The sequence below is a fragment of the Streptomyces sp. NPDC058373 genome (genome assembly GCF_042723275.1).
Lineage (GTDB): Bacteria > Actinomycetota > Actinomycetes > Streptomycetales > Streptomycetaceae > Streptomyces.
The window spans coordinates 1-57,671 of the sequence record NZ_JBHXJE010000021.1 but is presented as its reverse complement, the minus strand read 5'-3'; the positions used below and the strand labels follow the sequence as shown (position 1 = coordinate 57,671).

Annotated in this window: 41 protein-coding genes (1 of these 41 running past the window's edge); 23 read left to right on the top strand and 18 right to left on the bottom strand. The window is 73.3% G+C overall.

Annotation, left to right across the window (positions count from 1 at the left end; genetic code table 11):
* The 5 genes from ACFWMZ_RS14945 to ACFWMZ_RS14925 all read left to right on the top strand — a co-directional run.
* A protein-coding gene (locus tag ACFWMZ_RS14945; RefSeq protein ID WP_383201827.1) for an ABC transporter ATP-binding protein crosses the window boundary here: on the top strand, nt 1-1,018 show its 3' portion. Its footprint begins 875 nt before the window's first position; only the last 1,018 of its 1,893 coding nucleotides appear in the window; the start codon falls outside the window, past its left edge; the stop codon is at nt 1,016-1,018.
* On the top strand, nt 1,015-2,952 hold the full coding sequence (locus tag ACFWMZ_RS14940) for an ABC transporter ATP-binding protein (RefSeq protein ID WP_383201824.1): 1,938 nt from the start codon (nt 1,015-1,017) through the stop codon (nt 2,950-2,952). Before ACFWMZ_RS14945 ends, ACFWMZ_RS14940 begins: the two co-directional genes overlap by 4 nt.
* A gap of 38 nt (nt 2,953-2,990) precedes the next feature.
* Nucleotides 2,991-4,748 (top strand): ABC transporter transmembrane domain-containing protein, encoded by a 1,758-nt coding sequence (locus ACFWMZ_RS14935; RefSeq protein WP_383176081.1) that lies wholly within the window; start codon nt 2,991-2,993, stop codon nt 4,746-4,748.
* The gene (locus ACFWMZ_RS14930) at nt 4,745-6,517 is read left to right on the top strand and encodes an ABC transporter ATP-binding protein (RefSeq protein ID WP_383176078.1); all 1,773 of its coding nucleotides are present in this window, start codon (nt 4,745-4,747) and stop codon (nt 6,515-6,517) included. The genes ACFWMZ_RS14935 and ACFWMZ_RS14930 overlap by 4 nt, the downstream gene beginning before the upstream one ends.
* 504 nt (nt 6,518-7,021) lie before the next feature.
* Complete coding sequence (locus ACFWMZ_RS14925) at nt 7,022-8,593, top strand: M4 family metallopeptidase (RefSeq protein WP_383201821.1); 1,572 nt, start codon at nt 7,022-7,024, stop codon at nt 8,591-8,593.
* A 109-nt stretch (nt 8,594-8,702) separates the two neighbouring features.
* Here ACFWMZ_RS14925 and glgP read toward each other — a convergent pair whose 3' ends face one another.
* Nucleotides 8,703-11,372, bottom strand: coding sequence for an alpha-glucan family phosphorylase (gene glgP, locus ACFWMZ_RS14920; protein ID WP_383201818.1), 2,670 nt, complete (start codon nt 11,370-11,372; stop codon nt 8,703-8,705).
* A gap of 333 nt (nt 11,373-11,705) precedes the next feature.
* On the opposite strand from glgP, the gene ACFWMZ_RS14915 reads away from it, so the two are divergent.
* The 5 genes from ACFWMZ_RS14915 (at nt 11,706) to glgB (ending at nt 22,259) form a co-directional block, all read left to right on the top strand.
* The gene (locus tag ACFWMZ_RS14915; protein WP_383201815.1) at nt 11,706-12,920 is read left to right on the top strand and encodes a S8 family peptidase; all 1,215 of its coding nucleotides are present in this window, start codon (nt 11,706-11,708) and stop codon (nt 12,918-12,920) included.
* 764 nt (nt 12,921-13,684) lie between these two features.
* Nucleotides 13,685-15,688 carry an alpha-1,4-glucan--maltose-1-phosphate maltosyltransferase gene (locus tag ACFWMZ_RS14910; protein WP_383176066.1) on the top strand — a complete coding sequence of 668 codons (2,004 nt, stop codon included), beginning with the start codon at nt 13,685-13,687 and terminating at the stop codon, nt 15,686-15,688.
* Nucleotides 15,685-17,424: a maltose alpha-D-glucosyltransferase gene (gene treS / locus ACFWMZ_RS14905; RefSeq protein WP_383176063.1), complete on the top strand. Its 1,740-nt coding sequence runs from the start codon at nt 15,685-15,687 to the stop codon at nt 17,422-17,424. Before ACFWMZ_RS14910 ends, treS begins: the two co-directional genes overlap by 4 nt.
* A 308-nt stretch (nt 17,425-17,732) precedes the next feature.
* Entirely contained in the window at nt 17,733-19,190 is a 1,458-nt protein-coding gene (locus ACFWMZ_RS14900) for a phosphotransferase (RefSeq protein WP_383176060.1), read from the top strand.
* A 174-nt stretch (nt 19,191-19,364) separates the two neighbouring features.
* Nucleotides 19,365-22,259 carry a 1,4-alpha-glucan branching enzyme gene (gene glgB, locus ACFWMZ_RS14895; RefSeq protein ID WP_383176057.1) on the top strand — a complete coding sequence of 965 codons (2,895 nt, stop codon included), beginning with the start codon at nt 19,365-19,367 and terminating at the stop codon, nt 22,257-22,259.
* Nucleotides 22,260-22,328: 69 nt separating this feature from the next.
* On the opposite strand, the gene ACFWMZ_RS14890 is transcribed toward glgB, so the two are convergent.
* The 3 genes from ACFWMZ_RS14890 to ACFWMZ_RS14880 form a co-directional block, all read right to left on the bottom strand.
* Complete coding sequence (locus ACFWMZ_RS14890) at nt 22,329-23,258, bottom strand: hypothetical protein (RefSeq protein WP_383176054.1); 930 nt, start codon at nt 23,256-23,258, stop codon at nt 22,329-22,331.
* Nucleotides 23,259-23,362: 104 nt separating this feature from the next.
* Nucleotides 23,363-25,651: a HelD family protein gene (locus ACFWMZ_RS14885; protein WP_383201812.1), complete on the bottom strand. Its 2,289-nt coding sequence runs from the start codon at nt 25,649-25,651 to the stop codon at nt 23,363-23,365.
* A gap of 314 nt (nt 25,652-25,965) precedes the next feature.
* Entirely contained in the window at nt 25,966-27,396 is a 1,431-nt protein-coding gene (locus ACFWMZ_RS14880) for a cation:dicarboxylate symporter family transporter (RefSeq protein ID WP_383176048.1), read from the bottom strand.
* Between the two features lie 279 nt (nt 27,397-27,675).
* Here ACFWMZ_RS14880 and ACFWMZ_RS14875 point away from each other — a divergent pair, with 279 nt between their 5' ends.
* Together ACFWMZ_RS14875 and ACFWMZ_RS14870 are read left to right on the top strand one after the other, a co-directional pair.
* The gene (locus tag ACFWMZ_RS14875; RefSeq protein WP_383176179.1) at nt 27,676-29,349 is read left to right on the top strand and encodes an ATP-binding protein; all 1,674 of its coding nucleotides are present in this window, start codon (nt 27,676-27,678) and stop codon (nt 29,347-29,349) included.
* Nucleotides 29,346-30,092 carry a response regulator gene (locus ACFWMZ_RS14870; protein ID WP_383176045.1) on the top strand — a complete coding sequence of 249 codons (747 nt, stop codon included), beginning with the start codon at nt 29,346-29,348 and terminating at the stop codon, nt 30,090-30,092. The genes ACFWMZ_RS14875 and ACFWMZ_RS14870 overlap by 4 nt, the downstream gene beginning before the upstream one ends.
* Nucleotides 30,093-30,229: 137 nt before the next feature.
* On the opposite strand, the gene ACFWMZ_RS14865 is transcribed toward ACFWMZ_RS14870, so the two are convergent.
* A complete protein-coding gene (locus tag ACFWMZ_RS14865) occupies nt 30,230-31,255 on the bottom strand; it encodes an ATP-dependent 6-phosphofructokinase (protein WP_383176042.1) in 1,026 nt (341 codons plus the stop codon).
* Nucleotides 31,256-31,746: 491 nt separating this feature from the next.
* Between ACFWMZ_RS14865 and pta the strand changes: the two genes are divergently transcribed.
* From pta to pyk, 3 genes are all read left to right on the top strand, one after another.
* Nucleotides 31,747-33,822, top strand: coding sequence for a phosphate acetyltransferase (gene pta / locus ACFWMZ_RS14860; protein ID WP_383176039.1), 2,076 nt, complete (start codon nt 31,747-31,749; stop codon nt 33,820-33,822).
* Between the two features lie 52 nt (nt 33,823-33,874).
* Nucleotides 33,875-35,152: an acetate kinase gene (locus tag ACFWMZ_RS14855; RefSeq protein ID WP_383176036.1), complete on the top strand. Its 1,278-nt coding sequence runs from the start codon at nt 33,875-33,877 to the stop codon at nt 35,150-35,152.
* A 74-nt stretch (nt 35,153-35,226) separates the two neighbouring features.
* Nucleotides 35,227-36,654, top strand: a complete 1,428-nt coding sequence (pyk, locus tag ACFWMZ_RS14850) for a pyruvate kinase (protein ID WP_383176033.1) — start codon at nt 35,227-35,229, stop codon at nt 36,652-36,654.
* A 133-nt stretch (nt 36,655-36,787) separates the two neighbouring features.
* Here pyk and ACFWMZ_RS14845 read toward each other — a convergent pair whose 3' ends face one another.
* From ACFWMZ_RS14845 to ACFWMZ_RS14830, 4 genes are all read right to left on the bottom strand, one after another.
* Nucleotides 36,788-38,134 (bottom strand): hypothetical protein, encoded by a 1,347-nt coding sequence (locus ACFWMZ_RS14845; RefSeq protein ID WP_383201809.1) that lies wholly within the window; start codon nt 38,132-38,134, stop codon nt 36,788-36,790.
* Complete coding sequence (locus tag ACFWMZ_RS14840) at nt 38,124-38,690, bottom strand: DUF6114 domain-containing protein (RefSeq protein ID WP_383176027.1); 567 nt, start codon at nt 38,688-38,690, stop codon at nt 38,124-38,126. The genes ACFWMZ_RS14845 and ACFWMZ_RS14840 overlap by 11 nt, the downstream gene beginning before the upstream one ends.
* A 130-nt stretch (nt 38,691-38,820) precedes the next feature.
* Complete coding sequence (locus ACFWMZ_RS14835; protein ID WP_383176024.1) at nt 38,821-39,453, bottom strand: DUF6230 family protein; 633 nt, start codon at nt 39,451-39,453, stop codon at nt 38,821-38,823.
* A 628-nt stretch (nt 39,454-40,081) separates the two neighbouring features.
* A complete protein-coding gene (locus tag ACFWMZ_RS14830; RefSeq protein WP_383176021.1) occupies nt 40,082-41,056 on the bottom strand; it encodes a tetratricopeptide repeat protein in 975 nt (324 codons plus the stop codon).
* A 311-nt stretch (nt 41,057-41,367) separates the two neighbouring features.
* Between ACFWMZ_RS14830 and ACFWMZ_RS14825 the strand changes: the two genes are divergently transcribed.
* Both ACFWMZ_RS14825 and ACFWMZ_RS14820 read left to right on the top strand, forming a co-directional pair.
* Nucleotides 41,368-41,988, top strand: a complete 621-nt coding sequence (locus tag ACFWMZ_RS14825; RefSeq protein ID WP_383176018.1) for a TetR/AcrR family transcriptional regulator — start codon at nt 41,368-41,370, stop codon at nt 41,986-41,988.
* 94 nt (nt 41,989-42,082) lie between these two features.
* Nucleotides 42,083-42,331 (top strand): hypothetical protein, encoded by a 249-nt coding sequence (locus tag ACFWMZ_RS14820; protein WP_383176015.1) that lies wholly within the window; start codon nt 42,083-42,085, stop codon nt 42,329-42,331.
* Between the two features lie 90 nt (nt 42,332-42,421).
* On the opposite strand, the gene ACFWMZ_RS14815 is transcribed toward ACFWMZ_RS14820, so the two are convergent.
* The 3 genes from ACFWMZ_RS14815 to ACFWMZ_RS14805 form a co-directional block, all read right to left on the bottom strand.
* The gene (locus ACFWMZ_RS14815; RefSeq protein WP_383176012.1) at nt 42,422-44,122 is read right to left on the bottom strand and encodes a methylmalonyl-CoA mutase; all 1,701 of its coding nucleotides are present in this window, start codon (nt 44,120-44,122) and stop codon (nt 42,422-42,424) included.
* Nucleotides 44,123-44,257: 135 nt separating this feature from the next.
* Complete coding sequence (locus ACFWMZ_RS14810) at nt 44,258-44,596, bottom strand: DUF3817 domain-containing protein (RefSeq protein ID WP_383176009.1); 339 nt, start codon at nt 44,594-44,596, stop codon at nt 44,258-44,260.
* A 73-nt stretch (nt 44,597-44,669) separates the two neighbouring features.
* Nucleotides 44,670-45,182 (bottom strand): MarR family winged helix-turn-helix transcriptional regulator, encoded by a 513-nt coding sequence (locus tag ACFWMZ_RS14805; RefSeq protein ID WP_383176006.1) that lies wholly within the window; start codon nt 45,180-45,182, stop codon nt 44,670-44,672.
* Nucleotides 45,183-45,476: 294 nt separating this feature from the next.
* Between ACFWMZ_RS14805 and ACFWMZ_RS14800 the strand changes: the two genes are divergently transcribed.
* On the top strand, nt 45,477-46,514 hold the full coding sequence (locus ACFWMZ_RS14800; RefSeq protein WP_383201806.1) for a glycoside hydrolase family 6 protein: 1,038 nt from the start codon (nt 45,477-45,479) through the stop codon (nt 46,512-46,514).
* Nucleotides 46,515-46,553: 39 nt separating this feature from the next.
* Here the strand turns inward: ACFWMZ_RS14800 and ACFWMZ_RS14795 are convergent, their stop codons facing one another.
* From ACFWMZ_RS14795 to ACFWMZ_RS14780, 4 genes are all read right to left on the bottom strand, one after another.
* Nucleotides 46,554-48,512, bottom strand: a complete 1,959-nt coding sequence (locus ACFWMZ_RS14795; protein ID WP_383201803.1) for a galactose oxidase-like domain-containing protein — start codon at nt 48,510-48,512, stop codon at nt 46,554-46,556.
* A gap of 3 nt (nt 48,513-48,515) precedes the next feature.
* Complete coding sequence (locus tag ACFWMZ_RS14790; RefSeq protein ID WP_383175997.1) at nt 48,516-50,300, bottom strand: glycosyltransferase family 2 protein; 1,785 nt, start codon at nt 50,298-50,300, stop codon at nt 48,516-48,518.
* Nucleotides 50,301-51,039: 739 nt separating this feature from the next.
* The gene (locus tag ACFWMZ_RS14785) at nt 51,040-51,333 is read right to left on the bottom strand and encodes an MTH1187 family thiamine-binding protein (protein ID WP_383175994.1); all 294 of its coding nucleotides are present in this window, start codon (nt 51,331-51,333) and stop codon (nt 51,040-51,042) included.
* Nucleotides 51,330-51,704, bottom strand: coding sequence for a DUF3817 domain-containing protein (locus ACFWMZ_RS14780; RefSeq protein WP_383175991.1), 375 nt, complete (start codon nt 51,702-51,704; stop codon nt 51,330-51,332). The genes ACFWMZ_RS14785 and ACFWMZ_RS14780 overlap by 4 nt, the downstream gene beginning before the upstream one ends.
* A gap of 213 nt (nt 51,705-51,917) precedes the next feature.
* Here ACFWMZ_RS14780 and ACFWMZ_RS14775 point away from each other — a divergent pair, with 213 nt between their 5' ends.
* The 4 genes from ACFWMZ_RS14775 to ACFWMZ_RS14760 all read left to right on the top strand — a co-directional run bounded on the left by ACFWMZ_RS14775 (nt 51,918) and on the right by ACFWMZ_RS14760 (nt 54,582).
* Nucleotides 51,918-52,556: an AIM24 family protein gene (locus ACFWMZ_RS14775; RefSeq protein ID WP_383175989.1), complete on the top strand. Its 639-nt coding sequence runs from the start codon at nt 51,918-51,920 to the stop codon at nt 52,554-52,556.
* Complete coding sequence (locus tag ACFWMZ_RS14770) at nt 52,556-53,206, top strand: AIM24 family protein (protein WP_383175986.1); 651 nt, start codon at nt 52,556-52,558, stop codon at nt 53,204-53,206. Before ACFWMZ_RS14775 ends, ACFWMZ_RS14770 begins: the two co-directional genes overlap by 1 nt.
* Nucleotides 53,203-53,949: an AIM24 family protein gene (locus tag ACFWMZ_RS14765; protein WP_383201800.1), complete on the top strand. Its 747-nt coding sequence runs from the start codon at nt 53,203-53,205 to the stop codon at nt 53,947-53,949. The genes ACFWMZ_RS14770 and ACFWMZ_RS14765 overlap by 4 nt, the downstream gene beginning before the upstream one ends.
* A gap of 156 nt (nt 53,950-54,105) precedes the next feature.
* On the top strand, nt 54,106-54,582 hold the full coding sequence (locus tag ACFWMZ_RS14760; protein ID WP_383175980.1) for a MarR family winged helix-turn-helix transcriptional regulator: 477 nt from the start codon (nt 54,106-54,108) through the stop codon (nt 54,580-54,582).
* Between the two features lie 90 nt (nt 54,583-54,672).
* Here ACFWMZ_RS14760 and ACFWMZ_RS14755 read toward each other — a convergent pair whose 3' ends face one another.
* Entirely contained in the window at nt 54,673-56,097 is a 1,425-nt protein-coding gene (locus tag ACFWMZ_RS14755) for an ATP-binding protein (RefSeq protein WP_383201797.1), read from the bottom strand.
* Nucleotides 56,094-56,759 (bottom strand): response regulator transcription factor, encoded by a 666-nt coding sequence (locus ACFWMZ_RS14750; protein ID WP_383175974.1) that lies wholly within the window; start codon nt 56,757-56,759, stop codon nt 56,094-56,096. Before ACFWMZ_RS14750 ends, ACFWMZ_RS14755 begins: the two co-directional genes overlap by 4 nt.
* A gap of 120 nt (nt 56,760-56,879) precedes the next feature.
* On the opposite strand from ACFWMZ_RS14750, the gene ACFWMZ_RS14745 reads away from it, so the two are divergent.
* Nucleotides 56,880-57,539, top strand: a complete 660-nt coding sequence (locus ACFWMZ_RS14745; protein ID WP_383175971.1) for a PepSY domain-containing protein — start codon at nt 56,880-56,882, stop codon at nt 57,537-57,539.
* Nucleotides 57,540-57,671: the final 132 nt, after the last annotated feature.

The window sequence follows — 57,671 nt, the reverse complement described above, 5'->3', positions numbered from 1 at the left end:
CGCCGACGGCGATCTGTCGGCGGGCACCTTGGTGGCCTTCCTGACGACGGCGCTGGCGCTGCGCTGGCCGGTGGAGTCGATCGGCTTCCTGCTGGCGATGTGCCAGGAGGCGGCGACGGCGACACGGCGGTACTTCGAGGTGCTCGACGTGGCCCAGGAGTCGCAGGGCCCGGACGCGCCCGGGGACGCCGTGGCGCGCGGCGGGGTGCCGGAGCCGGACGGCACCGGTGACGGTCTGCGCTTCTCCGGCGTCGTCTTCCGCTTCCCCGACGCCGCGCCCGGCTCCCGGCCGGTGCTCGACGGCATCGACCTGCACGTCCGCTCCGGCGAGACGATGGCGCTGGTGGGCGCCACCGGCAGCGGCAAGACGGCGCTGACGGCGCTTGTCCCCCGGCTGCACGAGGTGACGGCCGGGCGGATCACGCTGGACGGGGAGGACATCACCGCGCTCTCCCGCGACGAGTTGCGGACCCGGGTGGCGCTCGCCTTCGAGGAGCCGACGCTCTTCTCGGCGTCGGTCGGGGAGAACGTCCTGATGGGCGCGGACGGCCGGGCCGGGGAGCCGGAGCTGCGCCGCGCGCTGGAGGTGGCCCAGGCCCACTTCGTGGACCGGCTGCCGGACGGCACGGGCACCCAGGTCGGCGAGCAGGGGCTGAGCCTCTCCGGCGGCCAGCGGCAGCGCCTCGCACTGGCCCGGGCGGTGGTGGGCTCGCCGCGCTTCCTGGTGATGGACGACCCGCTCTCCGCCCTCGACGTCCACACCGAGGCGCTGGTGGAGGAGGCGCTGCGCCGGGTGCTGCGCGGCACGACGGCGCTGGTGGTGGCGCACCGCCCCTCGACGGTGCTGCTCGCCGACCGGGTGGCGCTGCTCTCCGGCGGCCGGATCACCGCTGTCGGCACCCATCAGGAACTGCTGCGGGAGAGCGCCGAGTACGCCTGGCTGATGTCGGGGGCCGACGCGCCGCCCGGCGACGGCGGGCACAGGACGGCGGAGATGGCGAAGGGAACGAGCAGATGACCACCCAGTCCCGCCCGCAGGATCCCCCTGCCGAAGGGCCTGCCGAGGGGACCACCGGGGAGACCGAGGCGCAGGCCGCCCGACCCTCCCCCGCCGGCTCCGCCTCCACCGCCGCGCCGAAGACTCCTGTCACTCCGGCCCCCGACCCCTTCGACCAGGACGACCTGCCCGCCCCGCCCGGCGCGACGGGGTCGCTGCTGCGCTCCCTGCTGGCGCCGATGCGCGGCCGGGTCGCCCTCGTCGTCCTCCTGCTCCTCCTCCAGCAGGCCGCCATCCAGGCGGGCCCGCTGCTGGTGGCGTACGCGATCGACCAGGGAGTTCCGGCGGTGCGGGACGGCCGGTGGGGGCCGCTGGTGGCGGTCGGCGCCGGCTATCTGGTGTGCGCGCTGGCGGGCGGGCTGCTCCAGTACGCCTTCCTGACCCGGTCGGCGGTGGTCAGCCAGGACGTCCTGCTGGAGCTGCGGGGGCGGATCTTCCGGCACGGGCAGGCGCTGAGCCTGGACTTCCACGAGCGGTACACCTCGGGGCGGCTGATCTCCCGGGCCACCACCGACGTGGAGTCGCTGCGCGAACTGCTCGACGAGGGGCTCCAGGAGCTGGTGACGGTCCTGGTGTCGTTCGTCTACATCGGCGGGATGCTGCTCTGGCTGGATCTGGGCATCGGCTCGGTGGCGGTCCTCTCCTTCGTCCCGCTGTACCTGCTGATCCGGCTCTACCAGCGCCGGGTGGGCCGGGTGTACGCCCGCAGGTCGACGGCGATCGCCCGGGTCATCGTCAAGTTCACCGAGACGGTCAACGGCATCCGCCCGGTCCGCGCGTTCCGCCGCGAGCGGGCCAACGACGCCGAGTTCGCCGCCCTCAACCGCACCCACGAGCGGTCCAACGGCGACGCGCTGCTGGAGATGGCCCGGTACGTGGTCGGCTCCCGGCTGGTGGCCAACACGGCGGTCGCGGCCATGGTCCTGTGGGGCGCCTGGCGGGTCGCGGACGGCGTGCTCGCCCTCGGCGTGCTGGCGGCCGCCGTGCTGTACGTACGGCGGCTGTACGACCCGATCGACCGGATGGCGATGTTCCTCAACGCCTACCAGTCGGCGGCGGCCTCGCTGGAGAAGATCGCGGGGCTGCTGGCGCAGCGCCCCGCCGTCCCCGAGCCCCAGTCGCCGGTGGCGCTGCCCGCCCTGGCCGGTGAGGCGCCGGGCCGGAGGGTGGAGTTCGCCGGGGTCTCCTTCGGCTACCGCACCGGCGGCGAGGTGCTGCCCCGCTTCGACCTGGTGATCCCCGCCGGGCAGACCGTCGCCGTGGTCGGCTCGACCGGCGCGGGCAAGTCGACGCTGGCCAAACTGCTGGCCCGCTTCTACGACCCCTCCGGCGGCCAGGTCCTGCTGGACGGCGTGGACCTGCGCGAGCTGGCCACCCCCGAACTGCGGCGCGGCGTGGTCATGGTGACGCAGGAGGCGTTCCTCTTCTCCGGCACGGTCGCGGAGAACATCGCCATCGGCCGCCCCGACGCGACCCGCGAGCAGGTGGAGGCGGCGGCCCGGGCCATCGGCGCCCACGCCTTCATCGCGGCGCTGCCCGACGGGTACGACACCGACGTCCGCAAGCGGGGCGGCCGGATCTCGGCGGGCCAGCGCCAGCTGGTCGGCTTCGCCCGCGCCCTGCTCGCCGATCCGGCGGTGCTGATCCTGGACGAGGCGACCAGCTCGCTGGACCTCCCCGGGGAGCGCGCGGTGCAGCGGGCCCTGGCCACGGTGTTGCGGGGCCGCACCGCCGTGGTGATCGCCCACCGTCTCTCGACGGTGGAGATCGCCGACCGGGTCCTGGTGATGGAGGGCGGCCGGATCGTGGAGGACGGCGAGCCGGGCGAACTCATCGGAGGCACCGGGGTCTTCGCCGGGCTGCACCGGGCCTGGCGGGAGAGTGTGGTGGGCTGACGCGCCCCTGGACCGGGGGTGTCGCTACCGTGCGGTGGATGAATGACGCACCCGAGGATCCCGGAGCGCCCGACCGCCGCAGCGCGGGGCGGTACCTGTGGTGGCTGGTCACCAGTCAGCGCCGCCGGATCACCGCCGGTGCGCTGCTGGGCAGTGCCTGGATGGTCTGCCTGACGCTGCCGCCGTACGTGCTGTCCCGCGCCATCGACGACGGGCTGGTACCGGGCCGGTGGCCCGTCCTGCTCGGCTGGGTGGCGGTACTGCTGGGCGTGGGGGTGCTGGACGCGTGGCTCTCCGTCCTGCGGCACCGCACGATGACCCGGGTGCGGCTGGACGCCGTCTTCCGTTCCGTGCGGGTGGTGGTCCGGCAGGCGACCAGGCTGGGCGCGGCGTTGCCGCGCCGGGTCACCACCGGGGAGGTCCTCACCATCGGCTTCGGCGACGTGGCCGTGATCGCCAACACGCTGACCGTCACCGGCCCCGGCGTCGGCGCGGTCCTCGCCTACCTCGTCGTGGCCGCGCTGCTGCTGGCCGTCTCGCCGCTGCTCGCCGTGGTGGTGCTGCTCGGTGTGCCGCTGCTCGCGGTGCTGGTCGGCCCGCTGCTGGGGCGCCTCCAGGGCGTCGAGGCGGCGTACCGGGAGCAACAGGGCCGGCTCGCCTCCCGGTTCGAGGACATCGTCGGGGGGCTGCGCGTCCTCAACGGCATCGGCGGCAAGGAGATGCACGCCGAGCGCTACCGGCGCGGTTCCCAGCGGCTGCGGACGGAGGGGTACCGCGTCGGCGCGGTGACCAGCTGGGTCCAGGCCCTGGGGGTGGGCCTGCCCACACTGTTCCTCGGGGCCGTGACCTGGCTGGCGGCGCGGATGGCCGCGCAGGGGGAGATATCCGTCGGCGAGCTGGTCGCCGTGTACGGGTACGCCGCGGTGCTGGTGGTGCCGGTCTCCTCCTTCATCGAAGGCGGCTACGACCTCAGCCGTGGCCTGGTCGCCGCCCGCCGAGTCGTCCGCTTCCTGGCCCAGGAACCCGATTCCACCGGCCGGGGGGCGACCGCCGACGCGCCCGCGCGGCCGTCCACGCTCCGTGATCCGGCATCCGGTGTCGAGGTGGCGCCCGGCGAGCTGACCGCCCTGGTGAGCGCCCGGCCGTCGGAGTCCGCCGCGGTGGTCGACCGCCTCGGCCGCTTCGCCGGGTCGGCCGCGACCTGGGGCGCGATACGCCTGGACGAGATCGACCTGACGCAGGTGCGGCGGCGCGTCCTGGTCGCGGACAACGAGGCCGATCTGTTCGCCGGCCCGCTGCGCGAGGTGATAGGCGGCTGGGACCGGGACGAGGAGGCCATCGGCCGCGCCGTCCACGCGGCCATGGCGCAGGACATCGTGCGCGGCCTGCCCGACGGCCTCGACTCGCCGGTCGAGGCGCGCGGCCGCAACCTCTCCGGCGGCCAGCGGCAGCGTGTCCGCCTGGCCCGGGCCCTGCTGGCCGATCCCGAGGTGCTCCTGGCCGTCGAGCCCACCTCGGCGGTCGACGCCCACACCGAGGCGGCCGTCGCGGCCCGGCTGCGCACCGCCCGGGCCGGCCGCACCACTCTGGTCACCACCACCTCGCCCCTCCTGCTGGACCAGGCGGACACCGTGTATCTCCTGGTCGAAGGCTCCGCCGCCGCCGTCGGCACCCACCGGGAACTCCTCGACCGGGAGCCCGGCTACCGCCGCCTGGTCTCCCGCGGCGCGGACGACGAGGACCACGACCGCACCGGCGAGGAACCCGGCCCGCGACTCCGGAAGGCCGTGCGATGACCACCGACTCCCCCGCGACGCCCCGGGCCCTGCCCGTCGCCGAGCCGTCCCGCGTACGCCGGGCGGCACTCGGGCTGATCCGGCGGGACGCCGCCGCCTTCGCCGCCATGATCGGCCTCAACGCGCTGGCCGCCGGCGCCGGACTCGTCGGTCCCTGGCTGCTGGGCCGCATCGTCGACGAGGTGCGGGGCGGGGCCGGGGTGGCAGCGGTGGACCGCCTCGCGCTCACCATCCTCGTCTTCGCCCTGCTCCAACTCGTCCTCACCCGGTACGCGGCCCTCCTCGGACACCGCTTCGGCGAACGCGGCCTGGCGCGGATGCGCGAGCGGTTCGCCGACCGGGCGCTCGCCCTGCCCGCCTCGGTGGCCGAGCGGGCCGGCACCGGCGACCTGATGGCCCGCGGCACCACCGACGTCGCCGAGGTCGGCGCCACCCTCCGGGAGACCGGCCCCCAGGTCCTCGTCGCCGGGGTCCAGGCGCTGTTCATCCTCGGTGCCGTCTTCGCCCTCGATCCGCTGCTCGGCGCCTGCGGGGTGGTGGGCCTACTCGGCATCTGGTTCGCCGCCCGCTGGTACCTGCGCCGGGCGCTCACCGCGTACCTCGCCGAGGGGGCCGCCAACTCGGCCCTCGCCGAGCAGCTCGCGGCCACCGCCGCCGGGGCCCGCACGATCGAGGCCCTCGGGCTCCAGGAACGCCGGGTGGCTGCCTGCCAGGAGGAGATCGAACGGTGCCGCACGACCCGCGCCAGGACCCTCTTCCTCCGCAGTGTGCTCTTCCCGGCCGTGGACGTCTCGTACGTCGTTCCCGTGGTCGGTGTGCTGCTGGTCGGCGGCGTGCTGCACGACCACGGCACGATGAGCCTCGGCGCGGTGGTCGCCTCGGCCCTGTACCTGCGGCAGCTCTCCCAGCCCCTGGACACCGTCCTCCAGCAGATGGAGCAACTCCAGTCCAGCGGCGCCGCCTTCGCCCGGGTCGAGGGGCTCGGCGCGGTCGCGCGGGCACCATTCCCCGCTCCCCGCACACCGGCCGACGACCGGATCGAGGTGGCCGGGGCGCGCTACGCGTACGAGGGCGCGAGCGACGTCCTGCACGGCGTCGACCTGACGGTCCGGCCGGGTGAGCGGCTGGCGATCGTCGGCCCGTCCGGGGCGGGCAAGACCACCCTGGGCAGGCTGCTGGCGGGCGTCGACAGGCCTCGCACCGGCTCGGTGACGGTGGGGCGGGTTCCCGTCGCCGACCTGGCCCCCGGCCGGCTGCGCCGCCATGTCGTCCTCGTCACCCAGGAACACCACGTCTTCCTCGGCACGCTGAGGGACAACCTGCGGGTCGCCGCCGCCGACGCCACCGACACCGAACTGCGCGCGGCACTCGCCGCCGTCGGCGCCGACTGGGCCGCCGGACTGCCGGACGGGCTGGACACCGACCTGGGCCACGAGGGGCACCGGCCGGACGGCGCCCAGGCGCAGCAACTCGCCCTGGCGCGCGTGGTACTGGCCGACCCGCACACGCTGATCCTCGACGAGGCCACCGCGCTCCTGGACCCGAGGACCGCCCGGCACACCGAACGGGCGCTGGCCGCCGTCCTCGAAGGCCGGACCGTCATCGCCGTCGCGCACCGCCTGCAGACGGCCCACGACGCCGACAGGGTGGCCGTGATGGAGGACGGCCGGCTCACCGAACTCGGCACCCACGACGCGCTCGTGGCGGCCGACGGCGCCTACGCCGCGCTCTGGCGTTCCTGGCACGGCGAGCGGCCCCCCTCCTCCTGAGTGCGGCCGGACCGAGGAGGCGACGTCGGCCCCCTCGGCGGGCCGCCTGCCGACGGCGGCACCGAGCAAGCCGCGCGGCGCTGACGAGCAGACCGACCACCGGGACTTCGCGGCGGACGAGAAGGGGGACTGCCCGTACGGGCCCCCGGGAGAACCGGTCTGCCGTGAGCCAACGCGCCCCGGCGCGCCCCGCATAGCGGACTTCGGCCACCTCTGGGCGGACGATTTCCGGCCAACCTCCGGCCGATGCATGGCATGTACACGCCACAAGTGGCACGCTTCCCCCGCACGGACCGCACGGACCGCACGGTTCGCACAGACCGCACACCACGCACGGCACCACAGCACCGCAGAGCCACACCCGCCCGGACCGCCCCACGCCTCCCGGGCGAACAGACGTACCCGCACCGCTACTTCCCCATCCGGGCCGCAGCCATGCGCCCCGGTCCCCCACATCCGGCCCGGGCGCACGCCGTCGGGGCCGGCCCTCACCAGGGAGCGCGCGTGACCCCCCACATATCCCGCCGCCGTACCGGCCTCGCCCTGTCCACCGCCGTCGCCGCCGGCGCGCTGCTCGCCGCCGGGCTCTCCTCCGGCGGAGCCGTCGCCCAGCCCGCCGCCGACCAGGTGCCCGCGGCCGCCCCGGCCGCCCTCTCCGCCAACGCCAAGGCGAGCCTGCTCCAGGAGGCGGACTCCGCGAAGGCGGCGACCGCCCGCGCGATCGGCCTCGGCGCCCAGGAGAAGCTGGTCGTCCGCGACGTGGTCAAGGACCGCGACGGCAGCCTGCACACCCGGTACGAGCGCACCTACCAGGGTCTGCCCGTCCTCGGCGGCGACCTCGTGGTGCACACCGACAAGTCCGGCGCCACCGACGGCGTCACCAAGGCCGTCGAGGCCGAGATCGATGTGGAGACGGTCACCTCGGCCGCCGCCCCGAAGGGCGCCCGCAAGGTCGTCTGGGCCGCGAAGGGCGCCCCGAAGCTGGCCTTCGAGAAGGTCACCGAGTCGACCAAGAAGGACGGCACCCCGCAGGAACTGCACACCGTCACTGACGCGGCCACCGGCAAGCAGCTCTTCCAGTGGGACGCCGTGCACAGCGGCACCGGCGAGAGCCAGTACAGCGGCACCGTGGAACTGGGCACCACCGCCTCGGGCAGCGGCTACGAGCTGACCGACGGCGAGCGCGGCGGCCACAAGACGTACGACCTGGAGAACGGCTCCTCCGGGACCGGCACCCTCTTCACGGACGACGACGACAAGTGGGGCGACGGTACGCCGAACGACCCGGCGACCGCCGCCGTCGACGCCGCCTACGGCGCGGGCGCCACCTGGGACTACTACGAGCAGGTGCACGGCCGCAGCGGCATCAAGGGCGACGGCGTCGGCGCGTACTCCCGCGTGCACTACGGCAACAACTACGTCAACGCCTTCTGGACCGACAGCTGCTTCTGCATGACCTACGGCGACGGCGCGGGCAACGCCGCCCCGCTCACCTCGCTCGACGTCGCCGCCCACGAGATGACGCACGGCGTCACCTCGGTGACCGCCGGCCTGGTCTACAGCGGCGAGTCCGGCGGCCTCAACGAGGCCACCAGCGACATCTTCGCCACCGCCGTCGAGTTCCACGCCGACAGCGAGGACGACGTCCCGGACTACCTCATCGGCGAGAAGATCGACATCAACGGCGACGGCACCCCGCTGCGCTACATGGACCAGCCCTCGAAGGACGGCTCCTCCGAGGACTACTGGTACGACGGCATCGGCAACGTCGACGTGCACTACTCCTCGGGCGTCGCCAACCACTTCTTCTACCTGCTCTCCGAGGGCAGCGGCGCCAAGGAGATCAACGGCGTCTCCTACGACTCGCCGACCTCCGACGGCGAGCCGGTGACCGGCATCGGCATCGAGAAGGCCGAGCAGATCTGGTTCAAGGCGCTCACCCAGTACATGACCTCCACCACCGACTACGCGGCGGCCCGCGAGGCCACCCTGGAGGCGGCGAGCGAGCTGTACGGCGCCGACTCGGCCGAGTACCAGGGCGTCGACCGCGCCTGGGCGGCGGTCAACGTCAGCTGACCCGAGGCGAGGGGCGGGGCCGCGCGGCCCCGCCCGCACGGACCGCGGCACCCGGGGTTGAGCGCTCGCCCCGGGTGCCGCCTCGTCGTTCCGCCGCTCGCGGGGCGGGTCAGCGCAGCAGGACGCCCGCCTCCTGCCCGGCCGCCTCCGCCGGGACGGCGATCAGCCCCATCTCGGCGCCGGAGGCCAGCAGCCGGTGACTGGGCAGCACCCGGACCGTGTAGCCGAAGCTGCCGGTGCGGTCGAGGGCGAGGGGGCCCTCGAAGGTCCAGCGGCCGTCCAGGTCGGGGCCGCCCGGCGCGGGCTTCAGCGGCACCCGGGCGGCGTCGCTGATCCGGTCGTCGCCGTCGACGTGGCCGGAGACGGCCTGCACCTCGACGTCCTCGGGCGCCAGGTCGCCGAGGCGGACCCGCACCCGCAGGGCGAGGGTGGCACCGAGCTGGGCCGGGGACTCGGTGCCCTCGGGTCCGTCGGCCCCGTCGGCGCCCGCGTCGACGTGCTCCACGGCCACCTGCGCCCAGCTGGCCCGCACCCGCTCCTTGTAGGCGGCGAGTTCGCGGGCCTGGCCGGGGCCGAGCGCGCGGTGGGCGCGGGCGGCGGGGGCGTAGAGGGTCTCTACGTACTCGCGGACCATGCGGCCCGCGATGACCTTCGGGCCGAGCCGGGTGAGGGTCTCGCGGACCATGCCGATCCAGCGGTCGGGGAGGCCGTCGCGGCCACGCTCGTAGAAGCGGGGGGCGACGCGGTTCTCCAGCAGCTCGTAGAGGGCGGCGGCCTCCAGGGCGTCGCGGCGCTCCGTCTCCTTGGCGGTGAGGTCGCCGCCGCCGTCGGCGGTGGGGACGGCCCAGCCGAAGTCCGGGTCGTACCACTCGTCCCACCAGCCGTCGAGGACGGAGAGGTTGAGGCAGCCGTTGAGGGCGGCCTTCATCCCGGAGGTGCCGCACGCCTCCAGCGGACGGAGCGGGTTGTTGAGCCAGACGTCGCAGCCCGGGTAGAGCTTCTGGGCCATCGCCATGCCGTAGTCGGGCAGGAAGGCGATGCGGTGGCGGACCCCGGCGTCGTCGGCGAACCGCACCAGCTCCTGCACCAGCCGCTTGCCGCCGTCGTCGGCCGGGTGCGCCTTCCCGGCCACCACGATCTGCACCGGCCGCTCCGGGTGGAGCAGCAGCGCCCGCAGCCGGTCGCGGTCCTGGAGCATCAGCGTGAGCCGCTTGTACGAGGGGACCCGGCGGGCGAAGCCGATGGTCAGCACCTCCGGGTCGAAGGCGGTGTCGACCCAGCCCAGCTCGGCGGGCCCGGCGCCGCGCTGGCGCCAGCCTGCGGCGAGGCGGGTGCGGATCTCCTGGACCAGCTGCTCGCGCAGGGTGCGGCGGAGCTCCCAGATCTCCCGGTCGGAGATCTGCCCGATGGCGTCCCACCGCTCGGGCCCGCCGACGCTGAGGGCATCCTCGGCGCGGCCGGGGCCGATCCGGCGGGCGCCGAGCCGCAGCACCTCGGGGGCGACCCAGGTCGGGGCGTGGACGCCGTTGGTGACGGAGGTGATGGGCACCTCCTCGGCGTCGAAGCCCGGCCACAGTCCGGCGAACATCTCCCGGCTGACCTGCCCGTGCAGGGTGGAGACCCCGTTGGCGCGCTGGGCGAGCCTGAGGCCCATCACGGCCATGTTGAACAGGCCGGGGTCGCCGCCCGGGTAGGTCTCGGTGCCGAGCGCCAGGACGCGGCCGGTGTCGATGCCGGGGAGTTCGGCGCCGTCGCCGAAGTGGCGGGCGACCAGGGAGCGGTCGAAGCGGTCGATCCCGGCGGGCACCGGGGTGTGGGTGGTGAAGACCGTCCCGGCGCGCACCACCTGGAGGGCCTGGTCGAAGTCGAGGCCGGGCCCGTCGGGGGCGGGCGCGCCCAGTTCGTGGACGCGCTCCAGGCCGAGGAAGCCGGCGTGGCCCTCGTTGGTGTGGAAGACCTCGGGCGCCGGGTGGCCGGTGAGGCGGCAGTACGCCCGCACCGCGCGGACGCCGCCGATGCCGAGCAGCATCTCCTGGTGGAGCCGGTGCTCGCTGCCGCCGCCGTAGAGCCGGTCGGTCACCTCGCGGGCGGCGGCGTCGTTGTCCTCGACGTCGGAGTCGAGCATGAGCAGCGGGACGCGGCCGACCCGGGCCTGCCAGACGCGGGCGCGCAGCACCCGGCCGCCGGGCAGGGCGAGGCGGATCAGGGTCGGGGTGCCGTCGGCCTCGCGCAGGAGGCTCAGCGGCAGCTCGTCGGGGTCCAGGACCGGGTAGTGCTCCTGCTGCCAGCCGTCCCGGGAGAGGGACTGGCGGAAGTATCCGTGGCGGTAGAGGAGCCCTACGCCGATCAGGGGGACGCCGAGGTCGCTGGCGGACTTGAGGTGGTCCCCGGCGAGGATGCCGAGGCCGCCGGAGTACTGCGGCAGGGCGGCGGTGACGCCGAACTCGGGGGAGAAGTAGGCGACGGCGGCGGGCAGGGAGCCCTCCTGGCGCTGGTACCAGCGGTCGCCTTCGAGGTAGTCGGTGAGGTCGTCGACGGCGGCGGTCAGGCGGAGCCGGAAGCGCCGGTCGGCGGCGAGGGTGTCGAGGCGTTCGGGCGGGACGGCGGCGAGCAGCCGGACGGGGTCGCCGGTGGCGGCCCAGCGGGCCGGGTCGACCGACTGGAAGAGTTCACGGGTCTCCGCGTGCCAGGACCAGCGCAGGTTGCGGGCCAGGTCGCTGAGGGGGCGGAGGGGCTCGGGGAGGACGGGACGCACGGTGAATCGACGCATTGCCTTCACGGTTCCACCTTCGCAGGATTCATGGGCTTTTGTGGGGCGGCTCGCATCATCGGGCGTCAGGTGGGCGCGGGGCAGGGGGCGCACGGGGCGCGCCGCGTCGCGCTGACGGGGCGCCGGCCCCATCGGGCGCGGGTCGGCGGGCCCCGGCCCCGCGGGCGGTTTCCGTTGCAACAATTACACAACCTTTACCGTGGCTTCACGACACATTCGCCCCGTTCTCCCCCTTCTTCACCCGTTGCCCGGGCGGTCCCGGCCCGCCACGCTGACGGGCGGACACCGCCGGGCCCGCGAAGGGCGGGCCCACGGGGTCGACATGAGGAGGGGAACTCGCAGATGAGCGAGGTCATACGCATTCCGCGCCGGACAGCGGCCGTGGCCGCCGCCGCGGTCGCGGCGCTGGCGGTGGGCACACTGCCCGCCCAGGCGGCACCAGCAGGGCCGGGGGGCCCGGAGCTGGGGACGGTCCGTCAGGCCGACAACCCCCGCGACGTGGTGCGCGACAGCTACATCGTGACGCTGAAGTCCGGCACCAAGGCCCCGTCGGCCGCGGGCGCCAAACTCGCGAGCCGCTACGGCGGCAAGATCAGCCACACCTACCAGCGGGCCCTCAACGGGTACGCGGTGAAGCTCAACGCCGTCCAGGCCAGGCGGCTCGCGGCGGACCCCGCCGTGGCCTCGGTCGCCCAGGACGTCAAGGTGCGGGCCTCGGCCACGCAGACCGACCCGACCTGGGGCCTGGACCGGACCGACCAGCGGACGCTCCCGCTGGACGGCCGGTACACCTCGCCGGACGGCGGCGGCGCGGGCGTCACCGTGTACGTCATCGACACCGGCATCCGGATCAGCCACAAGGAGTTCGGCGGCCGGGCCCGCGACGGCTACGACTTCATCGGCAAGGACAAGGTCGCGCAGGACGCCAACGGCCACGGCACCCACGTCGCGGCCACCGCCGTCGGCGCCACCTACGGCGTGGCGAAGAAGGCCAAGGCCGTGGGTGTGCGGGTGCTCAACGCCAACGGCGAGGGCACGCTCGCGCAGGTCATCGCGGGAATCGACTGGGTGACCAAGAACGCCGTCAAGCCGGCCGTGGCCAACCTGAGCCTCGGCGGCGGGGTCAGCCCCGAGCTGGACAAGGCGGTCCGGGCCTCGATCGCCTCCGGTGTCACCTACACGGTGGCGGCGGGGAACGAGGGGCTGCCCGCGGAGACGGTCTCGCCCAGCCGGGTGAAGCAGGCCATCACCGTCGGGGCGAGCAATCGTCGGGACGAGCGTTCGTACTTCTCGAACTGGGGTCCGACGGTGGACCTGTTCGCCCCGGGCGAGGACATCAAGTCCGCCTCGCACAAGAACGACACCGGCAGTGTGTCGTTCGACGGGACGTCGATGGCGGCGCCGCACGCCGCGGGCGCGGCCGCGCTGTATCTCGCGGCCAACCCGAAGGCGGCACCTTCGGCGGTCGAGAAGGGGTTGGTCGGCAGCGCCTCCGCGGGGCAGCTCCGGGACAGCCGGATCGGATCGCCCAATCGGCTGCTCCAGGTCGCGCCTTAGCGGGCTACTCCTCAGCGGGGTTCGCCTCAGCGGCAGGGCTGACTTGATACTCGCGGGTCGGGAGACGTCCAGCTCCCGGCCCGCGGGCTTTTCTCTGGCCTCAAGCGCCGGCCGGGCTCTCTTTGGCCTCAAGCGCCGGCCGGATGAGATCGGGGCGTTGATCTCCTCGCCCTGCGGTCACTGAACTGGGCTCAAGCGTCGGCGTCGAGCTGGGGGCGGGAGCGGGGAGAGGTCCCGCGTGTCCCACGGGTCACGTCTTTCACACCCGTCCCGACCTGGTGTTCTTCGGGGGTGCACATGCCAGGGGCAGTGGGGCCGGGGGGATTCGGGGGTACGCGCCAGTAGGTGAGCGGGAGGCGGATTGGCCGGCCTTCGGGTGGGGGAAGGTTGTCCCGGTACTCCCGCGCACGCGACCGAGCGCGGACCGCACGCACCCGCGCACGGCCCCCCGAACCCCGTCCCGTACGACACCGCCCGGACTCCCCCGCAGCGTTCCCGGCGGTCCTTTCCGGCACCGCGCGGCGCCCCCTCGGCGCCGGGCGGGGCCCGGCCACCCGGCACCACGACGCAGCACACCGCCCGTCCCCGAGGGGCGGTCCGAGCGACTTGGCAAGGAGCGTCCATGCCCTTAGCGCGTCCCCCGTCGAGCACGACCTCGCCCGAGGCGTCAAAGGGACGGCGAAAACTGCCGATAGAGAGGACGACGGCCGGGACGCCCGAGTCCCCGGCCACCCCCCGTACCCGCACGATCCGCAGGTGATGCCGTGAATTCCCCCATTGGACGCATCCCCGTCCTCGACGTCCGACCGCTCGTCCAGGGCGGCAGACGCCCCGCCAAGTCGGTGAGCGGCGAGTCCTTCGAGATCACCGCCACCGTCTTCCGCGAGGGCCACGACGCCGTCGGCGCCAACGTGGTGCTGCGCGCCCCCGACGGCCGCGGCGGCCCCTGGACGCCGATGCGCGAGCTGGCGCCGGGCACCGACCGCTGGGGTGCCGTGGTCGCCCCGGTCGCCGAGGGGCACTGGACGTACTGGGTGGAGGCGTGGGGCGACCCGCTCACCACCTGGCGCCGGACCGCCGCCGTGAAGATCCCGGCCGGGATCGACACCGAGCTGGTGTTCGAGGAGGGCGCGCGGTTGCACGAGCGCGCCGCCAAGGGCGTACCGAAGGCGAAGGGGCGCCGGGAGGCGGTGCTCGCCGTGGCCGACGCGCTGCGGGACACCTCGCTCGGCGCCGAGGAGCGGCTGACCGCCGCCGAGGAGGGGCAGGCGGTGGCGGCGCTGGAGCGGTACCCGCTGCGCGAGCCGCTCTCGGCCTCCGAGCCGCTGCCGCTGCTGGTGGAGCGCAAGCGGGCGCTCTTCGGCTCCTGGTACGAGTTCTTCCCGCGTTCCGAGGGCGCCGTGGTGCCCGAGGACGGCGGCCCGCCGGTCTCCGGCACGCTGCGGACGGCGGCGGCCCGGCTGCCCGCCGTCGCGGCGATGGGCTTCGACGTCGTGTACCTGCCGCCGATCCACCCGATCGGCACCACCCACCGCAAGGGCCGCAACAACTCCCTCACCCCCGACGCGCACGACGTGGGCGTGCCCTGGGCGATCGGCTCCGCCGACGGCGGGCACGACGCGATCCACCCGGAGCTCGGCACCTTCGAGGACTTCGACGCGTTCGTGCGCACCGCCACCGAGCTTCGGCTGGAGATCGCGCTGGACTTCGCGCTCCAGTGCTCCCCGGACCACCCGTGGGTGACGGAGCATCCGGAGTGGTTCCACCACCGGCCCGACGGCTCGATCGCGTACGCGGAGAACCCGCCCAAGAAGTACCAGGACATCTTCCCCATCGCCTTCGACCGGGACATGGACGGCCTGGTCGCCGAGACGCTGCGGGTGCTGCGGCTGTGGATGGGCCACGGAGTGCGGATCTTCCGCGTCGACAACCCGCACACCAAGCCGGTGGTCTTCTGGGAGCGGGTGATCACGGAGATCAACCGGACCGACCCGGACGTCATCTTCCTCGCCGAGGCGTTCACCCGCCCGGCGCTGATGCACGCGCTGGCCGCGGTCGGCTTCCAGCAGTCGTACACGTACTTCACGTGGCGCAACGGCAAGCAGGAGCTGACCGACTACCTGACCGAGCTGAGCGGGGACGCGGCCGCGTACATGCGGCCGAATTTCTTCGTCAACACGCCGGACATCCTGCACGCGTACCTTCAGCGCGGGGGCCGTCCCGCCTTCGAGGCGCGGGCGGTGCTGGCGGCGACCCTCTCACCGTCCTGGGGGGTCTACGCGGGCTTCGAGCTGTGCGAGGCGCAGCCCCTGCGCGAGGGCAGCGAGGAGTACCTGGACTCGGAGAAGTACCAGCTGCGTCCGCGTGACTGGGCGGCGGCCGAGCGGGAGGGCCGCACGCTGGCCCCGCTGCTGACCGTGCTGAACCGGGTCCGGCGCCGCAATCCGGCCCTTCAGCAACTGCGCGACCTGCATTTTCATCACACCGACAACGACGCGCTGCTCGCCTACAGCAAGCATTCGGGTGGCAATACGGTCCTGACGGTCGTCAACCTCGACCCGCACCACACCCAGGAAGCAACGGTCTCGTTGGACATGCCGCGCCTCGGCCTCGGCTGGGACGACACCACACCGGTGCGCGACGAGCTCACCGGCGAGACCTATCACTGGGGCAGGGCCAACTACGTGCGTCTAGAGCCGGGCATCACGCCCGCGCACCTGTTCGTCCTGCGACCGTCCTCACCGATCGGAGGGTCACCCACACCATGATCGTCAACGAACCCGTCCAGGACACCTTCGAGGACACCCCTGCCAAGGACCGTGACCCCGAGTGGTTCAAGCGAGCCGTCTTCTACGAGGTGCTCGTCCGGTCCTTCCAGGACAGCAACGGCGACGGCATCGGCGACCTCAAGGGCCTCACCGCCAAGCTCGACTATCTCCAGTGGCTGGGAGTGGACTGCCTCTGGCTGCCGCCGTTCTTCAAGTCGCCGCTGCGCGACGGCGGCTACGACGTTTCGGACTACACCGCGGTGCTTCCGGAGTTCGGCGACCTCGCCGACTTCGTGGAGTTCGTGGACGCCGCCCACCAGCGGGGCATGCGGGTCATCATCGACTTCGTCATGAACCACACCAGCGACCAGCATCCGTGGTTCCAGGAGTCCCGCCGCGACCCGGACGGCCCGTACGGCGACTACTACGTCTGGGCCGACGACGACAAGCAGTACCAGGACGCCCGGATCATCTTCGTCGACACCGAGGCGTCCAACTGGACCTTCGACCCGGTGCGCCAGCAGTACTACTGGCACCGGTTCTTCTCCCACCAGCCGGACCTCAACTACGAGAACCCGGCCGTCCAGGAGGAGATCCTCTCCGCGCTGAAGTTCTGGCTGGACCTCGGCATCGACGGCTTCCGCCTCGACGCCGTGCCCTACCTCTACGCCGAGGAGGGCACCAACTGCGAGAACCTCCCCCGCTCGCACGCGATGCTCAAGCGGGTCCGGGAGGAGATCGACACCCACTACCCGGACACGGTGCTCCTCGCCGAGGCCAACCAGTGGCCGGAGGACGTCGTCGACTACTTCGGCGACTTCGCCAAGGGCGGCGACGAGTGCCACATGGCGTTCCACTTCCCGGTGATGCCCCGCATCTTCATGGCGGTCCGCCGGGAGTCCCGCTACCCGGTCTCGGAAATCCTCGCCAAGACCCCGGCGATCCCCTCGGGCTGCCAGTGGGGCATCTTCCTGCGGAACCACGACGAGCTGACCCTCGAAATGGTCACCGACGAGGAACGCGACTACATGTACGCCGAGTACGCCAAGGACCCGCGGATGCGGGCCAACATCGGCATCCGGCGCCGCCTCGCCCCGCTCCTCGACAACGACCGCAACCAGATCGAGCTCTTCACCGCCCTGCTGCTCTCCCTGCCGGGCTCGCCGATCCTGTACTACGGCGACGAGATCGGCATGGGCGACAACATCTGGCTCGGCGACCGGGACGCGGTGCGTACGCCGATGCAGTGGACGCCTGACCGGAACGCCGGATTCTCCTCCAGCGACCCGGGCCGGCTCTTCCTGCCCACCATCATGGACCCGGTCTACGGCTACCAGGTGACCAACGTCGAGGCCGCCATGTCCTCGCCGTCGTCCCTGCTGCACTGGACCCGGCGCATGATCGAGATCCGCAAGCAGAACCGTGCCTTCGGACTGGGTTCGTACACCGAACTGCCCTCCACCAACCCGGCCGTCCTCGCCTTCCTGCGCGAGGCCCCGCCCGGTGCGGAGGGGGAGGAGGACGACCTGGTGCTCTGCGTGCACAACTTCTCCCGCTTCGCCCAGCCCACCGAGCTGGACCTGCAGGCCTTCGCCGGACGCCATCCGGTGGAGCTGACCGGCGGGGTGCGCTTCCCCGCCATCGGTGACCTGCCGTACCTGCTGACCCTGGCGGGCCACGGCTTCTACTGGTTCCGCCTGCGCAAGGAGGCCGCGGTCACCGCCGTCACCCCCTGACGGCGGCCCCGGCCCCCTGAGGTGTCCGGTGCGGGACGGTTACGGCCCTCCCGCGCCGGGCACGCGTAACCGCACACCGAGCGCCACCTCCGGGCACCTGGGTGACCCCGGCCGGAGTTCTCAGCCCGCTGCTCCTCCCACGCTCCCCCGCCCCGCCCCGCACTGTCCGGGGCACCGTCACCGCCCCGTAAGCCCGCACCTGCGGCCGATGAGGGGACCGGGCGCACCGCCGGACCGTCAAATGCCGCAATCCGGGTCACTGTCGGGCGATATTGAGGTGTACCCGGGGAAAGGACGCGACGCCGCCAATGTCGGATGCCTCCAGCACGCTCGTTCCTTCCCCAGCGCCCGGGGGGCTGCTCGCCTCCCTGGACCCGCTGCTGCGCCCCTGGCTGCCCAGACAGCGGTGGTTCGCCGGCAAGGGCCGCCCCGTAACGGGCTTCACCCTGGTCGCCGCCACCGAGCTGCTGCCCGGCCGCCAGCCGGGGCCGGACAGCCCCGGCCTGCTCCACCTCCTGGTCCGCGCCCAGCAGCCCGCCGGGCCCGGCCGGGGCGCCGCCACCGACCCGGGCGACACCTACCAGCTCCTCATCGGGGTGCGCCGCACGCTGCCGCCGCGGCTGGCGCCCGCGCTGATCGGCCACCCGGCCGACGGCCCGCTCGCCGGGCAGGCCGTCTACGAGGCGCTGCACGACCCGCGCCTGACCGACGTGCTGCTGGAGCGGCTGCGGCTGCCCGGGCGGCTCGGGGCGCTCCGCTTCGCCCGTGCCGACCAGGGCGACATCCCCGCCGGGCTGCCGGCCCGGGTGCTCGGCGCCGAGCAGTCCAACTCTTCCCTCGTCTACGGCGAACGGCTGATCCTCAAGCTGTTCCGCCGGGTCGTCCCCGGCGTCAACCCGGACCTGGAGCTGCCCCGGGCGCTGGCCGCCCGCCGCTCCACCCGGGTGCCCGCGCCGGTCGCCTGGGTGGAGGCCGACGGCGGCGGCGAGCCGCTGGTCCTCGGCGTCCTCCAGCCGTTCCTGCGCGGCTGCGACGACGGCTGGGAGCTGGCGCTCGGCGCGCTCGCCCGCGGTGAGGACTTCTCCGGCGAGGCGCGCGCCCTGGGCCGGGCCACCGCCGAGGTGCACGCCGCGCTCGCCGACACCCTGCCCACCGTGACGCTGGGCCCGGCCCGGCTGGCGGCGCTGGCGGGGCAGATGACGGAGCGCCTGGACGCCGCCGCGCAGGCGGTGCCCGCGCTCCACCGGCACGTGCCGGGTCTGCGCACCGCCTTCGACGCGATGGCCGACCCGAGCCTCGCCGGGGCCTCCCTGACCGCCCAGCGGGTCCACGGCGACCTCCACCTCGGCCAGTGCCTGCGCGGCCCCGACGGCCACTGGTCGCTGATCGACTTCGAGGGTGAGCCGGTGAAGCCGCTGGCCGAGCGGCGGCTGCCGCAGCCGCCGGTCCGCGACGTGGCCGGGATGCTCCGCTCCTTCGACTACGCCGCCCGCTCGCACCGCCCGTGGGCCCCTGAATGGGCCGACCGCTGCCGGGACGCGTACTGCGCCGGGTACGCGGAGGCCGGGGGCCGCGACCCGCGCGACGAACCGGTTCTCCTGCGCGCCTACGAGACCGACAAGGCGGTCTACGAGGCGCTCTACGAGGCCCGGCACCGGCCCGACTGGCTGCCCGTGCCGCTGGCGGCGGTGGAGCGGCTCGCCGCACCCGTCCCGGCGGGGGCACGCGCCGACTCCGGCGGGTCGCTCGGCTACGGGCTGGACTGACCCGTACCGCTCCCCCGCCCGGTTGCCGGGCGGGCCGCGCCGGTCCCCGCCGCCGCGTCCCGCCCGCACCTCTCGTCCGTCCCCCTGCCCCCTCTTCCCCGTCCCTCCCCACCCGTTCCGCTCCGATCCGGCCCCGAGCCGATCACCGCCCACCGTGCCGAGGAGGCCCTCCCCGTGACCCCCCGTCCGCCCGCCCCCGAACCCTCCGACGCGGCCGAGCCGCACACCCCCCTGGTCCCCGCCCCGGCCCGCGGGGAGGACCGGGACGCCGAGACCCCGGCCCCCGCCGACCCCGGCCCCGACCGCGCCGCGGCCGCCGGCGCCGACCCGGGCACCGCCACCGCGACCCGGACACGCCCGGCCCCGGCCACCGCACCCGGCACCGACAACGAGGACGTGGCCCGGACCCGTACCGGCCGCCCCCGCTCCACCAAGTCCGGCAGCGCGGGCCCGAAGCAGGGTCCCGCGCCCGGGCAGGACGCCGAAGAGCCCGCCGCGAAGGCAGCGGGGAAGCCCGCCGCCAAGGGCGGCGCGAAGTCCCGTGCGAAGGGCGCCGCGAAGTCCGGCACGAAGGCGGGGGCCGGGACCGGCGAGGCCGCCGCGAAGGCGAAGCCGAGGACCCGGGCGAGGAGCACCGCTAAGACGGGCACGGCCGCCGGGGCGAAGACGTCCGCGAAGAGTTCCGCGAAGGGCGGTGCCACGGCGGGCACGAAGGCGGGCGCCCAGCCGGGGGGCAAGGCCGGGGCCAAGTCCCCCGCCTCCTCGCCGAAGGCACCGGCCAGCTCCCGCGCCAAGACCCCGGCCAAGCCCGGCCGCGCCCCCGCCGCCCGCACCCGGCGCCCGGCGGCCGCCGCTCCGCCCGCCTCGCCGTACGCGCCGCACCCCGACGACCGGGCCCGGCTGCTGCACGGCCACCACCACGACCCCCACGGGGTGCTGGGCGCGCACCCGGCGGGCGGCGGGGTCGTGGTGCGGGCGCTGCGTCCGTACGCCACCGGCGTCGCGGTCGTCGCCGAGGGGCTGCGGGTGGCGCTCACCGACGACGGCGACGGGTTCTTCTCCGGGCTGCTGCCGGTCGACTCGGTCCCCGACTACCGGCTGGAGATCACCTACCCGGACCAGGAGGGCGGTGGCAGCCACACCGTCACGACCGCCGACCCGTACCGGATGCTGCCCTCGCTCGGCTCCTTCGACCTGCACCTGATCGGTGAGGGGCGGCACGAGGAGCTGTGGCGGGCGCTGGGGGCGCGGCCGATGACGCACGAGGGGGCGACCGGGACCCGGTTCACCGTCTGGGCGCCGAACGCGCGCGGCGTGCGGATCATCGGTGACTTCAACTTCTGGGACGGGACGGCCTACCCGATGCGGTCGCTGGGCTCCAGCGGCATCTGGGAGCTGTTCGTGCCGGGGATCGGCGAGGGGGCGCTGTACCGGTTCGAGATCGCCCGCCCGGACGGCTCGCTGACCCGCCGCTCCGACCCGATGGCCCGCCGCACCGAGGTGCCGCCGGCCAACGCCTCCGTGGTCGCCGACTCGCACCACACCTGGGGCGACGGGGCGTGGCTGGCGCGGCGCGGGCAGGTCCCGGTGCACGAGGCGCCGTTCTCCGTCTACGAGGTGCACCTGGCCTCCTGGCGGCCGGGGCTGACCTACCGCGAACTGGCCGAGCAGCTCCCCGCGTACGTCAAGGACCTCGGCTTCACCCATGTGGAGCTGATGCCGGTCGCCGAGCACCCCTTCGGCGGCTCCTGGGGCTACCAGGTGACCGGCTTCTACGCGCCGACCTCCCGGCTCGGCACCCCGGACGACTTCAAGTACCTGGTCGACGCCCTGCACCAGGCGGGCATCGGGGTGCTGATGGACTGGGTCCCGGCGCACTTCCCGCGCGACGACTGGGCCCTGGCGGAGTTCGACGGGCGGCCGCTGTACGAGCACCCGGACCCGCGCCGGGCCGCGCACCCGGACTGGGGGACGCTGGAGTTCGACTACGGCCGGACCGAGGTGCGCAACTTCCTGGTCGCCAACGCGGTGTACTGGTGCGAGGAGTTCCACATCGACGGGCTGCGGGTCGACGCGGTCGCCTCGATGCTCTACCTCGACTACTCCCGCGAGGACGGCCAGTGGTCGCCCAACGAGTACGGCGGGCGGGAGAACCACGACGCGGTCGCCTTCCTCCAGGAGATGAACGCGACGGTCTACCGCCGCGCGCCCGGCGTCGTCACCATCGCCGAGGAGTCCACCGCCTGGGACGGCGTCACCCGGCCCACCCATCTGACCGGCGCGGGCGGCTTCGGCGGCCTCGGCTTCGGGCTGAAGTGGAACATGGGGTGGATGCACGACTCGCTGGAGTACATGGCGAAGGAGCCGGTGCACCGCAAGTTCCACCACAACGAGATGACCTTCTCGATGGTGTACGCGTACAGCGAGAACTACGTGCTGCCCATCTCGCACGACGAGGTGGTCCACGGCAAGCAGGCGCTGGTCTCCAAAATGCCCGGCGATTGGTGGCAGCGGCGCGCCGACCACCGCGCCTACCTCGGCTTCATGTGGGCCCACCCCGGCAAGCAACTCCTCTTCATGGGGCAGGAGTTCGCGCAGGGCGCCGAGTGGTCGGAGGCGCACGGCCCGGACTGGTGGCTGCTCGACCCGGCGTACGGCGCCGAGGCCGACCACCGGGGCGTGCGCGACCTGGTCCGCGACCTGAACACGGTCTACGGCGCGACCCCGGCGCTCTGGCAGCGCGACACCGACCCGGGCGGCTTCGCCTGGATCGTCTCCGACGCCGCCGAGGACAACGTCCTCGCCTTCCTGCGGTACGACCACCAGGGCGCGCCGCTCCTCGCGGTCAGCAACTTCTCCCCGGTGGTCCGCCACGGCTACGCCCTGGGCGTGCCGGACACCCACACGGCGTGGCGGGAGGTCCTCAACACCGACGGTGAGCGGTACGGCGGCGGGGGCGTCGGCAACCCGGAACCGCTCAAGCCCGAGGAGCCGGGCACGCACGGCCGCCCGGCGGCGCTGCGGCTCACCCTGCCGCCGCTGGCGACGGTGTGGCTGCGGCCGGTCTGACCGGCCGGGTACGCGCGGCCCGGTCCGCCCCTGTCCCGGGGGCGGGCCGGGCCGCGTCGCGTCCGGGTCTCAGCGGCCGAGGGCGCGCCGGAGGGTGAGGCCGTGGCGGACGCGCAGGCGGCGCAGTTCCCACAGGGCGAGGACGGTGACGGTGACGGGCCCGCCGTAGAGGAGGAGCCGGGCGACGCTCTCGGGGGCGTCGCCGTACTTGTCGCCGATCAGGTCGACGGCGAGGTTCACCCATACCAGGGCGACGGAGACCATCGGGGGCACCACCTCGTGGACGTCGGCGGTGCGGAAGACGTTGGCGACCGAGTTGAGCAGGGCGCTGATGCCGAAGAAGATCAGCCAGACGGCGGCCAGCCGGACCGCGACGGCGGTCTCGGCCAGGTTGCCCCCGGTCGTCAGGGTGGTCACGGTCAAGAAGACCACGACGGCGAGCAGCGACAGCAGCACGCAGAGCGGGCCGCGTGAGCGCCGCAGGTAGGGGCGGCGCAGGTCGGGCCGGGCCGAGCGGATGAAGACGGCGAGCACCACGGGGACGACCAGGACGAGGACCAGGCAGTTCTGGATGATCTGGAGCCAGGGCGCGGTGACCACCTCCATCGCGTCGGCCACCTGGTAGGCGAAGGCGACACCGAGGACGACGACGAAGCCGGCGAAGGCCCGGGCGCGTTGGAGGACGCGGGTGGCCGGGTCGTCCACCCGGTCGGGCCGCGAGGGCCGGCAGAGCCGCCGGGCGGCGACCGGCGGCAGCAGCCACCCGAGCCAGGCGCGCACCACCCCGCCCCGGGACGGCACCACCAGCGGCGCGTCGTCGAGCCCCGGCGCGGGACGCTGCGGCGGGACGCCGTAGCCGTAGGGGTGCCCAGGCCCGGGCGGCCCGTAGGGGTTGCCCTGCGCGTAGGGGTTGCCCGGCCCGTACGGGTCGTACGCGCCGTACGGATCGCCGGGCGGGTACGCCCCGGTTCCGGGTGGTCCTGTGGTGGGTCCTGCCATCGCTCCCCCGAGTCCGTGGCCGCCGTGCCGTGGTGCCGCGTCCGGACCGCCTGACGGGGCGGACGCGGACGCGGGCAGAGGATAGCGTGCGGCCCGGCGAGGCGTCAGCGCGCCTCGACGGCCTCCGGGTCGGCGAGGGCGGCGGGCAGCTCGCCGGTGTGCAGGAGGCCGAGGGTGCGGGTGGCGCGGGTCAGCGCCACGTACAGGTCGCTGGTGGGGAAGGCGGCCGGTTCCACGACGAGCACGGCGTCGAACTCCAGCCCCTTGGCCTGGCGCGGGGCCAGCAGCACCACGGACCGGGTGAGGTCGGGTTCGCCTCCGGCGGTCTCCCCCGGCAGCGCGGCGGCGAGCGCCTCGTGCAGGTCGGCGGGGGCGATCACCGCGAGCCGCCCCTCCTCGGGCGCGTCGGCGCGGGCCGCCTCGGCGACGGCCGCCGGGAGCGCGTCCGGGGTGGTCCGCAGCGACCAGGGCCGCTGCCCGGTGGAGCGGACCGAGGAGGGCGGGGTGAAGCCGGGGTCCTCGGCGCGCAGCAAGGACCCGGCGACCGCCATGATCTCCTCGGGCGTGCGGTAGTTGACGCCGAGCCGGGTGTACTCCCAGCGCCCGGGGACGTACGGGTCGAGGATGGTGTGCCAGTCGCCGAGGCCGCCCCCTTCGGCGGTCTGGGCGGGGTCGCCGACCAGGGTCATGGAGCGGGTCGGCGAACGGCGCATCAGCAGCCGCCAGGCCATCGCGGAGAGCTCCTGCGCCTCGTCCACGATGATGTGGCCGAAGGCCCAGGTGCGGTCGGCGGCGGCCCGCTCGGCGGCGGTGCGGTGGTCGGCCTCCTCGTGGCGCTCGGCCATCCGCTCGGCGTCGATGACGTCGTGGGCGCCGAGCACCTCGGAGTCCTCGTCGTCCTTGTCCTCGAACTCGTAGGTCCGCGAGGCGTAGGCGAGTTCCAGGACGCCCTGCGCGTAGGCGACGCGTTCCTGCCGGGCGGCCTCGGCGGCGGCGCGGACGGCCGCGTCGTCCTCGCCGAGGAGTTCGGCGGCCTCGTCCAGGAGCGGGACGTCGGCCGGGGTCCACGGCCCGCCGTCGCGGCGGACCGCCTCGGCGTCGGCCTCGGCCAGGTGGGCGGGATCGGCGAGGAAGTCGGTGAGGAACTCCTCGGGGGTGAGCTGGGGCCAGAGGGATCCGATGGCGGCGTGCACCTCGGCGCTGGCGGCGATCTCCTTGGCGAGCTGGGCGACGTCGGAGGCGTCCAGGAGGTTGGGGCCGCCGTAGGGGTCGGCGCCGAGGCGGTCGGTGAGCTGGGCGGTCAGCGCGTCGATGATCCGGAAGGCGAAGTGCGGCCGGGCCAGGTTGTGCGGCAGCCCGGTGGCGCGGGCCCGCTCGCGCGCCTCGGTGGCCATGGCGCGGTCGAGGTGGAGGACGCCGTAGTCGTCGTGGCCGATCTCCAGCACGTCGTCCGGGACGGCCTGCCGGTCGGCGACGGCCCGGGCCAGCGCCTCGGCCATCACGAGCCGGCCCTTGGCCTCGGCGGCCCGGGCGGTGTCGGTGCCGGTGGCCTCGACGCCGGGGAAGAGCTCGCCGAGGGTGGCGAGCCAGACACCGGTCTCGCCGAGGGAGGGGAGGACCTCGCCGATGTAGCCGAGGAAGGCCGGGTTGGGGCCGACGACGAGGACGGCGCGGCGGGCGAGCTGCTCGCGATGGGCGTAGAGGAGGTACGCGGCGCGGTGCAGGGCGACGGCGGTCTTGCCGGTGCCGGGGCCGCCCTCGACCACCAGGACACCCTGGTGCGGGGCACGGATGATGCGGTCCTGCTCGGCCTGGATGGTCTGGACGATGTCGGCCATCCGGCCGGTGCGGGCGGCGCCGAGCGCGGCGAGCAGGACGGCGTCGCCGTTGGGGTCCTCGTGGCCGGTGCGCCGCGCGTCGCCGAGGTCGAGGATCTCGTCGTGCAGCGCGGTGACGGTCCGGCCCTCGGTGGTGAGGTGGCGGCGCCTGCGCAGCCCCATGGGGGTGTGGCCGGTGGCGAGGTAGAAGGGCCGGGCGACCGGGGCCCGCCAGTCGATGAGGACGGGGGTGCGCTCGGTGTTCTCCTCACGGATTCCGATACGGCCGATGTGCCTGCTCGCGCCGTCCCGGAAATCGAGCCGCCCGAAACAGAGCCCGGAATCCACGGCGTCCAGCGCGGCGGCGGTCATGCCGTGCTCGGTGACCGCCACATCCCGCTCCAGCCGGGCCTGCTGTCCCGTGGTGACCTGCGACAACGATGCTCTGACGGCGTTCTCCTCGGCGGCGCGGCGGGCGTCGAGGAGGGTGTACAGGTGGGTGACGAAGGACTGTTCGGCCCGCAATTCCGCGCCGTCCCCGCGCTCTTCGCGATTCCCCTGCCACTCGGTTGACAATGCGACTCCTCGCCGGTTAGGATGGCTACATCAGGTGTTTTTCTGCGCCCATTTGGAGGAAAGCAGAAACACCGAATATACGCAGAGAAAGCCCCCAGGCGTCAAACCGTCTGGGGGCTTTCTTCTTGTTCTTTGCGCGGACTCCCGATGGGTACAGGGGGCGTCGGCCGCTGACCCGAGGCGGCCGGCCCCGTACGCACGAACGCCCCCGGCGGGGGGTCCGGGGGCGTTCGCGGGGGCCGGGCGGTGGGGGGTCGCCCGGTCCGGGGCGGCGCCGCGCCCCGGGGGAACGAGGCGCGGCGCGGGGGCTCGGGTCAGGGGGCCGACTTCTGGAGGGGGACGTCGCCGTCGGTCTGCGCGGCGCCCGGCTCCGGGGTGGTGTCCTTGGTCAGGGCGGCCTTGGCGTCCGCCTCCGGGTCGAGCTCGACCTCCTCGGGGGCGGGGCCGCCGTGTCCGTCGTCGACCAGGCTCTTCTCGTCGAAGGGCAGCTCGCCGGCGAGGACCTTGGTGACGCGGTCCCGGTCGACCTCCTTGGTCCAGGTGCCGATGAGCAGGGTGGCCACGGCGTTGCCGGCGAAGTTGGTCATGGCGCGGGCCTCGGACATGAAGCGGTCGATGCCGACGATCAGGCCGACGCCGTCGACCAGCTCGGGCCGGTGCGACTGGAGGCCGCCGGCGAGGGTGGCGAGCCCGGCGCCGGTGACGCCCGCCGCGCCCTTCGAGGCGATGATCATGAAGAGGAGCAGGGAGACCTGCTCGCCCAGGGAGAGCGGGTTGCCCATCGCCTCGGCGACGAAGAGGGAGGCCATCGTCAGGTAGATGGCGGTGCCGTCGAGGTTGAAGGAGTAGCCGGTGGGGACGGTGATGCCGACGACCGGCTTGGAGATGCCCAGGTGCTCCATCTTGGCGATCAGGCGGGGCAGCGCCGACTCCGAGGAGGAGGTGGAGAGGATCAGCAGGAACTCGCGGCCCAGGTACTTGAGCAGCTTGAGGATGTTGACCCCGGTGCAGATCCGCAGGAGCGCGCCGAGGACGACGACCACGAAGAGCAGGCAGGTGACGTAGAAGCCGATCATGATGACGGCGAGCGATTTCAGCGCGTCGACGCCGGTTTCGCCGACCACCGCCGCGATGGCGCCGAAGGCGCCGACGGGGGCCGCCCACATGATCATGGCGAGGACGCGGAAGACCAGGCGCTGGATGTGGCCGATGCCGGTGAGGATGGGCTCGCCGGACTTGCCGAGGGCCTGCACGGCGAAGCCGACGAGGAGGGCGATCAGCAGGGTCTGGAGGACCTCGCCGCCGGTGAAGGCGGAGACCATGGTGGTCGGGATGATGCCGATCAGGAAGTCGACGGTGGACTCGCTGGCGTCGCTCGCCTGGGCCTCACCGGCGCCGCGCAGCTCGTCGGTGAGCTGCATGCCGTGGCCCGGCTCCAGGAAGTTGCCGACGACCAGGCCGATGGCGAGGGCGACGGTCGACATCACGATGAAGTAGCCGAGGGCGAGGCCGCCGACCGCGCCGACCTTGGCGGCCTTGCGGACCGAGCCGACGCCCAGCACGATCGTGCAGAAGATGATCGGCGAGATCATCATCTTGATGAGGTTGACGAAGCCGGTGCCGAGCGGCTTCAGCTCCACCGCCAGTGACGGGGCGACGAAGCCGACCAGGATGCCGAGCACGACCGCGGCGATCACGGCGATGTACAGATAATGCGTTCTGTCCCGCTTGGCGGCTGCTGCCACGGGGGCCTCCTTGGACGTCGTCGTCGGGGATGCGGACCGGTACGGGCGGCTGCCCGGCGCCGGACGTGCAAGCGACGCTCGCGACCTGTGGAGGAGGGAGCGGGACATGCCTGCACAACGCTCAGTGCGTGCGGCTCACGTGCTGGCGGTGCGGCGACTCTTTCGCAGGCTGTGAGGGCGGTCACCCTTGCGTTCATTTAGTTCGCACACATCCGGCCAGGCAGACTGTCCGACATGCCCCTGTCCCGTCCCCGCAGCCTCGCTGGTCAGCTCTTCGCGATGCAGGTGTTCCTGGTGGTCCTGCTGATCCTGGGCTGTGTCCTGTTCGCGTTCCTCTCCGACCGCCGTCAGGCCGAGGAGGCGGCGGGCCGCCAGGCCGGCGCCACCGCCCGCGCGGTCGCCGACTCGCCGTCGGTGCGCGAGGCGATCCGGGCGGGCGGGGACCCCTCGCGCGTCCTCCAGCCGTACGCCGAGGAGGTCCGCCGGGACGCCGACGTCGACTTCGTGACCATCATGGACACCCGCGGTATCCGCTGGACCCACCCGGACACCGGGCAGATAGGCGCGCGCTTCCTCGGCCACACCGAGGAGGCGCTGAGCGGCCGGACGCTGCTGGAGACGTACACCGGCACGCTCGGGCCCTCGGTGCGGGTGGTCACCCCGATCCGGGACGACGGTGAGGTGATCGGGCTGGTCAGCGCGGGGATCACGGTCGACCAGATCGCGGCCCGGCTGCGCGACCAGGTGCTGACGCTGCTCGCGGTCGGCGGGCTGACGCTGGTGGTCGGCGGGGTCGGCACGTACGTCATCAACGCGCGGCTGCGCCGCCACACCCACGACATGGACGCCGCCCAGCTCAGCCACATGTACGCCTACCACCAGGCGGCCCTGCACGCGGTCCGCGAGGGCCTGGTGATGCTGGACGGGCAGCGCAGGATCGCACTGATCAACGACGGGGCCCGGGAGCTGCTCGGCCTCGCCCCGGAGCGCGGGGTCGGCGACCGGGCCGACGCGCTGGGGCTGCCGGCCCCGTTGACAGGGGCGCTGCTGGCGGCCGAGCCGCGGGTCGACGAGGTCCATCTGAGCGCCGACCGGGTACTGGTGGTCAACACCTCGCCGGTCGCCTCGGGTGAGCAGCGCGGCACCGTGGTCACCCTGCGCGACCACACCGAACTCCAGGCGCTCACCGGCGAGCTGGACTCCGAGCGCGGCTTCTCCCAGGCGCTGCGCTCGCAGGCGCACGAGGCGGCCAACCGTCTGCACACCGTGGTCTCGCTGATCGAGCTGGGCCGCGCGGAGGAGGCCGTGGAGTTCGCCACCGCCGAGCTGGAGCTGGCCCAGACCCTCACCGACCAGGTGGTGCAGGCGGTCGGCGAGCCGGTGCTGGCGGCGCTGCTGCTCGGCAAGACCGCGCAGGCCAACGAGCGCGGCATCGAGCTGACCGTGCACGAGGACAGCCGCCTGGACGACGGGGTGCTGCCGGCGGAGCTGCCCGCCCGCGACCTGGTGACGGTGCTGGGCAACCTGGTCGACAACGCCATGGAGGCCGTCTCCGGCACCCCGGGCGCCCGCGTCGCGGTGACCGCCCGCGCCGAGGCCGACGGGCTGCTGCTGCGGGTCACCGACAACGGCCCGGGCGTCAGCGACGGCGAGGAGGTCTTCCGCCGTGGCTGGTCGACCAAGGACGGCGGCGGCCGGGGCCTGGGACTGGCGCTGGTCCGGCAGACGGCCGAGCGGCACGGCGGTACGGTCACCGTGGGCGAGGCGCCCGGCGGCGGCGCCGCCTTCCAGGTCCGCATCCCCATCAGCTCCTCCACCCGGTCCACCCCGGCCGGGTCCGCCGCCCTCCCCGCTCCCCGCGCCCACCCGCACGCCGGGGCGGGCCCGCCCGGCACGGACCCGCTGCCGACGCCCGCACCGACCGACGACGCCACCCCGGAAGGCCTCAGATGACCCCGCACCACGACCAGCCCGCCGGTCCCGTCGGCGCGGGGGCGCCCGGCGGCGGGCAGTCCGGACAGGACGGCCCGGGTCCGGTGCGGGTGCTGGTGGTGGAGGACGACCCGGTGGCGGCGGACGCGCACCGGACGTACGTCGAGCGGGTGCCGGGGTTCACCGTGGTGGGGGTGGCGCACTCGGGGGCCGGGGCGCAGCGTGCGCTGGAGCGGTTCCCGGTGGACCTGCTCCTGCTCGACCTCTACCTGCCGGACGGGCACGGACTCCAGCTGGCCCGCTCGCTGCGGGCGGCCGGGCACCGGGCCGACGTGATCGCGGTGACCTCGGCGCGCGATCTGGCGGTGGTCCGGGAGGGGGTGTCGCTGGGGGTGGTGCAGTACGTCCTCAAACCGTTCACCTTCGCGACGCTGCGGGACCGGCTGGTGCGGTACGCGCAGTTCCGCAGCACCGCCGGGGAGGCGAGCGGCCAGGCCGAGGTGGACCGGGCGCTGAGCGCGCTGCGGTCGCCGCAGCCGGCCGTCCTGCCGAAGGGGCTGAGCGCGCCGACCCTGGAGCGGGTGACGCAGGCGCTGCGGGACGCTCCCGAAGGGGTGACGGCGGCGGCCGCCGGGGAGCTGGTCGGGATCTCCCGGATCACCGCCCGCCGGTACCTGGAGCACCTGGTCACCTCGGGGCGGGCGGTGCGCGCCCCGCAGTACGGCACGGTGGGGCGGCCGGAGCTGCGGTACCGGTGGGTGTGAGGGGGCGGCGGGCGCTTTGGCAGCGGGGCCGCCGAAGACCGCCGGCGGGCCCGGGCAGGCGGTCGCACACGTAAAGGTGACGGCGCGGCAGCCGCTGCTGACGCGCCGTCACCTCAGCCGTGACGCCCTGTCCCGGCTCAGAAGACCGACTCGGCCTCGTCCATCCGGTCCTGCGGGACCGTCTTGAGTTCGGTGACCGCCTCGGCGAGCGGCACCATGACCACGCGGGTGCCGCGCAGGGAGGTCATCCGGCCGAAATCGCCGTTGTGCGCGGCCTCGACGGCGTGCCAGCCGAAGCGGGTGGCGAGGACGCGGTCGTAGGCGGTGGGGCTCCCGCCTCGCTGGACGTGGCCGAGGATGACCGGGCGGGCCTCCTTGCCGAGGCGGTGCTCCAGCTCGCCCGCGAGGGCGGTGCCGATGCCGTGGAACCGCTCGTGGCCGTACTGGTCGATGGCGCCCTTGCCGTAGGCCATGGTGCCCTCGGCGGGGTGGGCGCCCTCGGCGACGCAGATGACGGCGAACTTCTTCCCGCGCGCGAACCGCTCCTCGACCATCTTGACCAGGTCGGCCGGGTCGAAGGGCCGCTCGGGCAGGCAGATGCCGTGGGCGCCGCCGGCCATGCCGGACTCCAGCGCGATCCAGCCGGCGTGCCGGCCCATCACCTCGACGACCATGACGCGCTGGTGCGACTCGGCGGTGGTCTTCAGCCGGTCGATGGCCTCGGTGGCGACGCCGACGGCGGTGTCGAAGCCGAAGGTGCGGTCGGTGGCGGAGATGTCGTTGTCGATGGTCTTCGGTACGCCGACGACGGGCATCCCGGAGTCCGAGAGGAGCCGGGCCGCGGTGAGCGTGCCCTCGCCGCCGATCGGGATGAGCACGTCGATGCCGAGTTCGCGGGCGAGCTCTGGGGCGTTCTCGCAGGCCTCGGCGAGGCGGCCGCGCTCCAGGCGGGCCGAGCCGAGGATGGTGCCGCCGCGGGCGAGGATGCCGCTGACGGCGTCGAGGTCGAGGGGGCGGTGGCGGCGGTCGAGAAGGCCCTTGTACCCGTCCTCGAAGCCGATGACCTCGTCGCCGTGGTGCGTGACGGCGCGGTGCACGACCGAGCGGATCACGGCGTTCAGGCCGGGACAGTCGCCGCCTGCGGTGAGGATTCCGATACGCATCGTGCTGTCTCTCCTGCTCGATACTGGCCGTTCGTCCGTGTCGCGGTCCGGCGGACCCGGACCGTCCGGCGTGGCTCCGGAGGCGACCGCGGGGAAGACGGACCGGTCCGAATTCTGACACGGCGGCCGTCCCGTCCGTGTCTTAGGTCACCTCGAGCGCTCGCGGCGCCCTCCACGGCCGGGTGCGCGGGCTCCGGATTCCGCCGCGCTCCACAGGCCGCCTGCCCCGGCGGCGAACCCCCACCCCTGACCGGCGGAACGCGGGTGCCGCCGAACAAGAGCCGCCGCCCGCACACCGGTATCGTCGGTGTGCATACCGTAGCAAAAGCGACACCGCTCCACTCCGGGAGCCGAGGGCCGTCCTCGCAAGGATCTGGCGGCGGCAGGGGTCGCTCCCGGCCAGGATGGGCAGGCGACCGGGCGAGGGGCACAGACGTGCGCATCGGGCTGCCGCCCGGCGGCGGCACGGGACCAGCGGAAGGAGCGGACGCGTGGCACGCAGCGTCTACGTCACCGGAACCGACCGGGGCGACGGCCGGCAGGTCTTCGAGCTGGGTCTGATGGAGCTGCTGACCCGCCGGGTCGACCGGGTGGGGGTGTTCCGGCCACTGGTGCACGACGGTCCGGACCGCCTCTTCGAGGTGCTGCGCGGCCGCTACCGGCTCAGCCAGGACCCGGTCACCGCGCACGGCATCGACTACCGCGAGGCCGCGGGGATCCAGGCCGAGCAGGGCACCGACGCCCTGGTCTCGCAGCTCGTCGACCGCTATCTGGCCGTCGCCCGCGCGTACGAGGTGGTCCTCGTACTCGGCACCGACTACGCCGACACCCAGCTCCCCGACGAACTGGCGCTCAACGCCCGTCTCGCCAACGAGTTCGGCGCCTCCGTGCTGCCCGTCGTCGGCGGCCGCGCGCAGAGCGCCGAGTCGGTCCGCGCCGAGGCCCGCAACGCCTACCGCGCCTACGAGGCGCTCGGCTGCGACGTGCTCGCCCTGGGCGTCAACCGGGTCGCCGCCGAGGACCGCGAGGTGGTCGCGGAGCGACTGCGGGCCCACCTGCCCGTCCCCTGCTACGTGCTCCCCGACGACCCGGCGCTCTCCGCGCCCACCGTCCGGCAGATCTCCCGGGCGCTGGACGGCACGGTCCTGCTGGGCGACGACGCCGGGCTCGCCCGGGACGTCCTGGACTTCGTCTTCGGCGGCGCCACCCTGCCGACCTTCCTGCACGCCCTCACCCCGGGCTGTCTGGTGGTGGCCCCCGGCGACCGGGCCGACCTGGTGGTGGGGGCGCTGGCCGCGCACAGCTCGGGGACCCCGCCGATCGCCGGGGTGCTGCTGACCCTCGGCGAGCGGCCGGGGCCCGAGGTGCTGACGCTGGCCTCGCGGGTGGCGCCGGGCACGCCGGTGGTCTCCGTACCGGGCAACAGCTTCCCGACCGCCACCCGGCTCTTCACCCTGGAGGGGCGGCTGGACGCGGCGACGCCGCGCAAGGCGGAGACGGCGCTCGGCCTCTTCGAGGACTGGGTGGACACCGGGGAGCTGCTGGACCGGATCTCGGTCGGCGCCACCGGTCGGGTCACGCCGATGATGTTCGAGCACAAGCTGCTGGAGCGGGCCCGCGCCGACCGCCGCCGGGTGGTGCTGCCGGAGGGCACCGAGGAGCGGGTGCTGCGCGCCGCCGACGTGCTGCTGCGCCGCTCGGTCTGCGACCTCACCCTGCTCGGCCCCGTCGAGACGATCCGCAAGAAGGCCGCCGACCTGGGCGTGGACCTCGGCGGGGCGGAGCTGATCGACCCCCAGGAGCCGGAGCTGCGGCAGCGCTTCGCCGAGCGGTACGCGGAGCTCCGCGCCCACAAGGGCGTCTCGGTGGAGCTGGCGTACGACGTGGTGGCCGACGTCAACTACTTCGGCACGCTGATGGTCGAGGAGGGGCTGGCCGACGGCATGGTCTCCGGCTCGGCGCACTCCACGGCGGCGACCATCCGGCCCGCCTTCGAGATCATCAAGACCCGCCAGGACGCCACCCTGGTGTCCTCCGTCTTCTTCATGTGCCTCGCCGACCGGGTGCTGGTCTACGGCGACTGCGCGGTCAACCCGGACCCGAACGCCGTGGAGCTGGCCGACATCGCCGTGCAGTCGGCACTGACCGGCGCCCGCTTCGGGGTCGACCCGAAGATCGCCATGCTGTCGTACTCGACCGGCAGCTCCGGTTCGGGCGCCGACGTGGAGAAGGTGCGGGAGGCGACCGGGCTGGCCCGCGAGCGGCGCCCGGACCTGCTGATCGAGGGGCCGATCCAGTACGACGCGGCGGTGGAGCCGACGGTGGCGGCGGCCAAGCTGCCCGGCTCCGAGGTGGCCGGGCAGGCGACGGTGCTGATCTTCCCGGACCTCAACACCGGCAACAACACGTACAAGGCGGTGCAGCGGTCGGCCGGGGCGGTCGCCGTCGGCCCGGTCCTCCAAGGCCTGCGCAAGCCGGTCAACGACCTCTCCCGGGGCGCCCTCGTCCAGGACATCGTGACCACCGTCGCGATCACCGCCGTCCAGGCCCAGGAGAGCGGCGCGTGAGCGCGTCGCGGCCCCCGGCCCCGACCCCGACCCGTACGGAGGAAGGCAGCACGTGAGTACCGAGCAGGGCCCGCGGCCGCACCGCGTCCTCGTCCTCAACTCCGGCTCCTCGTCGGTCAAGTACCAGTTGCTGGACATGGCCGACGGCAGCAGGCTCGCCGTGGGCCTGGTGGAGCGGATCGGCGAGGCGACCTCGCGGCTGACGCACACCCCGCTGACCGACGGGTCCGGGGAGCAGCGGGAGCGGACCGGGCCGGTCCGCGACCACCGGGAGGCGCTGGAGGCGGTCGCGGCCGAGCTGGCCGAGGACGGCCTCGGCCTCGACTCGCCCGAACTGGCGGCGATCGGGCACCGGGTGGTGCACGGCGGCCGGCTCTTCACCCGGCCGACCGTCGTGGACGACGCGGTGCTGGCCGAGATCGAGCGGCTGGTGCCGGTGGCGCCGCTGCACAACCCGGCCAACCTGATGGGCATCCGTACCGCCCAGGAGCTGCGCCCCGACCTGCCGCAGGTGGCGGTCTTCGACACCACCTTCCACACCACGATGCCGGAGTACGCCTCCCGCTACGCGATGGAGCGCGAGACCGCCGACGCGCACCGGGTGCGCCGCTACGGCTTTCACGGCACCTCGCACGGGTACGTCGCCCGGAAGACCGCGGAGCTCCTGGACCGGCCGCTGCCGGAGCTGAACCTCATCACCCTCCACCTGGGCAACGGCGCCTCGGCGGCGGCGATCCGCGGCGGGGCCTGCGTCGACACCTCGATGGGGCTGACCCCGCTGGAGGGGCTGATGATGGGGACCCGGTCGGGCGACATCGACCCGGCCGTCGTCTTCCACCTGAAGCGGGTCGCGGGGATGGAGACCGACGAGACCGACGCCCTGCTCAACCAGCGCAGCGGCCTGCTCGGCATATGCGGGGACAACGACATGCGCGAGATCACCCGGCGCATGGGCGAGGGGGACCAGGACGCCCGGCTCGCCTTCGACATGTACATCCACCGGCTGAAGAAGTACATCGGCGCCTACGCGGCCGTCCTCGGCCGGGTCGACGCGGTGGTCTTCACCGCGGGCGTCGGGGAGAACGCCGCCGCGGTCCGCCAGGCCGCGGTGGACGGGCTCGAAGGGTTCGGCATGGCGGTGGACCGGGAACGGAACGCGGCCCGCTCCGGCGAGCCCCGGCTGATCTCCCCGGGCTTCTCGCCGGTGGCCGTCGCGGTGGTGCCGACCGACGAGGAACTGGAGATCGCCGAGCAGACCTACGCACTGGTGGGGCCGGACACCCGGCCCGCCCCGGACGGCGCCGGCTCCCCCGGCGCGCCGCCCGGCTGAGCGCCCGCCCGCCCATATGTACCTTCCGCCAGATGGAATATTCCGCAAGGAAACAAACCGATAGGATCCGCCCCATGCGCCGTTCCAAAATCGTCTGCACGCTGGGCCCCGCCGTCGACTCGTACGAGCAGCTGAAAGCGCTCATCGAGGCCGGCATGAACGTGGCCCGTTTCAACATGAGCCACGGATCTCACGCCGAGCACGAGGACCGGTACCGCCGTGTCCGCCAGGCGTCCGCGGACACCGGCCGGGCGGTGGGCGTCCTCGCCGACCTCCAGGGCCCCAAGATCCGGCTGGAGACCTTCGCCGAGGGCCCGGTCGAGCTGGTGCGCGGTGACGAGTTCACCATCACCACCGAGGACGTGGCCGGAGACAAGTCGATCTGCGGCACCACCTACAAGGGGCTGCCCGGCGACGTCGCCAAGGGCGACCCGATCCTCATCAACGACGGCAACGTCGAGCTGAAGGTCACCGGCGTCGACGGCTCCCGCGTCGAGACCATCGTCATCGAGGGCGGGGTCATCTCCGACCACAAGGGCATCAACCTGCCCGGCGCCGCCGTCAACGTCCCCGCCCTCTCCGAGAAGGACATCGACGACCTGCGGTTCGCCCTGCGGATGGGGTGCGACCTGGTCGCGCTCTCCTTCGTCCGGGACGCCGAGGACGTCAAGGACGTCCACAAGGTGATGGACGAGGAGGGCCGCCGGGTCCCGGTCATCGCCAAGGTCGAGAAGCCGCAGGCGGTCGCCAACATGGAGGCCGTCGTGCTCGCCTTCGACGGCGTCATGGTGGCCCGCGGCGACCTCGCGGTGGAGTATCCGCTGGAGAAGGTCCCGATGGTGCAGAAGCGCCTGGTGAGCCTCTGCCGCCGGAACGCCAAGCCGGTGATCGTGGCGACCCAGATGATGGAGTCGATGATCACCAACTCCCGGCCGACCCGCGCCGAGGCCTCCGACGTCGCCAACGCCATCCTGGACGGCGCCGACGCGGTGATGCTCTCGGCCGAGTCCAGCGTCGGCGCGTACCCGATCGAGACGGTCAAGACGATGTCGAAGATCGTCGTCGCCGCCGAGCAGGAGCTGCTCTCGCGCGGCCTCCAGCCGCTGGTCCCGGGCAAGAAGCCGCGCACCCAGGGCGGTGCGGTGGCCCGCGCCGCCGCCGAGATCGCCGACTTCCTCGGCGCCCGTGCCCTGGTGGCGTACACCAAGTCCGGGGACACCGCCCGGCGGCTCTCCCGCTACCGCGCGGCCCAGCCGATCCTCGCCTTCACCACCGACGAGGCCACCCGCAACCAGCTGACGCTGAGCTGGGGCGTGGAGAGCCACGTGGTGGACTACGTCGACAACACCGACGCCATGGTGGAGCAGGTCGACGAGGAGCTGGTCGGGCTCAACCGCTTCAACGACGGCGACACCGTCGTCATGACCGCCGGTTCGCCCCCCGGCGTCCCCGGCACCACCAACATGGTCCGGGTCCACCACCTCGGGGGCGCCCGGAGCTGACCCTCTGACTCCGCCGGACGAGCACCTGCCCCGCTGGGTCCGGCGGTCACGACCGTGGCCCGCGTCCTTGGCCAAGGACGCGGGGCACGGTCTTCTTGCGGCTCCCGGACGGGTCTGGGGGACGGAGGCGGGATCAGCCGCCGTCGGTGAAGTAGTTCTGCAGGCCCGGCACGGTGAGCGTGCCGCCGAACTGGCCCGCCTGGACGACCTTGACCTTGGTGAAGAAGGCGAAGGGCACATTCAGCGGGGGCGGGCTCTCGGGACTGAAGGTGATCGGGATCAGCCCGAAGAGGTTCCCCTTCAGCTCCTCGGTGTACATGGTGACCTCGCCGTCCCTGATGGTCGAGGTCGATCCCGCCGCGCCCTTCACGTGGCCGGTCTGCCCCTTCGGGCCGACGGTGAGCTGGTGCAGGTCCTTGATGTCCGTGGTCTTCGCCGTGAACTTCAGGACCGGCTTCACCTTGCCGCTGTACGTCTTCACCTTGACCACGCCGTGGTAGTCGAGGCCGCCCAGCGTCAGCCGGCTGCTCTCCAGCCGCCACGGGTCGTCGGGAAGGAGCGGGATCCCCGGCTCCAGGTCGAGGTCGGCCAGCGCCTTCGGGTCCGGCGCGCACGGGTCGTCGTCCGCCGCGCCGACGGCACCCTGTGCCCCGGCGGCCAGCTCGCTGACCGAGACGCCGTTCTTCCGGGCCGCGTCCTCGATCTCCTTCTTCAGTTGTTCGGCCGGGCTGAGCTCGGCCTCCTCGGCGGCCTTCTTGTCGGCGGCCTCCTTCTCGGCGGCCTCGGCCTTGTCGGCGGCCTCCTTCTCGGCGGCCTCGGCCTTGTCGGCGGCCTTCTTGTCCTCGGCCTTCTTGTCCGCCGTCTCCGCGTCGTCCTTCTCCGCGGTGCCGCCGGACTTCCCGTCCGCCTTCGCGTCGCCCTTCTCGTCCGCCTTCTCGGAGGCGGAGGGCTCCGGCTCGGGCTCCTCGGACTTCTTGTCCCCGGGGGTGAAGAGGTCCTTGAGCGCGTCGCCGACGCCCAGCGGGTCGAGCGGGTTCCGGGTCTTCTCAGGCTCCGGCTCGGCGGTGGGCTGCTCGTCGGCCGGGGCGGGCGCCGGCTCGTCCGGCGTGGCCACGCCCTCGGCCGGGGCCGACGGGGAGGCGGACGGGGCGGGCGTGGCGCCCGGTGAGGCCGGCTTCGAGGCGCCGGGCTCGGGGGTGGGCGTCGCGTCCGGTCCGGCCGACTCGGACGGCTCGTCGGAGCGGGTCACACAAGGGCCGCCGCGCGGGATGTCCGCCTTGTCGTCGGCCAGGGCCAGCTTGGGTGTCAGGCCCATTCCCACGAAGACCGCCGTGGGCATCGCGGCCAGGGCGAACGCCTTGCCCGCGGGTATCTGGAGCTTCGTCAGCAGCGACTTCCGGGGGGCCGCGTGACGCGGCCCGGTTCTGCCGGGGGCTTTACCGCCCTCATCGGCAGCCAGTTGCGCCTCGTCACCCCGCACGGTGCCTCCCGCCGTTGGTCTCAAGTGTCGTGCCGTCCGCCTGGGCACTCCCGCCCCCGGCGACCGGCTCGGGCTGGGGCGCTGCCGACCCGGCGACCGGTACGTCCTTTTCCGGCCCGGCCGCGACCGGCTGCGCGCTCTGCCCGCCCCCTTCGGGAGCGGTCTTGCCCGGGGCCCAGGAGATCGAGAGGGCCCCGCCGAACATGGCCAGCAGGAAGCCGATCAGCAGCCCGCCGAGGTTGGACACCGGTATGGAGACCAGCGCGAGAAGGATCGCCGCGACGCCCGCGAACACCCGGACGATGGACTGGAACCACATCGTCAGTCCAAGCGTGACCAGCAGGACGCCGATGATCAGCGATCCCGCGCCCGCCGTGGTGGCCATCCGCAGGCTCAACTGCCCCAGCGTGAGCTGTGCGTACGGCAGGTAGGCGATGGGGATGCCGCCCAGCATCGTCAGCAGCCCCGCCCAGAACGGGCGGCTGCCGCGCCACACCCGGAAGCGACGCCGCCAGTAGTGAAATCGGTCGCTCAGCCCTGGGGACTCGGCGCTCATGGAAAACAGCTCCCTGGAACCGGCAATGCGTGGAGAGAAGATGGAGTGGCGGGCGGGGAACCCGCCGCGGCGCTCCGGGGCTCACACCCCGAGCACACCGCGGCCCGCTCCGCGCCCGCCCAGGGAGTGCTTAGTAGCACTCCTTGACGCCCTTGTGCAGCTTCATGCTGAGACCGCTCAGCTTGAAGGTTCCGGCGGTGGTGGCCCACGCCGTCTGCTTGACGTTCTTCAGGGTGGCCGCGTCGGCCTCCTGCGAGAAGCCGTAAGGGTTGGCCTGGTCACCCTTCTTGATGCCAGGGCCCTTGGTGCTCTCGCCGGCGGCCACACCGATGTTGATGTTCTTGAACTCGGCGTCGGCGTCGAGCTGGGCGACGTCGATGTACAGGTTCTCGGCCTCGACCGGCGCCTTACCCGTACCGGCCTTCAGCTGCAGGCTGATGGTGCCGATGAGCGGGACGTCCGGCGTGACGACGGACTGGCACATGTTGCTGATCTGCGCGCTCTTGAACGCGGAGATCGCGACCGGATGGGCGGCCTTCTCGCCCTTCAGGTCGTAACCGGTGTCGACACCGCCGTACTGGACGAACCCGTTGCCGACGAGCTTGTCCGCCGACACCTTGAACGACTGGCCGGACACGGCGAACGACGCCGCGAGCGCACCCTGCGACAGGGCCACGCCGATCGCCGCGGTAGCGGCGACGGTGGGCACCATGACGACGGCGAACCGCTTCCATCTGGTCCCGCCACGAGCCACGGACTCCATGACATTCCTCCTTCTCGGACGTACATCTCCGGCCTCTGACTGGTCCCGAATGGGCGGCTCAGCCGGGCAGGGATGGGAGAAGTGCTACGTCCTCGGCAAGGAGAGCGCCTACGACCGCGCACGCCGCGCCTCGTGGGCGCGGAGTGTCCGGTTCGGCGGCGATCACCCCCGAGCGACAACCACTGGCCACGCCTCGCACGGGGATGCGCAGCCGGTTCGGACAGGCCCTGCCGATGGCAGAGACCCCCCTGTCCAGGCCGAAACCCGCGGTTTCGACCTGCTCGGTGGGGACCCAGAGAACCCATGGACCCGGATGGCTGCCGGGGTGCGGGAAATGGACCGAGCGTCGCCGATCGTGGTGCATTCGGGGCCCGGACACAAGGGGTTCATTACCGGCTAGTAACGGCTGGATGACCGAAGCGGTGCACAGCGGTGCGAGGCGGGTACGGACGGTGCCGCGAGGAGGGGTGACAAATCATCACTCGGGATGACAGATGCGCATCGACGACGAGGTCGGACTTACTCCGAGTAACAGCGGCCGCGATTACCAAGTTTTGGTAAAGCGCGGCCGCTTGAGTCTCTCTGTCGTCAAATCGCTCCGCACACCACAGGGGCGCGCGTCAGGTGCTCAGAACAGCACCCGGGCCAGAGCCGTACGGGCCGCGGTCACCCGCGGATCCTCGGCGCCGACCACCTCGAAGAGGTCGAGCAGGTGGAGCCGGGCCTTGTTCCGGTCGTCCCCCGCGGTGACCCGCACGGTGTCGACCAGCCGGCCGAAGGCGTCCTCGACGTGGCCGCCCACCAGGTCCAGGTCGGCGGCGGCGGCCTGCGCCGCGACGTCGGCCGGGCGCTCGGCGGCGTCCTGGCGGACCTGCTGCGGGTCGAGACCGCTGACGCGGCGCAGGAGTTCGGCCTGGCCGAGGCCGAGCTTGGCCTCGGTGTTGGCCGGGTCGTCGGAGAGGACGTTCTGGTAGGCGCGGACCGCGCCGTCGAGGTCACCGGCGTCGAGCGCCTGGACGGCGGCCTCCAGCAGGGCGTCGTACGGCCCGGCGGGCTCCTCGGGGACGGCGGCGGGGTCGCCCGCGTCGGAGCCGGGGTCGACGGCGAGGCCGGTGAGGCCGAACCGCTCCTCGCCGACCTGGATGAGCTGGTCGAGGGTCTCCCGGATCTGGGCCTCGGGGGCGGCTCCCTGGAAGAGGGGCAGGGCCTGGCCCGCGACGACGGCGAAGACGGCCGGGATGCCCTGGATGCCGAACTGCTGCATCAGCATCTGGTTGGCGTCGACGTCGACCTTGGCCAGCAGGAATCGGCCGTTGTACTCGTGCGCCAGCCGCTCCAGCAGAGGGCCGAGCTGCTTGCACGGCTCGCACCACTCGGCCCAGAAGTCGATGACGACCGGGACCTCGGTGGAGCGCTGGAGGACATCGCGTTCGAAGCCGGCCTCGGTGACGTCGATGACCAGGCTCGACGCGGGTACCGCACCGGTACCGCCCTGTCGGGCGGCTTCGGCGCGGGCCTGCTCGGCCTTGACCTTGGCTTCCTGGGCCTGCTTCACCGCGGCGAGGTCGACGACTCCGCTCATGGACATGTTCCGTGGCTGCATGCGTACATCCTCCCCCCTCCGCGCGCGTGGTGGGAAACCCGTCGAACGGCGGACGACGGCGTTTCCCTTCCGCCGGCAGGCCGGCGGTCCCCTGCTCTTCCGTGACGTGTTGTCGTACTGCTCCGGCCGGAGCCGGTCCGGCGCCGGGTCCCCACCCGCGCCTGTGGTTGTCGCCCGTGGGTGCGCACGAGCTTTCGCTACGAGTCGTAGCGTAACTGCCCGAGGCACTCCGTGTCAGGGGGCGCCGGGTGATCCGGGTCACGGCGCCGCCGCATACTGACCGTTCGGTAGCCCTCGATACAGTCGCTGGCATGCAGAGCCGCACCCCTCCCGCCCGCACCGGCCGCCCGCGCAGCGCGGCGGCGGACGCCGCCATCCTGGCGGCGACCCGGGACGCCCTGGTCGAACTCGGCTGGTCCCGGATGTCGCTGGGGGACGTCGCCCAGCGGGCCGGGGTCGCCAAGACCACGCTGTACCGGCGGTGGGCGGGCAAGAACGAGCTGGTCGTGGACGCGGTCGCGGAGCTCTTCGACGAGCTGGTGCTGCCCGAGGGCGACAGCCTCACCGCGGACGTGGTCGGCGTGGTCCTCCAGTTCGGCGAGCTGCTCCAGCGGCCGGAGACCAGGACGGCGCTGATGGCGGTCGTCGCCGAGTCCACCACCGACCCGGCGCTCAGGCTGCGCATCCGCACCACCATCGTGGACCGCCAGAAACGCCTCGTCCTCCAGGGCCGCGCCCGCGCCCAGCGCCGCGGCGAACTCCCCTACGAGACCGAACCCGCCGTCGCCGAGCAGCACGCCGACCTGATCTTCGACGTGATCGCCGGCGCCGTGGTGCACCGCGCTTTGGTCAGCGCCGAGCCGGTGGACGAGGCGTGGGCCCAGGCGCTGGCCGGACTGCTGATCGCGGGGCTGCCGGCGGCGCTGGGCTGACCGCGGCGCCCCCGTCCGCCCCCGGCCCCGGATGCGGACCGCCCCGCCCGGGCCGACGATGAAGTGGTCCCCCTTCCTACTCCCAGGGAGCGCCATGATCGTCAAGAAGCTGCACGACAAGGGGTTGAAGAGCGAGCACGCGTACTGCGCGGCCTTCGTCTCGATCGGCCTGTCCCTCTGCTCGTGGGCCGGCTCGCTGAAGGCCGAGTCACGCGGGGTGGAGCGGGCCGACCGGTGGGGAATCTTCGTCGGTGAGTGGGCGCCGACCTTCCTCGGACTCGGACTGGCCCTGGCCACCTACGAGGCGGCCGACGAAGTCACGGTGGTGGACTTCGAGGCGTGAGCCCGGCGCGCGCCGCCCGGCACGCGCGAGGCCGCCGCTCCCCGGCAGCGGGGGGCGGCGGCCTCGGTACGGCATGAGGGCGGGACCGGATCAGAAGCCGGGCGGCTCCGTGTAGACGCCCCACTCGTCGCGCAGGGCGTCGCAGATCTCGCCGAGGGTGCCCTCGGCGCGGACGACCTCCAGCATCGGCTCGATCATGTTGGCGCCGGAGCGGGCGGCGTCGACCATGGCGGCGAGCCGGGCGCGGACGGCGGCGTCGTCGCGGCGGGCCCGGCGCTCGCCCAGCTCGCGGACCTGGTCACGCTCGACCTCGTGGCTGACCCGCAGGATCTCCAGGTCGCCGGTGACGGAGCCGGTGTGGGCGTTGACGCCGACGACGCGCTTCTCGCCCTTCTCCAGCGCCCGCTGGTACTGGAAGGCGGACTCGGCGATCTCGCCGGTGAACCAGCCGTCGTCGATGCCCCGCAGGATGCCGGAGGTCATCGGGCCGATGGGGTGCTGCCCGTCGGGGTGGGCGAGGTGGCCCCGGTCGCGGATGCGGTCGAAGATCTTCTCGGCGTCCGCCTCGATGCGGTCGGTGAGCTGCTCGACGTACCAGGAGCCGCCGAGCGGGTCGGCGACGTTGGCGACGCCGGTCTCCTCCATCAGGACCTGCTGGGTGCGCAGGGCGATCTCGGCGGCCTGCTCGCTGGGGAGGGCGAGGGTCTCGTCCAGGGCGTTGGTGTGCAGCGAGTTGGTGCCGCCGAGGACGGCGGAGAGCGCCTCGACGGCGGTGCGGACGACGTTGTTGTACGGCTGCTGGGCGGTGAGCGAGACCCCGGCGGTCTGGGTGTGGAACCGCAGCCACTGCGCCTTGTCGGTGCGTGCGCCGTAGACCTCCTTCATCCAGCGGGCCCAGATGCGGCGGGCGGCGCGGAACTTGGCGATCTCCTCGAAGAAGTCGAGGTGGGCGTCGAAGAAGAAGGAGAGACCGGAGGCGAACGCGTCTATGTCCAGGCCGCGGCTGAGCCCCAGCTCGACGTAGCCGAAGCCGTCGGCGAGGGTGTACGCCAGCTCCTGCGCGGCCGTCGCCCCGGCCTCGCGGATGTGGTAGCCGGAGACGGAGAGCGGCTTGTAGGCCGGGATGGTCCGCGCGCAGTGCTCCATCAGGTCGCCGATGAGGCGCAGGTGGGGCTCGGGCGGGAAGATCCACTCCTTCTGGGCGATGTACTCCTTGAAGATGTCGGTCTGGAGTGTGCCGTTGAGCACCGCCGGGTCGACGCCCTGGCGTTCGGCGGCGACCAGGTACATGCAGAAGACCGGGACGGCCGGGCCGGAGATCGTCATCGAGGTGGTGACGTCGCCGAGCGGGATGTCCCGGAAGAGGATCTCCATGTCGGCGGCGGAGTCGATGGCGACGCCGCAGTGGCCGACCTCGCCGAGCGAGCGCGGGTCGTCGGAGTCGCGGCCCATCAGCGTCGGCATGTCGAAGGCGACCGAGAGTCCGCCGCCGCCGTTGGCGAGGATCATCTTGTACCGCTCGTTGGTCTGCTCGGCGTTGCCGAAGCCGGCGAACTGGCGGATGGTCCAGGTACGGCCCCGGTAGCCGGTGGGGTGCAGGCCGCGGGTGTACGGGTACTCCCCGGGCCAGCCGATGCGCTCGAAGCCCTCGTAGGTGTCCCCGGGCCGCGGGCCGTAGACGGGCTCGACCGGGTCCCCGGAGAGCGTGGTGAAGTCGGCGTCCCGCTTGCGGGCCCGGTCGTAACGGGCCTGCCAGCGGCGGCGGCCCTCCTCGATGGCGTCAGCGTCCATACCCCAAAACTACTTGGACGTCCTAGTACATGTCGATGGGGTACGGCCATCCGTGACAGGACGGGCTCCCGGAACGCCGGAACCCCCGGAAGCGGCGGGCTTCCGGGGGTTCGCGTGGCGCGCGCGGGCCAGGCGTCAGGCGCTGGCCTTCGCCTCGGCCGGGACGCGGTCCTGGACCAGCGGCTCGACCTCGCGGGTGACCTTGCGCTCCACGAAGAAGGCGACGAAGGGGATGGTGCCCGAGAGCAGCACCCACAGCAACTTGCCGACCGGCCACTTCGCCTTGGCGCCGAGGTCGAAGGCGAAGACCAGGTAGATGATGTACAGCAGGCCGTGAGCCTGGGAGACCACGAAGGTGACGTCGGCCCCCATGTCGAAGCCGTACTTGAACACCATGCTCACGCAGAGCACGAGCAACATGACTGCGGTGACATAGGCCATGACCCGGTACCGGGTCAGCACGCTGCGTTTCATGGCCCCGAGCCTAACCGCACCCCCGGGCCGATCTTGCGGCACCCCAACCCCTGTTCACCCCGTGGTGCCCGCCCTACGGAGCGTCCTCGAAATCGTGTGCGGCGACCCGCAGGGGGCGCAGCATCGCGAAGATCTCGGCGCACTCCTCGGCGTCGTAGGCGCCGAGGCCGAACTCCATCCCCATCAGGTCGCGGGTGGCCGCCTCGACCACCTCGCGGCCCTGGCCGGTGATGGAGGCGAGGGTGCCGCGGCCGTCCTGGGGGTTGGGGCGCTTGGCGACCAGGCCGGAGCGGACCAGCCGGTCGACGGTGTTGGTGACCGAGGTCGGGTGGACCATCAGCCGCTCGCCGATCTTCGACATCGGCAGCTCACCGGCGCGCGAGAAGGTGAGCAGCACCAGCGCCTCGTACCGCGCGAAGGTGAGGCCGTACGGCTTGACGACGGCGTCGACCTCGGCGAGGAGGATCTGGTGGGCGCGCATGATCGAGGTGATCGCGGCCATCGAGGGCACGGAGCCCCACCGTTCCCGCCAGCTCTCGTCGGCGCGGGCGATGGGGTCGAAGGGGAGGCTGAGCGGCTTCGGCACGGGCACGACCCTACCGGCCGGTCATATCGCGGTCAGCCCTGTCTCGCCCTTCGGTCGGCCCGCGCCGGGAGCGGCGCCGGACGGCGGGCCGCGGGGAACGGCGGGGCCGATCGGGGCAACTTGCCGCGCGGGAGAGCCGCGACGCCCCTGACCTGGGCGATCCCGGTGCGAAGATCGCGCAGGTGCCCGTCCCCCACCGGGCCGCCCCGGCGCTGCGGGGTATGCGGCCAAGGCTCGGGGCGGTCGCACTCCACCCCTTCGCACGTCCGTCCGTCCCCCCAAGGAGGCTGGGGAATGTCCCGGCTGCAGCGTGTCCCCGCCCGGTTGGTCCGCCCGCTCCTCCCCCTCGGCCTGCTCGCCCTGCTCGCCGCCACCCCCGCCTGCACCGCCGACGACTCCGCCCCCGACGGGCGCGAGGCCGAGCCCGCCCGCCCGTCGGCCGCCGCGGCCACCGCTCCCGAGTTCTGGGTGGACCCCGAGTCGCCGGCCGCCGTCGAGGCGGCCCGGCTGCGGGTCGAGGGCAAGGCCGGGCAGGCGGCGCTGCTGGAGCGGATCGCCCAGCAGCCGGCCGCGGTCTGGCCGGCCGGGGACGACCCGGTGCCCGCGGTGCGCCGGGTCACCGGCGGCGCGGCCCGCACCGGCTCCACCGCCGTGCTGGTCGCCTACAACGTGCCGCACCGCGACTGCGGCCAGCACTCGGCGGGCGGGGCCGCCGACCGGGCGGCGTACGGGGAGTGGATCGACGCGTTCGCCTCGGCGATCGGGGAGAGCAAGGCGGTGGTGGTGCTGGAGCCGGACGCGGTGCCGCACATGGTGGACGGCTGCACCCCCGCCGAGTACCACGGCGAGCGGTCCACGCTGATCTCCGGCGCCATCGAGCGGCTGAAGGAACAGCCCGGCGTCAAGGTCTACCTGGACGCCGGCAACCCGGCCTGGATCGACGACCCGGAGAAGATCGCGGATCCGCTCCGGCGGGCCGGGGTCGCCGGGGCCGACGGCTTCTCGCTCAACGTCTCCAACTTCCAGACCGACGCCGCCACCCGCGCCTACGGCAAGCGGCTCTCCGGCCTGCTCGACGGCGCCCACTACGTGGTGGACACCAGCCGCAACGGCAACGGCCCGCTCGGCGCCGCCGGGCAGGACGCCTGGTGCAACCCGCCGGGCCGCGCGCTCGGCACACCGCCGACCACCCGTACGGGGGACCCGCTGCTCGACGCGTACCTGTGGGTCAAGCGGCCCGGTGAGTCCGACGGCGCCTGCCGGGGCGGCCCGTCGGCGGGCACCTGGTGGCCGGAGTACGCGCTGGGGCTGGCCCGGAACACCAAGGGGTGAGCGGGGGCGGGGCCCGGCCCCGCCCCTGGGCCGGGGAGGTCAGCCGACCCTGATCCAGCTCGCCTCGGAGGGCGTGCCGTCGGCGGTGTTGACGAAGACCATGTACCAGCCGGGCGGCACCAGGGCCGGGTCCTTGGGGACCGTGATCGTGACCGAGTCCCTGGTCTTCTTCAGCTCCACGTCGATGGAGCGCTGCTCGACGTCGGTGGTGTGGGTGACGGCGCTGGGCCGCATCAGCCTGGCCTTGGTGATGGCGCCCGCGTCCTTGGCCGGGAAGGTGGCGGTGGCGCCGTACTCCACCTCCTCGGGCCCCTTGCCGAGCGCGGGCCGCTTCCCGTCCGACGCCTTGTGCAGGTAGGGCGGGGTGAAGACCTCCATGCGCTGCTCGAAGGTGCCGAGCTTGGTGTTCTCCTTGTTGCCGAAGAGCGAGTCGGAGCCGAAGGTGGCCACCCGTCCGTCGGGCAGCAGCAGCGCCTCGGAGTGGTAGTTGCGGCCGACGGTGGGCTCGGCGGCCGGGGTGAAGGAGTTGGTGCGGGCGTCGTAGAACTGCGACTTGAGGATGTTGGAGGCGCCCCGGCCGCGGTAGTCGTAGGAACCGCCGGTGGTGAAGACCGAGTCGTCGGGCATGATCACGCTGTTCAGGTAGCGGGTGCCCTGCGGGAGGTCCGGGCCCGGCTTGAAGGCCGGGTTCTGCTCCTTCAGATCGATGACGGCGGTGCGGCGGGTGGACTTCTCCGACTCGCCCACTCCCCCGCCGCCGAGCACCATCACCTTCTGGTCCTGGGCGGGCGGCAGCAGCAGCGAGGCGGAGGTCTCCGTCTGGTCGAGGTCGGTGAGGCCCGGCACCTTCTGGAAGGTGTTCTTCTCGATGTCCCAGATCCCCGGCTCGCGCCCCTTCTCGGCGGGCCCGTACCCGGCGTTGGAGGCCGGGTAGAAGAGCTTGCCGCCCTTGGTGAGGAAGAGCGCCGGGTAGGTCGGGAAGTAGCGGAAGGGGCCCTTGGACCACTTCTTGGTCTCGGGGTCGTAGATCTCGTTGTCCCCGGGGTCGATCACGCCGACGTCGTCGAGGCCGGAGACGGCGAGGACCTTGCCGTCCTGGAGGGTGACCAGGGTCGGGTACCAGCGGGCCTTGGCCATCGGGTCGACCGGGAGGTACTTCTCGGCGACCGGGTCGAACTCGTAGGCGGCGCGGATGCCCTGGAAGTCCTGCTTGTCGAGGCTGATCTTCTCGGCGAGGCCGTAGGTGTTGTCGGCGTCCTCGCCCTTCAGGCCGACGATCTCGTACTGGGCGGCGCCCTCGCTCGCGTACTGCCCGCCCTTGCCGGTGGCCTCCACCCAGACGCGGGCCTCGCTCGCCTTGACGGTGACCTTCTCGGGCTGGGCGCGGCCGTTCCGCCCGGAGCCGCCCTCGTGCTTCTTGACGGCCCTGGGGACCGTCACGTCGAAGCGGCTGACGTACTCGGTGCCCGACGGCGAGCGGAACCGGGTGCCCTTCTTCAGCGTGACGTCCTTGTCCGGGTTCTCGTTCTTGACCCGCATGCCGCCGCCGGCCTGCTCGACGGCGCCGTCGAGCACCTCGTACCGGGCGGTGCCGCCCGCGACCAGCAGGCGGCCGTCGGCGAGCTGGGTGTGGCCGGAGCAGAAGAAGTCCTCCGGGGTGTCGATCTTCTTGAAGGAGTCGTCGCGCGGGTCCCACAGCACCGTGTCGAACGAGCCCTCGTCGAACTTGGCCTGGTCGTTGCCGGAGCCCGCCACGATGAGGACCTTGCCGGTGTGCAGCAGCGCCGCGTGGATGGCGTTGGTCCGGTACTCGTCCGGGATCGACACCTTCTTCCAGGAGCCGTACTTCTTCTGGTAAGCGGGCTGGGAGATCTTGTACTCGTGGTACTGCTCCTGGGCGAAGGAGATCGCGGCGGGGGCGTTCAGCCCGGCCAGCACGGCGACGCCGCCGACGCCGAGCGCGGTCTTCTTGAACTTCCCGGTCGGCCGGTAGGCCATGGCTCAGTTCCCTCCGGACGGGATGCTGCTGACGAGGGCGGCGGCGGGCTCCACCTCGCCGGTGGTGGTGGCGGTGGCGGTGGCGCTCTGCACGGCGGGGACGGCGGCCAGCGCGCGGCGGCGCTCCAGCCGGCAGGTGCCGGACCAGACGGCGACCGGGGCCAGCGAGATCGCGAGGCCCAGGAACGCCCAGGTCCGCATCGCCACGTGGGTGTGGCCGAGGACGAAGGAGGCGGCCAGGGAAGTGGCCAGCACCCCCGCCCAGAAGAGATGGACACGGAAGGTCAGCAGCCGGTCTGCGCTGGCGTCACCGCCCTTGGGGGTGATGACGAAGCGGCAGGGGCGGCGCAGGAGCGCCCCGCCGAGCGACTTGAGGTAGATCGGCGCGGAGAGCGCGGACATCGCCATCCCGGCCAGTCCCCCGGAGCCGGCGGGCTCGTGCGGGGAGACGTTGTGCCGCCGGTTCCACAGGTACAGCCCGACCTGGAGGGCGGCCGCGTCGCTGTAAAGCATCAGCCAGACCGACGCCGCCACCTGTGTGCCGGACGCCCCGAACCAGAGGAAGAGCACGCAACTCGTCACGCCGAGCAGCCAGTTGACGGCGGTCATCGGGTAGTAGACCAGCATCAGCGAGTACGAGAAGAGCCGTCCGGCGGGCATCTTGAACGGCGCCTTCCGGTACTGCTTGAAGAGCGTCTCGTACGTCCCGCGCGACCAGCGGAGCTGCTGGGTGAAGAAGTCCGTCCAGGAGGCGGGGCCCTCGCCGACGGCGAGCACGTCGGGGGTGTAGACGGAGCGCCAGTGGCGGCCGGTGAGCGGGTTGCGGGTGCGGTGGAGTTCGAAGCCGGTCGCCATGTCCTCGGTGATCGAGTCGTAGAGGCCGCCGATCTGCTTCACCGCGCTGATCCGCACGACGTTGTTGGTGCCGACGAACATCGGCGCCCGGTAGCCGTTCCCGGCCCGCTGGATCAGCGCGTGGAAGAGGAACTGCTGCGACTCGGCGGCCTTGGTGACCGGCGTCGTGTAGTTCCCGTAGACCTGCGGGCCGACGACGAAGGCGACGTCCGGGTCGCGGAAGTAGCCGAGCATCCGCTCCAGGAACTCCGGCAGCGGCACGTGGTCGGTGTCGACCGAGGCGAAGAAGTCGTAGGCGTCGCCGTGCATGGCGATCCAGGCGTTGTAGTTCCCGTGCTTGGTACGGGCCTTGTGGGCGCCCTTGTCGCGGTTCCAGTCCGGGACGCCCCACCGGGTGAAGTGCCGCACCCCCAGCTCCGCGCAGAGGGCGCGGGCGTCGGGGTCGTTGCCCTCGTCGAGGAGCCAGACGTCCAGCGGGCCCTCGTGCCGCAGCCGGACGGCGCCCTGGAGGGTGGCCCGGACCATGGAGAGGGGTTCCTTGCCGGGCACGTACGTGGTGAGGAAGGCGACACGGGTGCCGGGTTCGGGGGTGACCGGGACCGGGTCGCGGGCCATCAGCGTGGCGTGGGCGATGGAGACGACGTTGACGAGCATGAAGAACCCGATGAGGCCGACGGCGACCAGCATCGTCCGGTCGAGCACCACCAGCCAGCTCTCCCCGCCGTCGCGGTCGGTCCAGTGGCTGGGCCAGACCAGGTAGACCATGAGCAGCCCGGTGAGCAGCGGGGCCAGCGTCATGAGCAGGACCGCCCGTATGCGGTGCGGTTCGGACGCCAGCAGCCTGCGGTACTCGACGCGGTAGTCGGGGGCGGGCTCGGTCAGGGGCCCGGCTATTCGGCTGTGGGTGTCGTAGTCGTAACCGTCCGGCCGCACAACGCCCTCCACATGTTCGACGACGGGCCAGCACACCCCACGAGACGTCGCCTCCCCCCCACGTGTCGATCCGGACGCCGCCGTGCGGGCGGTAGGGGCTGGCGATCGGGTGACGGGTCACCCGGGTGCCGGGGGCGGGGTGGGGGACGGGGTAGGGGCGGGCGGCCGGCGCCCGCTGTCGTACCGGGTGGCAGGCCGCCGCCCATGCCTCGCCGCCCGCCACCCCGGCCCGGTGAGCGCCCCGGTCGTCGAGGAGCTCGGGGCGGAGGTCCGCGACGACCTGTCGTTCCGCCTCGGCCGGCCGCGCCGCGCGCCCGCGTACGGGGCGCTGGCGGAGGGCTCGGGGAATCGCTGCCGTACGCGGCGCAGGCGGTCGGGTACGCGGACAGGTGGGGGCCCGGCCTTCGGCCCCGAGAGCGTGGTCGCCTCGCAGGGCCTGCTGAAGGGCGGCCACCGGGACGACTGGCCGGCCTCCGACCGCCCGGCGCTGCTGGTGCGGGGAGAGCGGAGCGGCACGCTGAGCGCGGAGCAGGCGGAGGCGATGGCGGCGCGGCGGGGCCGGACCGGCTGGTGGCGCTCGACACCGGGCACACCGTGCGCGCCTCCGCGTCCGGGGAGTTCGCCGCGGTGGTACGCGCCTTCCTGGACGGCCTGGCCCGACTGCGCGCCCCGCAAACGGCGACGGCGCGCGGAGTCAGGCTCCGCGCGCCGCGCCGGGTGGGGGGCCAGGCCCCCGGTGTCACTCCCCCAGGTACCGCTCCACCGTCTCCACCTTGGAGACGAGCCCCCCGGACACACCCGGGCGGATGTCGGCCTTCATGACGACCGAGACGCGCGGGGCGCGGGCCTCGACGGCGGCGACGGCGCGTCTGACGACGTCCATGACCTCGTCCCACTCGCCCTCGACCGAGGTGAACATGGCGTCGGTGCGGTTCGGCAGGCCCGACTCGCGGACGACGCGGACGGCGTCGGCGACGTACTCGCCGACGTCCTCACCGACGCCGAGCGGGGTGACGGAGAAGGCGACGATCATGCCGTGGCCCCTGCGTCCACCCCGTCGTCGGTCCGCTCCTTGCGGGCGCGGGCGGCGATGGCGGCGTCCACGGCGCCCTCGGCCTCCTCCTTGAGCTTGCGCTCGGCGTAGAAGCCGCCGAAGGGCAGGACGGAGAGGACGAAGTACAGCGCGGCCCGGCCGAAGGACCACTTGGTGCGGTTCCAGGCGTCCAGCCAGAAGAGGACGTAGAGGACGAAGAGGAGGCCGTGCAGCGCGCCCATGACCGGGACCGCGTTGAACTCGGTGGTGCGCTTCAGCACCGAGCAGACGAGCAGCAGCAGGAACGACACGGCTTCGGGAGCCGAGACCAGGCGCAGGCGGCGGAGTGCGGAAGCGGTCTTGATGTCCACGAGGGGGCAACCTTCGAGGTCGGGGGCCGGGCAGAGCACGGACGGACGGGCCGGACGGGCGGAGCCCGCGGGGCGATCTTGTGAACGCGTGCACAAGCTCCGGAGCCATTGTGGCAGCTTCCTTTGCCCGCTCTTGAACCAGGGTCCGCCCGGGGTGGCGTACCGCCACTGTGCGGCCTGTGCCCGGGGGCGGCGGGCGGTTACGGTCGGGGCGTGGCTGAGTTCCGACTGCAAGGCAGCGCGATGCTGGTGGCCGACCTCACCGGCGACACGGTCCGGGCGAAGAACGGGTCGATGGTCGCCTACGACGGGCGGATGACGTTCAAGAAGCTGACGGGAGGCGGCAACGGCCTGCGCGGCATGGTGACCCGCCGCCTGACCGGGGAGCAGATGGAGGTCATGGAGGTGAAGGGCGAGGGCACGTGCTGGTTCGCGGACAGCGCCAGGGACGTCAGCCTGGTCCGGCTCTCCGGCGAGACCCTGCACGTAGAGGCGGACAACCTGCTCTGCACCGAGGGCGGCCTGCGCACCGGCACCTCGTTCACGGGGCTGGGCGGCGCGGCGCAGGGCAACGGCCTGTTCACCACCACGGTCGAGGGCACCGGTCAGGCGGCGGTGATGTCGGCGGGGCCGGTGGTGGCACTGCGGGTGAGCGGCGCGTATCCGCTGACCGTCGACCCCGGCGCGTACATCGCCCACCAGGGCGAGGTGCGGCGGAGCTTCCAGAGCGGGGCGGGGGCGCGGACGCTCTTCGGGGAGGGCGGCGGCGAGGCGTTCCAGCTGCGGTTCGAGGGCGAGGGCGTGGTGTACGTGCAGCCGAGCGAGCGGGCGACGTTCGGGGGTGACCTCTGATGGGGTTCCGCGAGGTCAACCACAAGATGATCGAGGCGACGGTGGTGCCGGGCACCCGGCTGTACAGCCAGCGCGGCGCGATGCTCGCCTACCGGGGCGAGGTCTCCTTCACGCCGGACATCGGGAGCGGCCAGGGCGGCGTGCTGTCGATGATCGGCCGCCGGGTGGCGAACGAGGCGGCCCCGCTGATGACGGTGGAGGGCAGCGGCACGGTCCTCTTCGGCCACGGCGGCCACCACGTGCAGGTGGTGGAGCTGTCCGGGGACACCTTGTACGTGGAGTCCGACCGGCTGCTCTGTTTCGAGGGAAGCCTGCGCCAGCAGACCGTCTTCCTCGGCTCGCAGGGCGGCGTCATGGGCATGGTGCGCGGCCAGGTCTCCGGGCAGGGCCTGTTCACCACGGCGCTGACCGGGCACGGCGCGGTGGCGGTGATGGCGCACGGCGGCGTCGTGGAGGTGCCGATCACCCCGCAGCGGCCGGTGCACGTCGACCCGCAGGCGTACGTGGCGCACCACGGGGACGTGCGGAACAGGCTGACGACCGCGATCGGCTGGCGGGAGATGGTCGGCCGGGGCTCGGGGGAGGCGTTCCAGCTGGAGCTGTCGGGGAGCGGGGCGGTGCTGGTGCAGGCGTCGGAGGAGAAGCTGTGAGCGCGTTCGCGACGGCCTCGGGGGCGGGGCCGAGGATCTTCGACCCGGCCACCCTGCCGGGTGACGACAACGTCAACCCGTACACCTTCTGTGTGGAACTGGCGGGCGGCCGCTGGTTCCTCCAGAAGGGCAAGATGATCGCCTACTACGGGCAGATGTCCTTCAACGGCGTCGGCCACGGGCCGCTGGACGCGCTCGTCCGCTCCGCGTTCCACTCGCCGATGCACGCCGCCGACTGGGTGGTGGCCGAGGGCTCGGGGAAGATGCTGCTGGCCGACCGGGCGTTCGACGTGAACTCCTTCGACCTGGACGACGGCAACCTCACCGTCCGCTCGGGCAACCTCCTCGCCTTCGAGCCGAGCCTCTCCCTGAAGCAGTCGATCGTCCCCGGCTTCCTCACCCTGATCGGCACCGGCACGTTCGTGGCGGCCTCGAACGGCCCGGTGGTCTTCATGGAGCCGCCGCTGCGGGTGGACCCGCAGGCGCTGGTGGGCTGGGCCGACTGCCCATCGCCGTACCACCACTACGATCACGGTTATCTGCGCGGGGTGCTCGGCGGGGTGCGGTCGCTGACGGGTCTGGGCGGGGCCTCCGGGGAGGAGCACCAGTTCGAGTTCAGCGGGGCGGGGACGGTGCTGCTCCAGTCGACCGAGAAGCTGATGGGTGACCGGGCGACCGGCGCGGTGCCCGGGGAGGCGGGGATTCCGGGGGCGCCGGGGGCGCCGGGGGTCCGCGGCGGATGAGGCGGCCGCCGTCCGGGCGCGGCCCGGATCCCGGCGGCCCCCGGGCGGCTTCCGCACAGTGAGCGGTACTCTGCGGAGTGTGACGCCGAACGCCTACTCGCATCCCGAGCCGCCCACCGTTCGTTAGCTTTTCAACTTTTTAGGTAGAATTCCCTCATGGAGACCGAAACGGCGACGCGCTGGCTGAGCGAGACGGAACAGTGTGTCTGGCGTACCCATCTGGATGTCAGCCGCCTGCTGATGCACGAGCTGGAGAAGGACCTCCAGCCGTTCGGCCTGAACAACAACGACTACGAGATCCTCGTCAACCTCTCCGAGGCGGAGGGCCAGCGGCTGCGGATGAGTGACCTCGCCGAGGCCACCCGGCAGTCCAAGAGCCGCCTCTCGCACCAGATCACCCGGATGGAGAAGGCGGGCCACGTCCGCCGCGAGCACTGCGAGTCCGACCGGCGCGGACTCTACGCGGTCCTCACCGAGCTGGGCGCCCGCACCATGGAGGAGGTCGCCCCGCACCACGTGGCCTCCGTCCGCCGCCACTTCATGGACCACCTCTCCCCCGAGGCGCTCGCCGAGCTGAGCCGCGCGCTCGCCCCCGTCGCCGAGCACCTGCGCTCCCGGCCCGCCCGCGGCTGACCGGCGCGCGACCGCCACCGAGGGCCGGGGACCCCTGGCCGGGTCCGCCGGCCCTCGCGCGTTCCCGCCGCCGTCGCGCCGTCGCGCCGGCTACCCGCGCACCCGGGGCAGCCGCAGCTCGAAGAGGGCGCCGCCCTCCGGGGCCTCGCGGACGCGCAGGGTGCCCCCGTGCCGGGCGGCCACGTCGCGGGCGATGGCGAGGCCGAGCCCGGCGCCGCCGTCGTCGCGGCTGCGCGCGTCGTCCAGGCGGACGAACCGCTCGAAGATCCGCTCCCGCTCCCCCGCGGGCACGCCCGCCCCGTCGTCGGCGACGGAGACGACCGCGTCCGGGCCGTCCGCCCGCACCCGCACCTCGACCCGGGAGGCGGCGTGGCGCTGGGCGTTGTCGACCAGGTTGCCGAGGACCCGGGCGAGCTGGCCGCGCGATCCGGCCACCTCAAGGCCGGCCCGGCCGTGCACCTCGACCGGCAGCCGGTCGCCGACGCGCTGCGACGCCTCCTCGCGGACCAGCGCCCCGAGGTCGAGCCGCCCGCCGGTGGGCCGCTCCCCCGCGTCCAGCCTGGCGAGCAGCAGCAGGTCGGCGGCGAGCGCCTGGAGCCGGACGGTGTCCTCCACCGCGCCGGCCACGTCCAGCAGCTCCGGGTGGGCGAGGCCCACCTCCAGCTGGGTGCGGAGCGAGGCGATCGGGCTGCGCAGCTCGTGCGAGGCGTCCGCGACGAAACTGCGCTGCCGCTCCACCGAGGCCTCCAGCGCGGTGAGGGTGGCGTTGGTGGTGCGGGCCAGCCGGGCCACCTCGTCGTGGGTGGACGGCTCCGGGACGCGGCGCCCCAGATCCTCCGACGCGGTGATCGCGGCCATCTCGCGACGGATGCCCTCCACCGGCTTGAGCGCCCGGCCGGTCACCCCCCAGGTGACCCCGGCGACCACCACGAGCAGCAGCGGCAGACCGATCAGCATGACCGTCTGCGCGGTGCTCACCGCGCCCTGCTCGGCGGCGAGCGGGGCGCCCGCCCATACGGTGAGGCGGTCGTCGTCGTTCTCCACCTCGACCGCCGAGAAGCGGTAGTCGGCGGTGTGGCCGTCGACGGTGGCGGAGCCCTCGCCGCGCTCCACCTCGTCGGAGATCTCCCCGGCCTCCAGCCGCTCCCCGCCGTCGTCGTCGCCCCCGCCGCCGGGCTCGCGCAGCGCCGCCGGGTCGGGGCGGACCGCGTGGGTGCCGGTCCCGCTGATCCGCTCCAGGTCGTCGCTGACGGCCAGCAGGCGGCCCTTGGAGTCGACCACCTGGACCGGCCGGTCCTCGTCGTCGGGCAGGTCCAGATCCTCGTACGCGGTACGCGCCGCCACCTTCGAGGCGACCTGCCGGGCTGTGGCGTCGGCCTGGGCGGCGGCCTCCTGGATCAGGTTGGAGCGCAGCGACAGCAGCACCGCGGTGCCCGCCGCGATCAGCGCGACGGCCACGACGAGGGTCGCGCCGATCGTGGCCTGGGCCCGCACCGAGCCGAAGAGCCGCTTCATCGCCCTGCCTCCAGGCGGTACCCCATGCCGCGCACGGTGCGGATGGCCTGGGCACCGAGCTTGCGGCGCAGGGCGCTGATGTAGACCTCGACGATGTTCGGGTCGCCGTCGTAGGCGAAGTCCCAGACGTGCTCCAGGATGTCCGCCTTCGAGACCACCTGGCCCGCGCGCAGTACCAGTTGCTCCAGCACCGCGAACTCCTTGGCGGTCAGCCCGACCTCGTCGCCGTCGCGCTGCACGCGGCGCGCGGCGGTGTCGACGCGCAGGCCGCCGACGGTGTGCACGGGTGAGGCGCCCGCCCCGGCACGGCGGCGCAGCAGGGCCCGGACCCGGGCGACCAGCACCACGTAGGAGAACGGCTTGGTCAGGTAGTCGTCGGCGCCCGTGTCGAGCCCCTCCGCCTCGTCGTACTCGCCGTCCTTGGCGGTCAGCATCAGGATCGGCACGTCGTTCCCGGCGGCGCGCAAGGCGGCGCAGACCCGGTAGCCGTTCATGCCGGGCAGCATGATGTCCAGGACCAGCAGGTCGTACGGGCTCTCGCTGGCCCGGTGCAGTCCCTCCAGCCCGTCGTGGACGACGTCCACGGCGTACCCCTCGGCGGTCAGCCCCTTCGCCAGGGACAGGGCCAGCCGCTTCTCGTCCTCCACGATCAACAGACGCATGCGCCAAGACTCCCAGAGCCAACCTGAAGCCCCCTTCAGGCTACTTCAGCGAGACTTCAGCCTCCGGGGGCCAGAGTGTTGTCCGTACCGCAGATCACTGCCTTACGGGAGGAACCCGCCATGAAGCGCAATGCCGTCATCGCCGCACTCACCGCTGTCGCCGTCATCGGTGGGGGCGCGACCGCGGTCGCCGTCAGCTCCGAGGACGCGCCCGCCACCGCCGCCCCCGCCGACCGGGTCAGCCTCGCCTCCGAGCAGGGCTCCACCGACGCGTCCGAGCAGGACGACGACCGGGACGACCGGAACGAGAAGGACGACGACCGCGACGACCGGGACGAGAAGGGTGACGACGACCGCGACGCCAAGGGTGCCGCGGCCGACCCGGGGAACGTGACGGTCGCGCAGGCCATCGCCGCGGCGCTCGACCACACCTCCGGAACGGTGCTCTCGGCCGACCTCGACGACGACGGGGACGCCCGCTGGGAGGTCGAGGTCGCCACCGGCGGGAAGACCGTGCACGAGATCGAGGTGGACTCCACCACGGGGAAGGTCGTGCGCGCCGAGACCGACCGCGACGAGGACGACGCCGCGGCCGAGCTCGCCGCCGTCAAGGGCGGGAAGGTGTCCGCCCGGGACGCGGCCGGTTCCGTCGCCCGGGCCGCCGACGGGGCCGTGACCTCGGTCGAGTTCGACGACGGGCGCTGGGAGGTCGAGGTCGGCGAGGCCGACTGGGCAGTCGGCCTCGACTCCGCGAAGGCCTCGCTCTCCGAGCGGGGCTGAGCCGCGGCCGGCCTCAGCCCGGCCGGCGCTTGAGGCCGTCTTTGACCGTTCCGGTCGGAGACGGCCTCAGCCAACCCCAGCCCGGCCGGCGCTTGAGGCCAATCCTCGACCGGAACGGTCAGAGACCCTGTC

Bases quoted from the DNA above. Each gene is read 5' to 3' on its own strand.
- ACFWMZ_RS14940 (WP_383201824.1), top strand. From the start codon at position 1,015: ATGACCACCCAGTCCCGCCCGCAGGATCCCCCTGCCGAAGGGCCTGCC.
- ACFWMZ_RS14935 (WP_383176081.1), top strand. From the start codon at position 2,991: ATGAATGACGCACCCGAGGATCCCGGAGCGCCCGACCGCCGCAGCGCG.
- ACFWMZ_RS14930 (WP_383176078.1), top strand. From the start codon at position 4,745: ATGACCACCGACTCCCCCGCGACGCCCCGGGCCCTGCCCGTCGCCGAG.
- ACFWMZ_RS14915 (WP_383201815.1), top strand. From the start codon at position 11,706: ATGAGCGAGGTCATACGCATTCCGCGCCGGACAGCGGCCGTGGCCGCC.
- treS (WP_383176063.1), top strand. From the start codon at position 15,685: ATGATCGTCAACGAACCCGTCCAGGACACCTTCGAGGACACCCCTGCC.
- ACFWMZ_RS14900 (WP_383176060.1), top strand. From the start codon at position 17,733: ATGTCGGATGCCTCCAGCACGCTCGTTCCTTCCCCAGCGCCCGGGGGG.
- ACFWMZ_RS14890 (WP_383176054.1), bottom strand. From the start codon at position 23,258: ATGGCAGGACCCACCACAGGACCACCCGGAACCGGGGCGTACCCGCCC.
- ACFWMZ_RS14875 (WP_383176179.1), top strand. From the start codon at position 27,676: ATGCAGGTGTTCCTGGTGGTCCTGCTGATCCTGGGCTGTGTCCTGTTC.
- ACFWMZ_RS14870 (WP_383176045.1), top strand. From the start codon at position 29,346: ATGACCCCGCACCACGACCAGCCCGCCGGTCCCGTCGGCGCGGGGGCG.
- ACFWMZ_RS14865 (WP_383176042.1), bottom strand. From the start codon at position 31,255: ATGCGTATCGGAATCCTCACCGCAGGCGGCGACTGTCCCGGCCTGAAC.
- pyk (WP_383176033.1), top strand. From the start codon at position 35,227: ATGCGCCGTTCCAAAATCGTCTGCACGCTGGGCCCCGCCGTCGACTCG.
- ACFWMZ_RS14840 (WP_383176027.1), bottom strand. From the start codon at position 38,690: ATGAGCGCCGAGTCCCCAGGGCTGAGCGACCGATTTCACTACTGGCGG.
- ACFWMZ_RS14835 (WP_383176024.1), bottom strand. From the start codon at position 39,453: ATGGAGTCCGTGGCTCGTGGCGGGACCAGATGGAAGCGGTTCGCCGTC.
- ACFWMZ_RS14830 (WP_383176021.1), bottom strand. From the start codon at position 41,056: ATGCAGCCACGGAACATGTCCATGAGCGGAGTCGTCGACCTCGCCGCG.
- ACFWMZ_RS14825 (WP_383176018.1), top strand. From the start codon at position 41,368: ATGCAGAGCCGCACCCCTCCCGCCCGCACCGGCCGCCCGCGCAGCGCG.
- ACFWMZ_RS14820 (WP_383176015.1), top strand. From the start codon at position 42,083: ATGATCGTCAAGAAGCTGCACGACAAGGGGTTGAAGAGCGAGCACGCG.
- ACFWMZ_RS14815 (WP_383176012.1), bottom strand. From the start codon at position 44,122: ATGGACGCTGACGCCATCGAGGAGGGCCGCCGCCGCTGGCAGGCCCGT.
- ACFWMZ_RS14810 (WP_383176009.1), bottom strand. From the start codon at position 44,596: ATGAAACGCAGCGTGCTGACCCGGTACCGGGTCATGGCCTATGTCACC.
- ACFWMZ_RS14800 (WP_383201806.1), top strand. From the start codon at position 45,477: ATGTCCCGGCTGCAGCGTGTCCCCGCCCGGTTGGTCCGCCCGCTCCTC.
- ACFWMZ_RS14795 (WP_383201803.1), bottom strand. From the start codon at position 48,512: ATGGCCTACCGGCCGACCGGGAAGTTCAAGAAGACCGCGCTCGGCGTC.
- ACFWMZ_RS14785 (WP_383175994.1), bottom strand. From the start codon at position 51,333: ATGATCGTCGCCTTCTCCGTCACCCCGCTCGGCGTCGGTGAGGACGTC.
- ACFWMZ_RS14770 (WP_383175986.1), top strand. From the start codon at position 52,556: ATGGGGTTCCGCGAGGTCAACCACAAGATGATCGAGGCGACGGTGGTG.
- ACFWMZ_RS14760 (WP_383175980.1), top strand. From the start codon at position 54,106: ATGGAGACCGAAACGGCGACGCGCTGGCTGAGCGAGACGGAACAGTGT.
- ACFWMZ_RS14755 (WP_383201797.1), bottom strand. From the start codon at position 56,097: ATGAAGCGGCTCTTCGGCTCGGTGCGGGCCCAGGCCACGATCGGCGCG.
- ACFWMZ_RS14750 (WP_383175974.1), bottom strand. From the start codon at position 56,759: ATGCGTCTGTTGATCGTGGAGGACGAGAAGCGGCTGGCCCTGTCCCTG.
- ACFWMZ_RS14745 (WP_383175971.1), top strand. From the start codon at position 56,880: ATGAAGCGCAATGCCGTCATCGCCGCACTCACCGCTGTCGCCGTCATC.